This is a genomic window from Vibrio sp. 99K-1, assembly GCF_013114585.1.
In the GTDB taxonomy this organism is placed as follows: domain Bacteria; phylum Pseudomonadota; class Gammaproteobacteria; order Enterobacterales; family Vibrionaceae; genus Vibrio; species Vibrio chagasii_B.
Window position 1 is genome coordinate 1 of sequence record NZ_VTXF01000032.1, and the last position, 57671, is coordinate 57671.

General features: G+C 44.3%; 36 protein-coding genes and 2 pseudogenes (1 of these 38 running past the window's edge). 16 read left to right on the forward strand and 22 right to left on the reverse strand.

The genetic code is table 11. The features are described from left to right. A pseudogene (locus F0228_RS25740) lies at positions 1-779 on the reverse strand (hypothetical protein); the annotation flags it as partial. 526 nt (positions 780-1305) lie between these two features. Here F0228_RS25740 and F0228_RS21165 point away from each other — a divergent pair. Together F0228_RS21165 and F0228_RS21170 are read left to right on the forward strand one after the other, a co-directional pair. Next, positions 1306-7290, forward strand: coding sequence for a toxin TcdB middle/N-terminal domain-containing protein (locus F0228_RS21165; RefSeq protein ID WP_216619380.1), 5985 nt, complete (start codon positions 1306-1308; stop codon positions 7288-7290). Between the two features lie 49 nt (positions 7291-7339). Further along, positions 7340-7903, forward strand: a complete 564-nt coding sequence (locus F0228_RS21170) for a hypothetical protein (RefSeq protein WP_171762727.1) — start codon at positions 7340-7342, stop codon at positions 7901-7903. Between the two features lie 443 nt (positions 7904-8346). Here F0228_RS21170 and F0228_RS21175 read toward each other — a convergent pair whose 3' ends face one another. Further along, complete coding sequence (locus F0228_RS21175) at positions 8347-9540, reverse strand: acetate/propionate family kinase (protein ID WP_008219810.1); 1194 nt, start codon at positions 9538-9540, stop codon at positions 8347-8349. Between the two features lie 659 nt (positions 9541-10199). Then, positions 10200-12224 (reverse strand): DEAD/DEAH box helicase, encoded by a 2025-nt coding sequence (locus F0228_RS21180; RefSeq protein WP_083803034.1) that lies wholly within the window; start codon positions 12222-12224, stop codon positions 10200-10202. 308 nt (positions 12225-12532) lie between these two features. On the opposite strand from F0228_RS21180, the gene rnb reads away from it, so the two are divergent. Next, positions 12533-14539 carry an exoribonuclease II gene (gene rnb / locus F0228_RS21185; protein WP_105058377.1) on the forward strand — a complete coding sequence of 669 codons (2007 nt, stop codon included), beginning with the start codon at positions 12533-12535 and terminating at the stop codon, positions 14537-14539. Positions 14540-14704: 165 nt separating this feature from the next. Then, positions 14705-15535 carry an AraC family transcriptional regulator gene (locus F0228_RS21190; protein ID WP_171730561.1) on the forward strand — a complete coding sequence of 277 codons (831 nt, stop codon included), beginning with the start codon at positions 14705-14707 and terminating at the stop codon, positions 15533-15535. A 97-nt stretch (positions 15536-15632) separates the two neighbouring features. On the opposite strand, the gene F0228_RS21195 is transcribed toward F0228_RS21190, so the two are convergent. Next, entirely contained in the window at positions 15633-15995 is a 363-nt protein-coding gene (locus F0228_RS21195; protein ID WP_061032260.1) for a DUF3024 domain-containing protein, read from the reverse strand. A 270-nt stretch (positions 15996-16265) separates the two neighbouring features. Here F0228_RS21195 and F0228_RS21200 point away from each other — a divergent pair, with 270 nt between their 5' ends. After that, complete coding sequence (locus F0228_RS21200; RefSeq protein ID WP_116871339.1) at positions 16266-17081, forward strand: phosphate ABC transporter substrate-binding protein; 816 nt, start codon at positions 16266-16268, stop codon at positions 17079-17081. 92 nt (positions 17082-17173) lie between these two features. Here F0228_RS21200 and F0228_RS21205 read toward each other — a convergent pair whose 3' ends face one another. The 3 genes from F0228_RS21205 to F0228_RS21215 form a co-directional block, all read right to left on the reverse strand. Next, positions 17174-17851, reverse strand: a complete 678-nt coding sequence (locus tag F0228_RS21205) for a MaoC family dehydratase (protein ID WP_105058379.1) — start codon at positions 17849-17851, stop codon at positions 17174-17176. 319 nt (positions 17852-18170) lie between these two features. Beyond that, positions 18171-21323: an efflux RND transporter permease subunit gene (locus F0228_RS21210; protein WP_171730559.1), complete on the reverse strand. Its 3153-nt coding sequence runs from the start codon at positions 21321-21323 to the stop codon at positions 18171-18173. Between the two features lie 11 nt (positions 21324-21334). After that, positions 21335-22474, reverse strand: a complete 1140-nt coding sequence (locus tag F0228_RS21215; protein ID WP_061032256.1) for an efflux RND transporter periplasmic adaptor subunit — start codon at positions 22472-22474, stop codon at positions 21335-21337. 259 nt (positions 22475-22733) lie between these two features. Here F0228_RS21215 and F0228_RS21220 point away from each other — a divergent pair, with 259 nt between their 5' ends. Continuing rightward, positions 22734-23177, forward strand: coding sequence for a cytidine/deoxycytidylate deaminase family protein (locus F0228_RS21220; protein WP_004737813.1), 444 nt, complete (start codon positions 22734-22736; stop codon positions 23175-23177). A gap of 86 nt (positions 23178-23263) precedes the next feature. On the opposite strand, the gene F0228_RS21225 is transcribed toward F0228_RS21220, so the two are convergent. From F0228_RS21225 to pepT, 3 genes are all read right to left on the reverse strand, one after another. After that, a complete protein-coding gene (locus tag F0228_RS21225; RefSeq protein ID WP_102425993.1) occupies positions 23264-24106 on the reverse strand; it encodes a mechanosensitive ion channel family protein in 843 nt (280 codons plus the stop codon). Between the two features lie 154 nt (positions 24107-24260). Beyond that, entirely contained in the window at positions 24261-24728 is a 468-nt protein-coding gene (locus F0228_RS21230) for a DM13 domain-containing protein (protein WP_102529939.1), read from the reverse strand. Between the two features lie 76 nt (positions 24729-24804). Then, positions 24805-26037 carry a peptidase T gene (gene pepT, locus F0228_RS21235; RefSeq protein ID WP_171730558.1) on the reverse strand — a complete coding sequence of 411 codons (1233 nt, stop codon included), beginning with the start codon at positions 26035-26037 and terminating at the stop codon, positions 24805-24807. Positions 26038-26392: 355 nt separating this feature from the next. On the opposite strand from pepT, the gene F0228_RS21240 reads away from it, so the two are divergent. From F0228_RS21240 to F0228_RS21250, 3 genes are all read left to right on the forward strand, one after another. After that, positions 26393-26536: a hypothetical protein gene (locus F0228_RS21240; RefSeq protein WP_162884312.1), complete on the forward strand. Its 144-nt coding sequence runs from the start codon at positions 26393-26395 to the stop codon at positions 26534-26536. Between the two features lie 343 nt (positions 26537-26879). Further along, positions 26880-27932, forward strand: a complete 1053-nt coding sequence (locus F0228_RS21245) for an aldo/keto reductase (protein WP_171730557.1) — start codon at positions 26880-26882, stop codon at positions 27930-27932. A gap of 184 nt (positions 27933-28116) precedes the next feature. After that, complete coding sequence (locus tag F0228_RS21250; protein ID WP_017631333.1) at positions 28117-28851, forward strand: RNA methyltransferase; 735 nt, start codon at positions 28117-28119, stop codon at positions 28849-28851. A 94-nt stretch (positions 28852-28945) separates the two neighbouring features. Here F0228_RS21250 and fdxA read toward each other — a convergent pair whose 3' ends face one another. Then, positions 28946-29269, reverse strand: a complete 324-nt coding sequence (gene fdxA / locus F0228_RS21255; RefSeq protein ID WP_004737806.1) for a ferredoxin FdxA — start codon at positions 29267-29269, stop codon at positions 28946-28948. A gap of 256 nt (positions 29270-29525) precedes the next feature. On the opposite strand from fdxA, the gene F0228_RS21260 reads away from it, so the two are divergent. Then, entirely contained in the window at positions 29526-31157 is a 1632-nt protein-coding gene (locus tag F0228_RS21260) for an NAD(P)/FAD-dependent oxidoreductase (RefSeq protein WP_171730555.1), read from the forward strand. A gap of 88 nt (positions 31158-31245) precedes the next feature. Here the strand turns inward: F0228_RS21260 and bluB are convergent. Then, positions 31246-31913 (reverse strand): annotated as a pseudogene (gene bluB, locus F0228_RS21265) (5,6-dimethylbenzimidazole synthase). Between the two features lie 168 nt (positions 31914-32081). On the opposite strand from bluB, the gene F0228_RS21270 reads away from it, so the two are divergent. From F0228_RS21270 to F0228_RS21280, 3 genes are all read left to right on the forward strand, one after another. Beyond that, positions 32082-33287: a DEAD/DEAH box helicase gene (locus F0228_RS21270; RefSeq protein ID WP_008215597.1), complete on the forward strand. Its 1206-nt coding sequence runs from the start codon at positions 32082-32084 to the stop codon at positions 33285-33287. A gap of 108 nt (positions 33288-33395) precedes the next feature. Beyond that, complete coding sequence (locus tag F0228_RS21275; protein ID WP_171762728.1) at positions 33396-33800, forward strand: PPC domain-containing DNA-binding protein; 405 nt, start codon at positions 33396-33398, stop codon at positions 33798-33800. 70 nt (positions 33801-33870) lie between these two features. Beyond that, positions 33871-34494, forward strand: coding sequence for a 3'-5' exonuclease (locus tag F0228_RS21280; RefSeq protein WP_171762729.1), 624 nt, complete (start codon positions 33871-33873; stop codon positions 34492-34494). 86 nt (positions 34495-34580) lie between these two features. Here the strand turns inward: F0228_RS21280 and F0228_RS21285 are convergent, their stop codons facing one another. Then, complete coding sequence (locus F0228_RS21285) at positions 34581-35417, reverse strand: DUF6279 family lipoprotein (protein WP_116871330.1); 837 nt, start codon at positions 35415-35417, stop codon at positions 34581-34583. A gap of 280 nt (positions 35418-35697) precedes the next feature. Between F0228_RS21285 and F0228_RS21290 the strand changes: the two genes are divergently transcribed. After that, on the forward strand, positions 35698-35871 hold the full coding sequence (locus F0228_RS21290) for a hypothetical protein (protein ID WP_061032245.1): 174 nt from the start codon (positions 35698-35700) through the stop codon (positions 35869-35871). Between the two features lie 105 nt (positions 35872-35976). On the opposite strand, the gene dbpA is transcribed toward F0228_RS21290, so the two are convergent. Further along, positions 35977-37356: an ATP-dependent RNA helicase DbpA gene (gene dbpA / locus F0228_RS21295; protein ID WP_008215605.1), complete on the reverse strand. Its 1380-nt coding sequence runs from the start codon at positions 37354-37356 to the stop codon at positions 35977-35979. A gap of 180 nt (positions 37357-37536) precedes the next feature. On the opposite strand from dbpA, the gene F0228_RS21300 reads away from it, so the two are divergent. Then, positions 37537-38211, forward strand: coding sequence for a prepilin-type N-terminal cleavage/methylation domain-containing protein (locus tag F0228_RS21300; RefSeq protein ID WP_171762730.1), 675 nt, complete (start codon positions 37537-37539; stop codon positions 38209-38211). Positions 38212-38310: 99 nt separating this feature from the next. Here F0228_RS21300 and F0228_RS21305 read toward each other — a convergent pair whose 3' ends face one another. From F0228_RS21305 to F0228_RS21340, 8 genes are all read right to left on the reverse strand, one after another. Further along, complete coding sequence (locus tag F0228_RS21305) at positions 38311-39219, reverse strand: aldo/keto reductase family oxidoreductase (RefSeq protein WP_171762731.1); 909 nt, start codon at positions 39217-39219, stop codon at positions 38311-38313. A 217-nt stretch (positions 39220-39436) separates the two neighbouring features. After that, positions 39437-40003: a hypothetical protein gene (locus F0228_RS21310; protein WP_061032244.1), complete on the reverse strand. Its 567-nt coding sequence runs from the start codon at positions 40001-40003 to the stop codon at positions 39437-39439. 210 nt (positions 40004-40213) lie between these two features. After that, positions 40214-41158, reverse strand: coding sequence for a substrate-binding domain-containing protein (locus F0228_RS21315; protein ID WP_105058393.1), 945 nt, complete (start codon positions 41156-41158; stop codon positions 40214-40216). Next, positions 41158-41796, reverse strand: coding sequence for an OmpA family protein (locus F0228_RS21320; RefSeq protein ID WP_017068397.1), 639 nt, complete (start codon positions 41794-41796; stop codon positions 41158-41160). Before F0228_RS21320 ends, F0228_RS21315 begins: the two co-directional genes overlap by 1 nt. Then, positions 41796-43109: a TolC family outer membrane protein gene (locus F0228_RS21325; protein ID WP_105058394.1), complete on the reverse strand. Its 1314-nt coding sequence runs from the start codon at positions 43107-43109 to the stop codon at positions 41796-41798. The genes F0228_RS21320 and F0228_RS21325 overlap by 1 nt, the downstream gene beginning before the upstream one ends. Before the next feature lie 33 nt (positions 43110-43142). Continuing rightward, positions 43143-44468, reverse strand: coding sequence for an HlyD family type I secretion periplasmic adaptor subunit (locus tag F0228_RS21330; protein ID WP_116871325.1), 1326 nt, complete (start codon positions 44466-44468; stop codon positions 43143-43145). After that, the gene (locus F0228_RS21335) at positions 44461-46620 is read right to left on the reverse strand and encodes a type I secretion system permease/ATPase (protein ID WP_171762732.1); all 2160 of its coding nucleotides are present in this window, start codon (positions 46618-46620) and stop codon (positions 44461-44463) included. The genes F0228_RS21330 and F0228_RS21335 overlap by 8 nt, the downstream gene beginning before the upstream one ends. A gap of 34 nt (positions 46621-46654) precedes the next feature. Further along, entirely contained in the window at positions 46655-55822 is a 9168-nt protein-coding gene (locus F0228_RS21340) for a type I secretion C-terminal target domain-containing protein (protein ID WP_171762733.1), read from the reverse strand. A gap of 254 nt (positions 55823-56076) precedes the next feature. On the opposite strand from F0228_RS21340, the gene F0228_RS21345 reads away from it, so the two are divergent. Next, positions 56077-57671, forward strand: the 5' portion of a protein-coding gene (locus F0228_RS21345; RefSeq protein WP_171762734.1) for a M3 family metallopeptidase. 253 nt of this gene lie beyond the right edge of the window; the window shows 1595 of its 1848 coding nt (coding positions 1-1595); the start codon lies at positions 56077-56079; its stop codon lies off the right edge, out of view.

Consider the following 57671-nt stretch of genomic DNA (forward strand, 5'->3'; position numbering starts at 1 on the left):
GCATCATCAGAATAACGCGGATACAAGGTTGCCATTGTTTCTTCGACAGGTGAACGTCTTGAAGCTAATTGAGATAAAGTAACGGAACAATGATTGCTATTTAGATGTCCCTCAGAACAATACTTCACGACGGGCTTAGTCAAGGTTTTATGACATGCACTGCCAACTTTTCTGTACCCACTAGGGCAATGACTTGTCCGAGCTTTACTATCAACTCGTGTGCGTACCGCTTCAAACTCAGTTCGCCACCCACCGTGATTACCACCACTTGATTTCAGACTCCCACGATCGTAAGTCCACCCATCCGAATGCTTGTAAGGAAGAGGCGCATTCCCTTCAAAAATCTTGGTTCCCTTCCAGTAAACCCTGCCCATACCACGAGCGCTTGTAAGGAAAATAAGTGAAGAATTTGGATAGTATCTACCTGCATAAGGCGCTGTTTTAGAGGGGGAATAATGCCTCTCGACTAACGTTCTATTACAGAGTCCTCCTTGCATCTGAAACCCGGATGGACAAGAGTACGTTACACTTTGAGAAAGGCTTTTCGTACAGCTTTGCTTGTTGGAACTCAGGTTATAACCACTATCACATTTAACCAAAATTGGTTTTGTGGTTTTTTTTGTACAACTTAGTCCTTGTTTGTCAAAGCCTGAAGGGCAAGTATTGTAAACAAACTCCTCACCAAAGGGATAAGGCGCATTATTGGCAACCTGGGCCACACCCGACTGCATTATTAAGAGCGTAAAAAGCCCTACCAAACTGCGTTTAGTATATTTCATTATTTTCTTCTTTTGATTTTTGATTATATAAATAGACTGTTACGATTTATCCCGAACTATTTTAGACTAACTTTCCCCCATATAAATTCATACTTGGTTGGTTTGTTTATTAAATGGTTTCAGATATGGAATATAAATCGTGATAAGTGCTTACCGTATAAAACTTTATACTCACCAATAACGCCCCGACCTTTTCAAAAAAACAACCACCTATTGACAAAACACATAAAACAAACAAGTTGCATATCAAAAGAACATGCTACATCATAATAAAAACACCGTCATTACGGTTTTATAAATTTCTGTAGAAAATTAAGTGGCGTGAATAGGATTCATCAGCAGCAATACACATGAAAAATCACGGAAATTCACTCCGTCCTTACGTAGCTAAAACTCCCCCGTTTAGCCGAGCCATTTTCAACAACACCATTTTGCCGTATGTAAATCACACTCAAAACGCATCTAGTTGCATAATTCATTTGCAGTGTTTATATTTCGCCAATATTTATAAAACCAAGAGATACAAATGAAAACGTTAGCCTATTCAATAGGAGTGCTGCTGGGTGGTTTAACAACCGCTGCCCTCGCCAATGAGCCGAGTGCGGTGTCGCCAACCGTGATTTCTTTACCGACAGGACCTGGAACGATACAAGGGCTTGGGGAAGGGTTTAATACCCAATTAAACACGGGGACCAGCCAAGACCAACTGAATTTTAGCTTACCAACAGGCCGTAACCAGATGACACCTGAGTTGTCGATTACTTACGACAGTGGTTATGGCAATGGTTTAGTCGGCATTGGGCGACGTTTGAGCATACCTTATATACAGCGACAAACCGTTAATGGCCTGCCCAATTACGACGACAGCCACCCCGATGTTTATGTGAATCACCAAGGGCAAGAGCTGGTTCACATCGGTAACAATGAATATCGAGCTAAAATTGAAGGGCAATTTGTAAAATACCAAAAGCTGACCAACGGCTGGCGAATGACTTTAGCTAATGGTGGTGTCTGGGTATTAGGGCAGAGCAGTAACGCACAGCACCAGGACAAAAGTGGGCACAAAGTTTTTCAGTGGTTTATCGAGAGCATGACCGATTCTCATGGTAACCAAATCAACTATCACTATGACTCCCTTGATAGCAGCCAAGCGGTATACTTAACGCAAATTGACTACAATGACGGCGCGAGTGTGGTTGAGTTATCTTATGAGTCAAGGCCGGATCCCATTGTTTCTTACTTACCAACCTTTGAATTGACCAAAGCCCTTCGCTTAAAAAAGATAGACACTTTTAATCAGCAAACCCCGGTCATGTCTTACCAATTTGACTATGAGGCAACGTCAGATTGGCAGAGTCTGTCTCGCCTATCACAAGTTTCCAAAGTCGCGGCCAACGGACAAGATGGCGCCCCCCCGGCCCGCTTCAAGTATACCCACTTTGACCCAACGCTTGCGGCGTCGCATTACGTCCCTTCTGCAAAGTTATTTCCTTTAAAGAGTCCAGATGTTGATTTTATTGATATCAATGCAGATGGTTTACCCGATGTGATCAACACCGGCTTCTCACCGCACCGTTATGCACTTAATCAAGGCAAAAACCCACAGGGGGAAGTTCAATTCTCTAAAATGGTGAAGATGAGCACCCCCTCGCGAAATAAACTCTCCAGCCAATATGTCAAATGGGGTGACTTAAACGGTGACGGCAAAATCAATATGCTGAATGCGATCCGTCGCAACAGCTATGTTTATGGGTTAGATGAAAACTACAATTGGCAACCGCAGGGCAATTTAGGCAACCAAACACTGTCGATTAATAGCCCTAATGCTCGATTAATCGATATCAACCATGACAGATTAGCCGATGTCTTTGTCACCAACAGTCATTCAAGAAATGGCGTTTTTGACCATACTGTTGCGATAAACAACGGGAACGGTTGGGACACGCCGATCAGCATGCCAATGCCCGAACTCAGTGTTGGGGTTCCACTGGCAAAGTCGACCTCTCATATGGCCGATATGAACGGTGATGGACTCAACGACTTAGTTCACATGGATCAAAAGTCGATGTACTTTTTCGCAGGTAAAGGCACTGGCGGTTATTCAGAAGCCATTCATGTCAATAATATTCGCGAGACTGCGAAAAGTATTCACAATACAGATAAAGTTCAGTTTGCCGATTTAAACCATGATGGCCTCGCTGATCTTGTTTACTTTAATGGGTTCAACGTTACTGTGTGGCCAAGTAAAGGCCAATCAGGACCTCAAGGAACATTAGTCTTCGGTCAACCGCTCACGTTCACACACCCCGATAAATTCGCCCCTTCTAAAACCAAATTGGCCGATATTGATGGCAATGGCGTTGTCGACATCGTGTGGTTTCGTTCTGGCAAGCATGAAAAGTCGTTTACCTATTTATCCATTATTCCGGGTGATTTACCCAACCAATTGCTCTCCGTCGATAACGGCATAGGACAAACGTCAAGCATTCAATATGCGACCGTGGCTTCTGAGATGTTGCGTGATGAAAAACAAAACACACCATGGCAACATACCCTGCCTATGGCTATGCAAGTCGTGAAATCAGTCACCACGGAAGACGCCAGTCGCCCAGGCCAAGCATCGATAAAAAGTTATCAATACCGTGACGGATTTTACTTTGCAAAAGAGCGTAAGTTTGTTGGATTTAGCGAAGCAACACAACGCGATTTCGCCTCCCAATCAGCACCGGAAAGTCAAACTCACTACACTTTTTTATTAGGTCTTAATGACGAATCATTGCGCGGAAAGATATCGAAAATAGAAAAAAAAGATGCGGAAGGACGTCTTTTTTGGCAAGAAACATATCAGTGGTCATCAAAGCGTTTATTTGACAGTGTTGATGACGATAGATTCGTGTCATTTGCAAGCAAAACGCATCAAGAAAAAAAGCTGATAGAACAAGGCCGTGGAAACCCTATCACGCTGGCATGGGATTACGATTACGATGATTTTGGTAACTTAGTCCTTAAACGCGAACATGGCCGCCTTGACGATCGCTTTGAAGATCAGCGTGAAACCCGTTGGCGCTACAGTGCCGAGAATGCAACGTCATTGGCTAACTGGCAATTACACCTTCCCATTGAAAAAACCATCACCAATGCACAGGGTAAACTGGTTGCGAAAACTCAATGGTTTTATGACGATGAAAGCTTTAGTGGTGGCAACTTAGGCACCGTGTCAACCGGTAACCTAACCGCGACTAAAAAATGGATTTCACCAAGTAAGAACAACCAAACTATTTTTAGTCAACGTTCACATTACGACTCTTACGGCAACGCGACAGAGTTCTTTGGCCCTCTTTATGGCGAGCAGCCTGGGCATAGGATTAGCGTAACTTACCAAGAGGGAATATATCCAACCAAAGAGAAACTTCACTTAGGTGGCCAGAGCCTGGTTGCCAGTGCGAGTTACGATTCTTCATTGGGCGTAATGACTCTATTTGAGGATTTTAACCAACAACAAACTCACATACAGTATGACGGCCTTGGCCGAGTCACTGATATCATTGCGCCGGGCGACAGCACTAGTGCGCCCACACAATCGTTTGAATATCATTACCAGCAAAATTTTGATGGCGTCATGGTTAACTGGATCCGCAGTTTACAACGTCTTGAAAAAGATGGCCGCCATATTGAGCGCCGCCAATATTATGATGGTGGCGGGCGCAATCTAATGAACGTAAGCCAAACGGAGCAAGGTCCACGCGTCAGTTTGAAGAATAATTTCGATAGCCGTGGACTACTGGCCACTGAAAGCATGCCCTATTTTTCGGCGAGTATGGCTTTTCATTCTGGGATGGGGTCACAAGTCATTCGAAACAAATACGACGCGACCAACCGTACAATCAGTAAATACCTACCAGCCACTGTCTCGCAAGGTGAAACGTTTACCTACAACGAGTACTTGCCTCTTAAGTCATGGGTACAAGATACCGCACAAACGGTTATCGGAGGCCAACACAGCGGAGCCGGTAAATGGTTAATATTTGATGGCCTAGGTCAATTACGAGAGGTAAAAGAATACGTTGGTGTGGATGTCAATGGTGAGCAAAGCACTCTGCAAGATTGGACCACTCGATATGAATATGACGCGCTCGACAATTTCACTCGCTTAACCGATGCATTTGGCAATACCCGAACTATGCTTTACGACGGTTTAAGTCGTCAAACGTATCGAGATGACCCAAACCGTGGACAAGCTTGGTTTAGCTATGATGCTGCGAGTAATCTAGTTGGTACCATAGATTCACGAGGCATGGCACACACTTACCTTTATGATGGCCTTAGCCGACAAATTGAAGAGCGTTTCTATCAAGACCAAACGGCTATCCCAGCAACAGGTTTCCATTCGCTGATTCTCGATCCAACCAAGGGCCGTATCTCTAAGCGGTACCAATATGATAGTAATCTAGATAAACAGCTCCATCATTTGAAAGGCCGACTTGCACAAGTTATCGATGAAGCAGGAAGCAGCTGGTTTGGTTACGATCAAAACGGTCATCGTACTGTTGAAAAACGTCAAATCAAAGCCTTTGGTCAACAATCGGATATTTATACAACTAAGCGAGCGTTTAATAGCGCCGGTAAATTAACACAACTGACTTACCCAGACAGTACCCATCTTGACTACCAATACGGTCAAGGCGGTGAATTATTGGCGATGGGTAACATTATCAACAACATTTCGTATAGTGCCTCTGCGCAATTGAGCCATGTTCAATATGGTAATGGCATGCAAAGTGACTATGAATATGATGCGCTGAACCGACTTAAGAGCCGAGAAACCACTCGTCATTCGGACAGAACACGTCTTCAGTCACTCAATTATCAATATGATGAGGTATCGAACTTACTCGGCATTACCGACCAACGAACAGAGCAAGATAAAAAGACCATTGCCAAAGAACTAGGGATCGAGAATCAATATTCTGAGCTCGACCAAACGCGTTTTTATGACTACGACGATTGGTATCGAATTGCACTCGAACAAAATAAGTTAAAGCTCACTCAATACCGTTTTGATCCAATTGGTAACCTTATTGCTAAAAACACCAACGATCCAATCCTAGGTGACAACAACTTAACCTTACGCTACGGCGGAAACACAGGCACTGGAGAAGATAAACGCTACAACCGACAAGGGTTACGCACAACCGATACAGCAGGACCACAAGCGCTCACCCATGCTGACGTAGGTATCAGTTATGATGCGGTAGGCAACCAGCTACGCTCAGGGAATCAACAATTCCAGTGGGATCATGCGAACCGCTTGAAGCAAGTCGATAACCCGAAAAACCAAGCAAAGTACGCCTATGACCACAACAATAAACGACGCCTCAAAGTCGTTAAGGACAGAAAAGGAAAGGTCACAACAACTTGGTATATCAGTGATGATGCTGAGATTCGTGAAGGTCAGCTGATCAAGTTTGCTCGTTTAGGCAGCCACCGTGTAGCCAAGACAAGCAAAAGTGATGACACCTTCACTCCAGAAGTTTATTATATTAAACAGCACCTTGGCTCAACAGAACTGACTGTGGACAATTCTGCTCAAGTCATCAATGCGTTCAATTACGAACCATTTGGTGATGTGGAAGCGCAATTTGGTCAATCGGATAAAACGGTTTATCGTTTTACCGATAAAGAGCAAGACAAAGAATCTGGACTTGGTTATTTCTCGCAACGCTATATGAACCACAGCTACGGGCAATTCATCACCCCCGATCCTGTGTTTGCAAGAGAGGCTCGATTCACAGATCCTCAACGCTGGTCACCTTATGCCTATGGGCGAGGCAATCCGCTGAGGTATAGCGATCCTACGGGGGAGTTTCCTCAAATAGTAGGAGCTGTAATTATTGGGGGAGCCGTCGGAGCCTTTGCTAATACTGCAGGTCATATGTTAACTAGTCGTGACTGGTCACTAGACACGCTGCAAGAAAAAGCGTTGGAAGGTGCGGCTTGGGGAGCATTTGGAGCATTGACTGGCGGGGTTGGGATAGCCAAAAACCCTGTAGCTAATAATATGATTAGTTGTGGAGGAGCTATGGTACAGGAGTTTGTATCAACAAAAATGAAAGATAACTATGACGCAAAATATACACAGGCCTGCATAAATGCAGTTGCCGGCAACTTCGCTAGTAAAAATTTAATGGTAGCAGAAAAACAAGTGTTGAACCCCTATGGTCGACATCCAGTGAACAAAAACCTACCAAACAACCTGAAAAAACATGTTAGTCAAGGTCTTTCTGATAACGAAGTTCCTTTTAATACTCTAAAAGATATTTCCGCAGCTACCTCAGTAACTACGTTGGCTAATTCATTAATGAGTACAAGAACGCCTAAAGATGATTCGAAGGAAAATGGGTTAAATAGCAGCCCTGGTGATAGTACTCAAGGGGCACTCAATGACTCACAATCAGAAGCTGGGCCGACAAAGGTCTCAGATTCAGATTCAGATTCAGATTCAGATTCTTAACTAAACTATAAAAAGGAGCGCGAGCCGCTCCTTTCTAAACGGTATCTTCATGATGATTATTGCAACTAAGCTAATAAAAATAGCATTAATAATAACCTTTGGTGCGTTCTTTAGGTACCTTTGGGAATCATTAAGACTATGGTTCGATGATTTCAAATCCGTAATAACTTCCAGCACATTAGCAAGTAATGATTTAGCAATGTTTTTTTTAACTCTAGAGTGGTGGACTTTTTTCATCTCAATACTGTCCTTATTGGTGATTTTTGACGCGTGCGTTAGCTTTCTATCAATTTTTATGTTTACAAGCTCAAGGAAAATAAAAAAAAACATCTATCACTCGCCAACGACTTTTAATTTTTATATATTTTTAAACAAGGCTATTTATCCTGTCAGTACTTTCCTTGCCATGCTTTACATATTTATATTTTCACACAAATTTATACCATATGTAGAATTAATTTTAAACTCAGCAAAAGTTACAAACAATGCGTCAGAAAAATATATCGAAGATATGAGATTTTTTTTCACATATACATTCCCTACTTTTGGTTATGTTATATTAAAATCAAAGAAAAAAATCGAAAAATACATTGAAAAATCAAAGTTAAGTTAAAAAAAGCGATTCAATCAGTTATTATTGGAAGATAAAAATCTCTATAAACAAACCGACTAATCACAAAATAAAAATCGACTAATATTAATTAAAATCCAATAAATCTACTGACGGGGAATGCAAACAAAGACCTCTCAAGTAAAGTCTCCATTTTTATCTTAATGCTAGCGACTCTCGCCCCCGTTTATCCAAGCTTTATGTATTACTCAGATTTGGACACTTTGAAAACTCAACATAGTGAATACTATTGTGGTGCAGAAATTAAAATAGGGCGCGCAATGCCGTTACTCGAAAAGTTTTCATTTAATAAACAGTGTGAAAAATAAGAATAAAGAATGGCTAAGAAAATATCAGAACATGAGTACTCGATAATATGCTTAGTAATCATTACTGAAAAAGCGAGCCACTTGGGCTCGCTTTTCAGTATTTAATTTTAAGCTAAATTACAGAAGTTCCACCGACTGCTGAGCAATCACGAACTCTTCGTTGGTTGGGATAACCATCGCTACTGCGTCTAGCATCTCAGACTTAGCGATGATGCCGTCAGCACCAAAGCGAGCAGATTCGTTGCCAGCAACATCTTCAACAAAACCTAGGATCTTAAGGTTTTTCAGGATCTCACGACGGATTGGTAGAGAGTTCTCGCCGATACCCCCAGTAAAGATGATGCCGTCTAGAGAGTCTAGTGTTGCAAGGTAAGAAGCAACGTATTTAGCTACACGGTATGTGAATACTTCGAAAGCCAGCTTAGCGCCTTCATGGCCCTCTTCCATAGCTTCTAAAATGCCACGAGCATCGCTCGTAAGACCAGACACACCTAGGAAGCCAGACTCCTTGTTCAGAGAGTTGAAGACTTGCTCTTGTGACCAACCTTTCTTAAGAAGGTATTCGATGATACCTGGGTCTAAGTCACCACAACGAGTACCCATCATAAGGCCTGAAAGCGGTGTGAAGCCCATTGATGTGTCAACACTGTTACCGTCTTTGATAGCACATACTGATGCGCCGTTACCTAGATGAACAGAGATGAAGCTAGATTCTTCAACAGGCTTGTTTAGCATCTTCGCAGCTTCACGGCTTACGAAGTAGTGGCTAGTACCGTGGAAGCCGTAACGACGTACACCGAAGTCTGTGTATAGCTCTTTAGCGATTGCACCAGTAAATGCGCGTTGTGGCATTGTTTGGTGGAAAGCCGTATCGAATACAGCGAACTGAGGTAGAGAAGGGAAAGCTTCAATCGCAGCACGGATGCCGATAGCACCTGCTGGGTTATGAAGTGGAGCAAGATCAGATAGGCTTTCAATCTCGTTCGTTACTTCTTCAGTAATACGAACAGTTTGCGTGAACTTCTCACCACCGTGAACGATACGGTGACCGATAGCAACGATGTCAGCTGTGAAACCAAGGTCTTCCATCAGGCCTACCAATTTGCCAATAGCAATCTTGTGGTGGCTACCTTCACCCTGAATAGCAATTTCAGTTTTCTCGCCTTGGTATTTCCAGCTCATACGAGCATCTTCAAGACCAAAACACTCCCCTAAGCCACTCAACACTGCTTCACCAGAAACAGAATCAATGACAGCAAATTTAAGGGATGAACTACCCGAGTTAATAACCAGAACAAACGAATTAGACATTGGATATGGATCCTGTTTCAGTACGAATTAGATGAAGTGTTTACTTCAATTTTAGTTAAGCCCATTATTCAATAATTTTTGAATCTTTCAACTTTTGTTTTGAAAAAATCACCAAATGAACACAATTAAGTTGATCTTAGTCATTAATTTATTTATTTCGAGAGCAAAATTAAAAAATAGTTGAATAAGAAAGTGAATAAACAAGTGACGCAAACGACTGCTAATATTATTTTTATCTAGATTTAGTCAATTTGGATAATTGTTCAAAACGTCACCGGTCTTGAGTTGAACCAGCGAAGTTACGATACCTGCCTCCACTAAACATGACCTCAGCCTTCGTCCTAATAAACCATCTCCCGGCAATTTAAACAGCTTTCACTCGTTTGGCCCTTAGCTTGTAGCACGTCATTTAAGTATAGCCTTACAATCCGATACAGGTACGTTCACGGCGCTAAAGAGAGTGCTTTGCCCCCTTCGTAAAGAATCGGGGTCGTTCACTTTTAATGTTGGCCTAAAGGGATATCAATTTTGGCGTGAGATGGGGGTTTAACTGCAAGCGATACGGTCGGAAAGAGATACGAGTAGGCACAAAAAAGCCGAGCATCATGCTCGGCTTTTAAATTCAATGTCTAGACTAGAGCGTCTAAGCTGAAGGTTGATTAACCTTCGTTGCGCTCTGGACGACGACCACGGTTACCGCCGTTGCCATGGCCACGTTCGCCACGGTAGTTGCCACGGTGATCGCCACCACGGTTACGGTCGAAACGACGCTCGCCATCACGGCCGCCTTCACGGTTGCCATCGCGGTTTCCGTCACGGTTGCCACGGTATCCACCGCGACCGCCTTCACGATTACCATCGCGGTTGCCATCACGGTTTCCGCGGTAACCACCACGACCACCATCACGACCGCCACGGCCACCGTTACCACGACGTGGTTCACGGAAATCGTTGAAGTCTACAACAACAGCGCCAGCTTCTTTTTGACGGATGCGTAGCTTGCTCAGTTTACCAGCAGTTTCAGAGTTCATTGCTTTTGGCAGTTGAACGTAAGTTGAACCTTGGTCAAGTTTGATAGCACCGATAGAACCTTTAGTTAGGCCAAGTTCGTTTGCTAGTGCGCCAACGATATCTTTTACCTGAACACCTTGCTCACGGCCAACTTGTAGTTGGTAAGTATCCCAGTCTTGAGTATTGAAGTCACGGCCACCGTTATCACGGTTTTCACGACGCTCTTTACGACGGTTCTTGTCGCGCTCGATAGCTGCGATCATTGGGTCTTCACCAATGTAGAACAGTGGGCTCTTACCTTGCTGACGCTTAAGAAGCATTGCAGCTAGAGTTGCAGCATCTACGTCTAGAGACTCTTGCAGAGTAGTAATAAGACCTGCGAAGTTTTCTAGAGCTTTGCTTTCTTTCTCTGTTTCAAGCTCAGCGCCAAGCTTAGCAACACGTGCAGCAGCAACTTGGTCACGTAGAGGAAGTTGGATTTCTTCCATTGTAGACTTAGTTACGCGTTCGATTGTTCGAAGCATACGAATTTGGTTTGTGCGAACTAGAAGGATCGCTTTACCTTTACGTCCAGCACGGCCAGTACGACCAATACGGTGGATGTAAGATTCAACATCGAATGGGATGTCGTAGTTGAATACGTGAGTGATACGTGGAACATCAAGACCACGAGCTACAACGTCAGTTGCAACTAGGATATCGATAACACCTTGTTTGATGTGATCAACAGTGCGCTCACGTAGAGACTGAGGAATATCACCGTGCAGTGCAGCAGCTTTAAAGCCACGTGCAGATAGCCAATCAGCTAGACGCTCAGTGTCTTGACGAGTACGTACGAATACGATTGACGCGTCAGTTTCTTCAGTTTCAAGAAGACGAGACATTGCTTCGTCTTTTTCTACGCCTTTAACAACCCAGAAGTTCTGCGCTACTTTATCAACTGTGTGGTTAGTACCAGCAACGTCAACTTTAGCCGGGTTACGTAGGTAACGGTCAACAATAGTCTTAACCATTGGAGGCATAGTTGCAGAGAAAAGTACACGTTGTGCAGATTCTGGAGCTTGCTCAAGGATCCAAGTAACGTCATCTACGAAACCCATTTTTAGCATTTCATCTGCTTCATCAAGAACAAATGTGTGTGCTTCATCTAGGTGTAGACGGTCACGAGTTAGTAAGTCTTTAACACGACCTGGAGTACCAACAACAATGTGAGCACCACGGCTTAGAGCGCGCATTTGGTCAACGATTGAAGCACCACCGTAGATTTCAATAACTTTAAGACCTTTGATGTCACGGCCTAGGTTTTTGATTTCCGCAGCAACTTGGATCGCTAGCTCGCGAGTAGGAGCCATGATGATTGCTTGTGGTTTGTGTTGGTTTAGGTTGATTTTGTTTAGTAAAGGCAGAGAGAATGCTGCTGTTTTACCAGTACCAGTCTGTGCTTTACCTAGTGCGTCACGGCCTTCAAGAAGAAGAGGAATAGCTGCTGCTTGGATTGGAGTCGGAGAAACGAAACCCATGCTATCAAGAGCTGAAAGAATGTTTTCGTTTAGGGCTAATTCATTAAATTGAATTACAGATTCGGACATTGGGATCCCACTATATATAAGTAAACAAAAGGTCCCGGGAGCTCTACCATTTCCAATACTGATCCAATCAGATACTGATTCCATTCAGAGTTACGAAGCAGTAATAAAACACTTCAAGCCATTAGGGACGTCTAAGGGAGGCGGATTATTCCTTAAATGCATAAAAAAAGCCAGAAAAAATTGAATTACATCACATATTTTTCGGTTTTCTTTCAATGCTGGCTATCATATCGTCAAAACTTGATGAATATCTCGTCATAGCCGTTTACATCAATTGAATTGAACATAGTAAATAAGAAGGTAATTTATTTGCTCTCCCTTCGGCTTTAAGTAGTAATCAGGCCCCGCAATGATTATAGTGTGCTCAATTGTTCTCGTAAGATAAAAGTAAGATGTTTCAAGATAACCCTCTACTCGCTCAGCTTAAGCAACAAATCCAAGAAACCCTCCCAAAAAAGGAAGGCACAATCAAAGCCACTGAAAAAGGGTTTGGTTTTCTAGAAGTCGACAGCAAAACAAGCTACTTCATTCCGCCTCCATACATGAAGAAATGTGTGCACGGTGACAAAGTGATTGCCATCATTCGCACCGAGAAAGAGCGTGAAGTTGCAGAGCCAGAAGAATTGGTTGAACAAGGTCTTACTCGCTTTATTGCACGAGTTAAGCTTTTCAAAGGCCGCTTAAACGTTGTACCTGACCACCCTCAGCTTAAAAAGCTGCAATTAAAAGCGAAAGCAAAGAAAGGCCTAAACCCAGAAACGCTTAAAGAAGGCGACTGGGTTGTTGCTCATATCATTCAGCACCCATTGAAAGGTGACAACGGCTTCTTAGCTCAAATTTCAGAAAAGATCACTGACGCTGACGACAAGATCGCACCTTGGTGGGTAACACTTGCACAGAATGACTTACCAAATAGTGAACCTGAAGGTATCGATAATTGGCAAATCAATGACGATGCCGATCTTGAACGTGTAGACATGACCCATGTTCCTTTTGTGACTATCGATGGCGAAAGCACAAAAGATATGGACGATGCACTTTACGCTAAGAAGAAAGAGAACGGTGATTTTGAACTGACTATCGCGATTGCTGATCCTACCGCTTACATCTCTCCTGATGACGCAATGGACAAAGTGGCGCGCGAACGCGGCTTCACGATTTACCTGCCTGGTCGTAACATCCCAATGTTACCTCGTGACCTTGCAGACAACCTATGTTCGCTTATCGAGAACGAAATTCGCCCTGCCCTATGCTGCACAGTAACCGTGTCTAAAGATGGCGTTATTGGCGATGACATCAACTTCTTCGCGGCGAACATTAAATCTCACGCTCGTCTGGCGTACGACAACGTATCAGACTGGCTAGAAACCGGTGCATCAGAGAAGTGGCAACCATCTGAAAAAATCGCAGCGATTGTTTCTGACCTACACGAATTTGCACAAGCACGTTCAGCATGGCGCTCAGCAAACGCAGTGGTATTCCCAGATCGCCCTGACTACCGCTTTGAACTTAGCGAAGATAACGATGTTGTTGCTATTCACGCAGACATGCGTCGTAGTGCGAACAAGTTGGTTGAAGAGTCGATGATCAGCGCAAACATCTGTGCAGGTCGAGTATTAAAGGAAAGCTTCAACCAAGGTGTGTTTAACTGCCACTCTGGCTTCAAAGCCGAGAAAGTTGCAGACGTTCTTGAACTGGTTAATCCACAAGCAGAAACACCGTTCACAGAAGAGCAAATTATTTCTCTTGAAGGCTTTGCTGCACTTCGCCGCTGGTTAGGCTCTTTAGATAATAACTACTACGATAACCGTATCCGCAAGTTCCAAGCGTACAGTGAAATCAGCAACGAACCTGCACCACACTACGCGATGGGTTTAGACATTTACGCGACTTGGACTTCTCCAATTCGTAAATACGGCGACATGATTAACCACCGTATGCTGAAAGCACATATCCTTGGTAAAGCGCCAATTCAAACACCAGATGAAACGATCGGTGATGAACTTGCACTACACCGCCGCCATCACGGTATGGCTGAGCGTAATGTTGGTGATTGGTTGTATGCTCGCACGCTAGCTAACGCACCAGCAGAAGAAACACGCTTCCAAGCAGAGATCTTCGACATTAACCGTGCTGGTATGCGTGTTCGCTTGCTAGAGAATGGTGCCGCTGCATTTATCCCTGGTTCTCTCATTATTGATAATAAAGAAAGAATCGAGTGCAACAGTGATATGGGTACTGTATCTATCGATAAAGAAATGGTATACAAACTGGGAGACGTTTTAGAAGTAGTTCTCTCTGAAGTTAATCAGGAAAGCCGTAACTTAGTAGCAAAACCTACTCAAGTATTTGCGGACTTGCCTAGCGAGCCTGAAACAACAAATGAAACCGAAGCTTAATAGCTGTAAAGGATAGGCCTTTCAAGGTCAAAGCTTTCAAGGTCATAAGCTTCAAAGGTTCACTTCTAAAGGCGCTAATTATTAGCGCCTTTTTTGTAAATGTCTCATGCTTAAACAATACTAAAATTAATAAGCAACTCGTTTACAACGTCAAAGAAGCACATTATGTCATCAATAACAGTTACTCAATTCAGAAACTTCATCCCCAGGAAACGAGAACGGTACCCCGCCTCTAAAAATGGTATTTTCATCGTTTCAAAAGGCAGTATCTCTTTCGTGCTCCCCGATGGCACCGAAGCCTCATTGCAGGCAGGCGATTTCACACTTTATAACTCAGGCCAAATCAAAGACATCACAGTAGATACAGAAAACGGCGAATTCAGCGCAACCTGCTTAGATTTTGATTTAGATATTTTCCAGAAGTTCATCAACCAATTCAGCGACCTAGAATCCACTCGAGTCCCCAACCTGTACATCAAATTCAACCAAACCGATACTGAGATCTGCGAGCTGAAAGATCTCATCATGTCTTTAGCTCATTCTTCAGCTAAAAATGACTACGCACTCACTCAATTAGGGTTAGGTTTACTTTCACTGATGGTCGAACAATACCCTGCTCTGCTGGTTATCATCGCACGAGCTTCAAGGTTAACGGTGACGCAAAAAGTCATTCACTACATTGAACAGAATATTGAAAATAATATCTCTTTAGACACACTAGCCAGCTACATGGGAATGTCGCCAGCCACACTGAAACGCCGTTTATCGGCTGAAGATCTTTCATTTTCAAACTTATTAAAGATTAAACGTATTGCCCATGCCGCAACGCAACTTAGAACGTCGACTAAATCCATTACTCAAATCGCGTACGAGTCTGGCTTTAAGAGCGCTGCGCACTTCAGCACAGCCTTTAAAACGTATCATGGGAAGACACCGAAAGATTTCCGTTCTCTCATCGCACAATCTCAATTACAAAGCATGAAACCACAAGTGTAAGACGCGACCTGACACCTAGAGCAAACTATTTGCTTGATTGAGAATGAACAGAAGGCGTAGCTCTAGTGCCACGCCACCAGCGAATTAAAACAGACCTTTATGACCAAAAATACGATTTAGGGTCTTTTTCTATTTCAGACAACACAGCATCAAGGTCTTTGGATTGAGGAAGGTACGGATAAGGCCCCCAAGCGATGATATCGGTTGTTTCATCACTCTCTAATGGCACAGTAACCAACCAGCAAGCAGAATGCTCATCAAACGTCACGCAGGCAATGTCGTTTGTGTAATCACTATGAGATGAGTCGAGCAGATAATGAGCCTGTGAGAACATCACGCCGCCCTTACACTCTTCATATAACGATTTACCGAGTTCGACAGGTAAACTGCTATTACGGGAAGTACAGAGCTTTTCAGCCCCAACGAGAAGGCGATTAAGTTCGATATGAATGACGGACATAACACTCCTTGTAACTTCATAGGCATTCTCTAAGTAGGAATCCCTTTAATTAGCTTAGGACTCAACCAACATTTTAGCGAACGTCCTCATACAAAATCACAATCACGCTCCCATTAACGGATTTTGTGTAAATAAACTTACCACTGTTATTGCTGAATTACGCGTTCATTGACTCATTCAATCACCATACAAAGAGCGTATGGAATTTCACAAAAGTGTCATATAACCGACCTATCATATGCGACAAATGTTATTAACTAGGAGTTGTTTATGTTACGAGTCGCGCTTGCCTCTCTTTTATCCTTAGCCCTGTCTTCTCAAGCTGCTTTTGCACAAGAAACCAATATTTCGGGCTCCACTTCTGTTTCTCGAGTGATGGACGTATTAGCTGAGGAGTACAACAAGACTCACCCTGATAACTACATTGCCGTTCAGGGCATCGGCTCGACAGCGGGTATTACCATGGTTAATAAAGGTGTGGCTGATATCGGCATGAGCTCACGCTACTTAACTGACCAAGAACAGAGTGACAAACTCAAGGTATTCCCTATTGCCTTTGATGGTCTAGCTGTTGTAACTAACCGCTCAAACAGCGTGAGTAACGTTTCTCGCGAGCAACTGTTTGATATCTACAAAGGTAAAATCACCAATTGGAAAGAAGTAGGTGGTGCCGATCAACCTATCGCGGTTGTGACACGTGAAGCGTCTTCAGGTTCACGCTACAGCTTCGAAAGCTTACTTGGTTTAACAAAGATCATTAACGACCGTTTAGTGTCTGACATCAACCCAAATAACTTAGTTGTTAACAGCAACAGCATGGTGAAAACGATCGTAAATCACAACCCACACGCTATCGGCTTTATCTCTGTTGGTTCAATCGACCGCTCTATCAAGGCCATCACTTTTGAAGGCGTAGAGCCGACATCTAAAAACATCGCAAACCACAGCTATGAACTGGCTCGCCCATTCTTGTTGCTGCACAAGACGGATTCAGTTTCTGAAGAGAGCAAAGACTTCATCAAGTTCGTGAAATCCAAACAAGGCCAAGACCTGATTGAAGAATACGGCTACACTCGCATCAAATAAGTGAGTAAGTTTTATCTTATGAAAACAAAAAGAGAGAGCATCACGCTCTCTCTTTTTTTTGAATCTTTATAAATCGCTTACTTTCAAACCACTTAGAAGTGAAGTTGAATCACTGAAACGATAACAGCGCCAGGACGACGAACACCTTCGATTTCTACACGAATCTCGCGCTCAATCTCTAGGCCTTTCTTAATAGGCGTTACTTTAGTTAACGTACTTTTTGCACGAACGTTGCTGCCCGATTTAACAGGGTATGGAAAACGAACCTGGTTAAGGCCAATGTTCACAACCATCTTCGCTGTTGGGAATTGAGATTTGTCAGGATCAACGCTATCGGTTAGACGCGGAAGCAAAGACAAAGTTAAGAAACCGTGTGCGATGGTCGTTTTGAACGGAGAATCAGTTTCTGCTTTCTCTGGCTCAGTATGGATCCACTGCATATCTTCAGTCACAAGACCAAATTGGTTGATGCGATCTTGGCTTACATTGATCCAATCGCCAGTATGAATAACTTCACCAATCTTCTCGTTTAGCTCATCAAACACAAGTTGTGCTTCTGGCTTTAGTACGATTGGTTGCTCTACTGGCACATCTTCGTTTACCGCAGGTTTGTGGTGATCACGAACCCATGCAAAGAAGTGACTATTTTGTGTACGGTTCAGAAAGTCGCCCCAGTACTCTCTAAGAGCTGGAGACATCCATTGCATAAACTCTGAGTGTTGCGATGACAAGCTGTCGCCTCGGTGTTTAAATAAATCAATGACCTTCATAAGAACCTCAATGCACAAAAAATTTCAATATAACTTCGTAATTTTGAAACAGTTCACACTATTGTGCAAATAGTTTCGAGCATACAAGCGTTAGCTGAACACCTGTATTTCATTATTAAACAGCAGCTTACCAATAAAACATCATTTTATTAGAAAACACAAAATAGAGTGTTAGCTCTATCACATAATAAAGATTTGATTATATAAAAAGCATTTTTATTACTCTGACGCATAAAAAAGGCTTAGCACACTGCTAAGCCTCAGTTTTTACAAGGATTAAGTTTTTACAAAGAATCCGCTTTATGAAGAGTGACCTCTTCTACTCATCATCAAGTGGCACTAATTTAGTATTACCGCCGTGTGCTTTTTCACGTTTACGCTGCACAAATGCATAGAAGCCTGGGATTAGGAACGTACCTGCTAGTAATACACATAACAGACCACCAATCAGTGAAATACCAAGAGAGTTCTGGCTCACGTGACCAGCACCCGCCGCAAAGATAAGCGGGAAGATCCCTAAAATGAACGACCAAGACGTCATGTTTACAGCACGGAAACGCAATGTACCGCCCTTCACGGCTGCATCTTCAATTGGTACATCTTTCTCTTCACGCTCAACTTTCGCGAATTCCACAATCAAAATTGCGTTCTTCGCGGCCAAGGCTATCAAGAGAACCAAACCAATCTGCGCGTAAAGGTTCAACGGTGTGCCTGTTAGGTTCAATGCCAAGAAAGAACCTAAGGTTGCCACGGGTACAACTAAGATAATCGCAATAGGTATTGTCCAGCTCTCGTATTGAGCCACCATAAACAAGTAGATGAAGATCAGTGCCAATGCGAACGCGAAGATCGCTTGGTTGCCTGCTAGTACTTCTTGGTAAGCCATACCAGTCCATTCGTACTGGTAACCTTGTGGCAGAACTTCTGCCGCTACACGTTCCATCGCCGCGATCGCATCACCACTTGAGTAACCCGGTGCTGGCTGGCCTTGGATTACTGCACTGCGGTACATGTTGTAACGCCATGCTACATCGGGTTCAAAGATCTGATCGTAAGTCACAAGCGTACTTAGCGGGATCATCTCACCAGCAGAAGAGCGTACGTGGAATCGTTGTAGGTCATCCATGCTGCTACGGTGGTCACTGTCTGCTTGCATGGTTACACGGAAGTTCTTACCAAACATGGTGAAGTCGTTCACGTACAACGAGCCAAGGTTACCTTGTAGCGTTTGGAAGATTTCCGACAACGGAATACCTAGCTGCTGCGCTTTCTCACGGTCAATATCAACATAGTAGTGAGGTACGTTGGCGCGGAAAGTACTGAATGTATGTGAAATCTCAGGCTGCTTGGTCGCCTCAGTAATCACGTCATTCATCACCATCGCTAGGTCAGTTCGGCTACGGCCTAAAGTGTCTTCAAGGACAAATTCAAAACCAGACGCTGCACCCATACCTGGTACCGCTGGCGGTCCCATTGCAAATACAATCGCCTGAGGCAGTTCAGTCGCAGCGCGTCCATTAATACGCTGTGAGATAGCCTGTGCTGAATGTTGACCATCCAGTGCGTTACGCATGTCCCAATCGTGAAGCTTGATGAACATCGACGCACCATTCGACGCAGAAGCGCCCGTCATGAATGCGTAGCCGTTAACCAGTGTCACACCATCAACACCCGGTTCTTGCTCAACCATCTCTAGTAATTGCTTGGTTACATCTTCAGTACGAGACAAGGATGCCGCATCTGGAAGCTGAACGTTAACCAGCAGAATACCTTTATCTTCTTGAGGTACGAACGCCGTAGACGTTGTCTTCGCAAAGTAAGTCACAGCCGCCAAAGCCACGATGAAGAAAGTGAATAGCAGCACGCCTTTCTTAACTAAGAAACCTGCCACTTGACCGTATTTGTTGGTAACGGATTCTAGGCCACGGTTAAAGGCTTGGTACCAACGAGCAGTGTTACCACCACCTTGTTTAAGAACCAATGAACACAGTGCTGGTGACAGCGTTAATGCGTTGATCGAAGAGATAACAACCGCGATACAGATAGTCAGCGCGAACTGACGGTACATGATGCCAGTAATACCCGGAAGCATTGCAACTGGAATGAATACCGCGAGTAGCACCAAGGTTGAAGTAATAATTGGGCCCGTCACTTCTTTCATCGCGATCAGCGTAGCTTTACGCGGTGAAATCGTTGGGTCTTTAGCCATGGTGGTGTCGACGTTTTCGATAACCAATATCGCATCATCTACTACGATACCAATTGCCAAGATCAAACCAAACAGAGTTACCGTGTTGATGGTAAAGCCCGTCATCTGCATGATGGCAAATGTACCAATCAAAGATACAGGAATCGCAACAACAGGAATCAAGGTTGCACGAGCACTACCCAAGAACAGGTAAGTAACTGCGATAACAAGCAAAATAGCTTCGATCAGCGTTTTTACTACCCCTTTGATCGACTCAGCAACGAAGACTGTCGTGTCGTAACTCGCTTCATAAGCAACACCTTCAGGAAAGTTTTTGCTTAGGTTGTCGAGCATCGCCATTACGGCTTTACCACTTTCCAACGCGTTAGCGTCTGACTGAAGTGACAGCGTTACGATCGACGCATCTTGACCACGGTATTTACCATTACCGTCGTAGAACTTTTTACCAAGCTCAACACGTGCAATGTCTTTTAAGTAAACCGTTGAACCATCTTGAGTGGCACGAAGTACAACGTTCTCAAACTCATCCGCCGTTTCCAGTCGGCCTTTTGTTACCAAGTTGAATTGTACTTCTTGTGCGTTGTTATAAGGTGCAGCACCAATACGACCAGCAGCAACTTGAACGTTCTGTTCCGCCAAAGCACGGTTCACGTCAGAAGTGGTGATATTGAGGTTAGCCATTTTCTCAGGATCTAACCAGACACGCATCGCGTATTCACCACCACCTAGCACGTTAACTTCACTGATGCCCTTCACACGAGCCAGTTGGTCTTTAATGTTTAGGTTAACGTAGTTGATCAGGAATTGATCGTCGTACTCACCATTTGGAGAATAGAAGTTCAATACCATCAAAAGGTCTGGCGAACGCTTTTTAACAGTGACACCCACCATTCGAACTTCTTGTGGAAGCTTCGATTCGATTTGAGCAACTCGGTTCTGAACGTTGACCTGAGCCATATCTGGGTCAGTACCAACATCAAAAGTCACGTTAAGGTTGTATGAACCATCGTTAGCACTCTTTGAAGACATGTAGATCATATCTTCAACACCGTTCACCGACGTTTCTATGGGGTCGGCTATCGCCTGTTCCACTACTTCTGCACTTGCACCTGTGTAAAAAGCAGACACACTTACCGAAGGTGGGCTAATTTTTGGGTATTCCGCCACAGGCAAGATAGCGAGAGAGATCGCACCTGCCAGCGTCAATATTATGGATATAACAAGGGCAAACTTAGGCCTTTGAATAAAGAAACGACTTAACATATCTCCGCCCCTTACTCTGCTTGCTCAGTCGCAGAAGGTTGAATGCGAACAGACATACCGTTACGAACACGCTGAAGGCCTTGAGTAATAACGGCATCGTCTTTCTCTAGACCAGAGTGGACAATCACACCCCCTTCAACCTGTCGACCCATCTCAATGTTTCTACGCTCAGCGACAGGAGCTGCTTCACCTTCAACTAGCACCATAACAAAGTCGCCTTCAAGGTCGGTTTGAACCGCGCGGCGAGGAATGGTTACAACATCAATAGATTGCTTCTCACGCAGCTCAACACGAACGTGCTGACCAGGAAGAAGTTGCTGGTCTGGGTTATCGGCAATCGCGCGCATCGCGATCGTACCAGTGTTTAGATTGATACGGTTGCCCAAGAAATCGAGCTGACCTAGGTGTTCGAATGCTTCGCCATTTTCAAGCATGATTTGCACCTCAACACGATCAGAATCGCTGCTGCCGTCACCTTCAATACGGTCCATACCTAACTCAATACGCTCACGCTCACTGATACTGAACGATGCATGGATTGGGTCTAAGCTAACTAAAGTCGTTAATACGCCAGAAGATGGAGAAACCAGATCACCCGTGCTCACTTTGGTATCGCTAATACGTCCAGAGAAAGGCGCAACAATCTTAGTATGAGAAAGCTGAACGTTAGCGGCATTTAGCTGAGCTTGACCAGCTTCAAGCTGTGCTTGAGAACCTAATAGGTTTGCCGTCAATGCATCGAATTCCGATTGAGAAATACTGCCTTTAGGAAGTAGGTTCTTACCACGGTTGAAATCTAGTTCAGCCTTTTTAAGATTGGCGTTAGCTTGAGCAACGGCCGCTTTAGCACTTGCGACTTCAGCTTCAAATGATGAAGGCTCAATCGAATAAAGCAGCTGCCCTTTTTCGACCATTTGCCCTTCATTGAAATGACGGCTTTGAAGATAGCCAGAAACCTGCGCAGTAATTGCCGTATCTTCAACCGCTTCAATACGGCCGATGTACGACTTACTTTGCTGATGAGAAATAACGCTAACATCCTGTACAGCTACGAGAGGTAATGGCGCTTGCTTGGCATTCTGGGCATCTTGCCCACATCCAGCAAGAATAAGAGAGCTTGCAAGAGCCGTAAGGATTAACTTTTTACGCATGGTTATACCGTCACTTATGAGAAATTGAACAGCATAAAAGTTACGTAACACAATTGCTTCAAATGTCCGAGGAATATCAATTATAACTCGCAAAAGTGTTTCAACTTGTAAATTGAAATTGGATATATATCAACCCTTTACAAACCATCAACAATTCATGATCAAATATACGTTTGTTACTTCCCCTCTCTGTATATATTGTCTAACATAATATGGTTTCAATAATAAAAACTCATACTTCCTTGTTAAGGTAATTCGAATGATTTCAAAATGGGCAAAACGTTTCTATCAAATGGCGGAATTAGTCGGTTCCTGGAGTAAAGATCCGTCCACTCAAGTTGGTGCAGTTATCACCAAACACAACCGTATTGTTTCAGTTGGCTTTAATGGCTACCCTCATGGCGTATCGGATAGTGCTGACACTGATGATCGTGAGATGAAATACCTAAAAACGCTTCACGCAGAAGAGAACGCAATCTTGTTTGCTAAGCGTGATTTAGACAGCTGTGAAATCTGGGTGACTCACTTCCCTTGCCCAAACTGCGCAGCGAAAATCATCCAAACCGGTATTTCTGCGGTTCACTGCCCAGAGCAAAGTGAAGACTTTCTTTCTCGCTGGGGAGACAAGATCAAAGTGAGCCAAGATATGTTTGAACAAGCAGGCGTGCAAGTCGATTGGTTGCCACTGGCAGACCTAGATTAAGCGAACAGATAGTTAGAACAAAAAAGCCGAGAGTCGATATTATCGCTCTCGGCTTTCTTTTGTTTGGGGCTCAGCGGACTGCAGGATTAAGCACTGACAGGAAATGCTTCAGCGTATGCTTCCATGAAATCTTTACGAATCTCTTGCTCTAGATGAACCGCCTTCTCGGTTGGACAGAAAATCATAAAATGGACTTCTTGCTCACCGGTTGAACTGCTTGTGATGTGGATATGCGGCTCAGAGCCAGGAAGGTCGACACCAGCGTGTTTTTCGATAACGCCGTTATAACGACGAGCAACATCGATAAACTCTTCACAATGCTCTTCAATTTTGACAATAAGACCCGGCACCATTGGGTACAGGTTCACGAAGTCTTTCACCGTCACCGTAAAGCTATGGTAAACGTAACGCTTCATGAAGTTGAGGTTCTTTACAGGATAAGTAAAGAACATGCTGTTAGGCAGCGTAGCGGTCTTGCCAGTGAAGTGGTATTGCCCATGATACAAGTCGATTTCTTGAATCACAGTCGCCATCAAGTTGTGTTCAATCACCTCACCACTGATTTTACCCACTTCAATCCAATCACCAATTCTAAATGAGCGTGAGCTAGCACGTTGAATAGAGCCGGTGAAACACAAGATGATCTCTTTTGACGCCACCACTATCGCAACGGCAATTGCTGTTACTGAGAGAGCAAACTCACTGATTTCAGATTTCCAGAGAAGAAAAAGCGTTATAACAATAATCGCAAAGGTGCCGTTTTTAGTACGGGACATCCAATTACGTTGGTCTTCGCTAAGGAAAGCAACGTCACCCCTAATTTGAGATAAGGTGATTCGGCGGATGATTAAAATAAGACTGATAATCAGCGCACTAAAAATAAACTTATGAGCGAGTAGGAAATCTATTACTTGCCACACTTTTTCCATTACTTAATCCTTAGCATTACAACATTTAGCTTACGATGGCTAGCGATACAACAACTAGCAGCTTTAACAACAAAGCAGCCTGCAACTGCGCTATGAAAAAGCGCTCAATTCTAGAGGGCTCAATTTCATACATATTTCAGCTAAGGTAAGGCTATCATTTTATCTTGGCAGAAGTAATAAATTGGCCAAAAGTTTCACACCAAATCACAACGGTATTAAATCGATTAAGATCAGTACCTTCCGGTAGTTCAACCATAAACCGGTCAAATGTTTTGACATCTCCGACTCTGAGTAACTCGCTCTTACTGTCATTAAAGGCTTGCTCGGTTTCAATGAACTTAGGAGATAGATAGACCTTGTAGTCCGGTCCAGGAGCAAGTTCGCCTTCAAACGCAATCGCGCTTTCTGAGACCGACACGACCCCCTCGCCCCAGTGCAAGAAATCGCTATCTTGGCGGTCTTTAGTGAACTCACCAGTATAAATCGCCTGCTGGCTGATCGCTTGCACTGAGCTCGAAGATGGAGAATCAGGCTCAATTAAGATGGGTAATGCGTAAACACCAAGCCCAAAACCAACAGCACCCACGGCTAAGTGGGTGCAAAGTAAAACTAACTTTTTCATCGCGTACTCCCTTATGCTTAAAGAGAGTATTATTGAATACTCTCAAAAATACAAAGAGATATCGCGCTAAAGGCCGCTATTTTTGGTAGTGAACGGCTGTGCGTTGTGACAGTTCAACAATCACTTTCACCGCTTGTTCCATGCCTTGAATGGTAATGAACTCGTGAATACCGTGGAAGTTGTAACCGCCAGTAAAAATATTCGGGCATGGTAAGCCCATGAATGACAAGCGAGCACCATCTGTACCACCTCGGATCGGTTTGATCATCGGCTCCACATCGCACTCGATCATCGCTTGCTTAGCCAACTCAATAATGTGCTGATGAGGTTCAACCATCTCTTTCATGTTGAAATAGCTATCGGTAAGAACCAGTTCAACACGGCCTTTCTCAAGACGCTCATTTAGCTCATCCACTTTTTGTTGCATGAATGCCTTACGCGCTTCTACGCCTTCGCGCTCAAAGTCGCGAATGATGTAGCCAAGCTCAGAGCGAGCGACACCCATTACCGCTGACTTCAAGTGGTAGAAACCTTCATAGCCTTCAGTGCATTCTGGCGTTTCTTGTGATGGCATCATCAATTGGAACTGCGCAGCGATGTTCATCGAGTTCACCATTTTACCTTTCGCAGTACCAGGGTGAACGTTCACACCGTGACAGATAACATCAGCACTCGTGGCATTGAAGTTCTCAAACTCCAGCTCACCAACAGGTCCACCATCAATAGTGTACGCCCATTCGGCGCCAAACTTTTCTACATTAAATAAATCCGCACCACGGCCAATCTCTTCGTCTGGCGTGAAACCAATGCAAATATCACCGTGTTTAATTTCAGGATTTGCTTTGAGGTAAGCGATAGCACTGATGATTTCAGCGATACCCGCTTTGTTGTCGGCACCAAGCAGAGTAGTACCATCGGTTGTAATAAGGTCATGACCATGAAGAGCATCAAGATCTGGGTATTGGCTTGGGTTTAAGCTCTCACCACTTGTGCCTAATTCTATCGTTCCGCCTTGGTAATCTCTAATCATCTGTGGTTTCACGTTCGCACCTGATGCGTCAGGAGCGGTATCCATGTGCGCGACAAACCCAATCGCAGGTACTGGATAATCGACGTTCGACGGCAGTTTCGCCATCAAATAGCCATTTTGATCTAAAGAGACATCAACTAACTCTAATGCGATCAATTCTGATTTTAAGACTTCTGCAAAGGTGATTTGACCCGCTGAACTTGGGCACTGTGGGTTAGAAGGGTCGGATTTCGTATCGAAAGTAACGTAATTCAGAAAACGTTCTACAAGCTTTTCCATAATTCATCTCACCATGGATTAAGTAATTGATTTACTGACTTAATAGTTAGGGCGCATTGATAAGTAATTTGTTATTAGAAATAATACGTACGCAGAGTCAGTAGCGAGGTTTTTCATCTTACGCCCCTGACCATCTATGTATTTGCTCTAAATCATTATTGTGTGAAATTAGAGAGGCTTCCTATACTTGAAAACAGAGGGTTTCGTCAGTTCCAATATTGCATACGGATGATAAGCGGTCGCTTTGTACGCATTCTACGCCCTTCGCTCTCAGCCTAAAAAAAGTACAAAGTGGATGATGATCACAGTTTATCCTTGATGCAGAATCTGTCATACGTTACACGGAGATATAGTTATGACGATTAATAAATATTTCATTTTCTATCCTCAAGCCTCTGAGGAAACACTTCAGCCAGTATTAACTGAGAAAGAAGTTCAAAGGCAGGAAGCTCTAAAGCAGGCGCAGACCCAAGGTGGGTTCGATACAAACGCAGCCTAGTAACTGAATGGATCTCTAGTACCATTAAGACCCCTATAAAAACGCTCTACTCACTATCCGGTAGAGCTTTTTTATTTCTAATGCAGTACTCATTACTCGGCGTTCGAATGCGCTAAAACTGTCGTTACATTACCTTTTCCACTAATCCCTTCTTGCATACCATTTTCACAACTAATGCTTGCTGCTCACAGCGCTGAGAAATGACTCATTAAAGTACCTCAAGCCATACCTTGTCTTACCATTTTGTGCTAATAATTCATATTCGTTTTCATTCCTCACTCGCCCTCTTTTCAAAACTATAATGCGAGTACCAGAGAACCCAACAACAGGAATCCTGAATTCAATGGAATATTCAAAGTTAGGAAGTAGTCAAATTCCCGTTTCCCGAATCTGTCTTGGTAGCATGACTTGGGGGCTGCAAAATACTCAGCAACAAGCTGACCAACAAATCGAATACGCATTAAGCCAAGGTATTAACTTTATTGATACTGCAGAAATGTACGCAGTGCCGCCTTCTCCTGACACCTATGGCAAAACCGAAACGATTATCGGTGACTGGTTATCACGCAATCCAAAGCGTCGCCAAGAGTTGATCATTGCCAGTAAGATTGCCGGCCCTGGCTTACCTTGGGTCCGTAACGGTGGCCCTATCACAGGTGAAGCGGTGATCGCCGCAGTTGATGCATCACTAAAGCGTTTGCAAACAGACTACATCGATCTGTACCAACTTCACTGGCCAAATCGCACAACACCTCACTTCGGTAAACATTTCCCGAATCAGATTCGTTTTAGCGACATCGACCGACAACAGCATGAAGCTGAAATGTTGGAGATCTTACAAGCTCTGGCAAGCTGTATTAAAGCCGGCAAAATCCGCCACGTTGGTCTATCCGATGACAGCACTTGGGGCATTAACACTTACCTAAAGTTAGCCGAGAAGCATGACTTGCCGCGTATGGTCTCTATCCAAAATGAATTCAGCCTGCTACACACGAAAGACTGGCCATATTTGATTGAAAACTGCGTGCATGAAGACGTCGCTTACTTACCGTGGTCACCTTTGGCGGCCGGTATGCTTAGTGGCAAATACATTGATGGCGCAAGGCCGGAAGGCAGCCGTTGGACTTGCATGCAGCGCAAAGGCATTTTCCGTGATACTGAATTGGCTAATGAAGCAGTTAAAGGCTACGTAGAAGTGGCAAACGCTCATGGATTCACGCCGAGTCAGCTCGCCTTAGCATGGTGTAACCAAGTGGATGGCGTTACCTCAACCATTATTGGTGCAACCACCATGGAACAGCTCAAAGAGAACATAGCAGCGTTCAGCAAGCCGCTTTCTGAAGAGATTCTGACTGATATCAACACCGTCTTTAAGCGCTATCCTGTACCGTATTAAGCAGTAGGCTAAGCTTATCAGGTTCTGTTGAGCTTAAGTTGACCCTATAAGAGCGCACTATTTAGTGCGCTTTTGTTTTTTCAGTGGGTCGCTTTTGCTTTTATATGGATCGCATTAGCTTATCGCACTTTTGGTTATCTAACCTTTGCTCTATAATGCGCGGGCTTATATCTAGGATAAAAACATGATTTCAAAAAACCAATTAAAACTCCTTCGTGCTTTGGGCCAAAAGAAACAACGTAAAGCCCACGGCCTGTTTCTAGTTCAAGGTGAAAAGAACGTTCTTGAGCTATTCAATAGTGACTTAGTCGTGAAGAACGTCTTTGCTACTGCTGATTTCTTATCTGAAAATCACGCATCACTGATTGAGTTTGATTGTGTTGAAGCCTCGCTAGACGATCTAACCAAAGCGAGTACTTTGGTCAGTAACAATGCGGCAATTGCCGTGGTTGAGATTCCAAAGGTTGAATTACCGGAAGCGACAGGTTTGATGATCGCGCTTGATGGTGTATCTGACCCGGGCAACCTAGGTACGATCATTCGCGTAGCAGACTGGTATGGCATTAAGCATATCGTTGCGAGCAGCGATTGCGCTGACCCATACAATCCTAAAACGATCAGTGCGACCATGGGTAGCTTTGGCCGAGTACACGTAAGCCAAACAGACTTACCGGCTTACTTAGAGCAAGCTAACCTGCCAGTTTACGGCGCGTTTTTAGAAGGTGAAAGTGTTCATAAGACTGACTTCACTGCAAATGGCATTTTGCTGATGGGCAGCGAGTCTCACGGTATCCGTGAACATGCGGCTAAGTTCGTGACGGACAAAATCACCATTCCAGCATTCGGTGGCGCTGAATCTCTAAACGTAGCAATGGCGACAGGTATCATTCTTGACAATATGCGTCGTCAACATAGTTAGAGCTCATTCACTCACTGACTAACAAGCAGTGTGCAGATATTAAAAAAGGCGTATTGATTAAATCAGTACGCCTTTTTATTTGAGCTTTTAAGGATTATTTCTCTAGCATTGCCAACTTATCAGGCACACCATTCCACTTTTCCGCATCATCCATCGCTGGTTTTACTTCTGTTTGCACAGGCCAAATCTCAGCAAGTTCTGCGTTCACTTCGATAAAGATCTTTTGATCTTCTGGCAACTCATCTTCTTGGAAGATCGCTTGAGCATCACATTCAGGTACACACAAGCCACAATCAATACATTCGATTGGGTTAATTACCATGAAATTTGGGCCTTCATGGAACGCATCTGCGGGACACACTGCCACACAGTCTGTGTATTTACATTGAATACAATTATCGCCTACGACAAATGCCATGATGCTCTGCTCTATAAGTTAGTCAAAATTGAAGAATGGGGATAATACTCATCCCAAAGCAAAATTCAACATCATACGGCTCTAATATCATGTCTATTTGCTTCATGTTTCCAAATTAGTATGACAGATAAATCAAATTCTCGTAAAATGCGCGCCATTGTGAGCTTATCGCTTCTTCCCAACATCAGTGTTACACCAAACTCTGCATTCACTAGAAGCGGTCTAGCTAAGACACCTATAAGAACGAGACATCGAAATGATACGTTTAACCGAAATTAAACTTCCACTAGACCACGAAGAGTCTGCCATTCAAGAAGCGATTGAAGCGAAGCTTGGCATCAACTCAGATCAGGTTATCTCTTTTAATATCTTTAAACGTGGCTACGATGCTCGTAAGAAATCAAAGATCCTGCTTATCTACACGCTGGACGTTCTCGTTGAAAACGAAGCTGAGCTACTAGAAGCCTTTATCAGCGACCCACACGTAAAAGTGACTCCTGACATGGAGTACAAGTTTGTCGCTAAAGCTGTTGAGAATCAAACTGAGCGCCCTGTTGTTATCGGCTTTGGCCCTTGTGGTCTATTCGCTGGTCTAGTGCTTGCTCAAATGGGTTTCAACCCAATCATCGTTGAGCGTGGTAAAGAAGTTCGTGAACGTACTAAAGATACTTTTGGTTTCTGGCGTAAGCGCACTTTGAACACGGAATCAAACGTACAGTTTGGTGAAGGTGGCGCTGGTACATTCTCTGACGGTAAGCTATACAGCCAAGTAAAAGATCCAAAACACTACGGCCGTAAAGTAATCGAAGAGTTCGTTGCAGCTGGCGCACCAGAAGAAATTCTATACGTAAGTAAGCCGCACATCGGTACCTTCAAGCTGGTTACCATGATCGAGAAAATGCGCGCTTCTATCATTGAGCTAGGTGGTGAAATTCGCTTCAGTACTCGCGTAGACGACGTTCACATGGAAGACGGTCAAATCACAGGCTTAACGCTTTCTAACGGTGAAGAGATTAAGTCTCGCCACGTTGTACTAGCTGTTGGCCACAGTGCTCGTGACACGTTCGAAATGCTACACGACCGTGGCGTTTACATGGAAGCGAAGCCTTTCTCTGTTGGTTTCCGTATCGAACACAAACAGTCAATGATTGATGAAGCTCGTTTTGGTAAGAACGCAGGCAACCCAATTCTAGGTGCTGCGGACTACAAACTGGTTCACCACTGCAAGAATGGCCGCACTGTATACAGCTTCTGTATGTGCCCAGGTGGTACTGTGGTTGCAGCAACCTCTGAAGAAGGTCGCGTTGTAACTAACGGTATGAGCCAATACTCTCGTGCGGAACGTAACGCAAACAGCGCAATCGTTGTTGGTATCGATCCAGAACGCGATTACCCAGGTGACGCTCTAGCGGGTATCCGTTTACAACGTGAACTAGAAAGCGGCGCGTTTGTACTAGGTGGCGAGAACTACGATGCTCCAGCACAGAAAATTGGCGACTTCCTGAAAGGTCGCGATCCAAGTGCTCTGGGTGATGTACAACCATCATTCACACCGGGTATCCACCTAACGGACATTTCAAAAGCGCTGCCTGACTTTGCAATCGAAGCGATTCGTGAAGCAATCCCAGCGTTCGAGAAGAAGATCAAAGGTTTCTCTACGCCAGACGGCCTACTAACGGGTGTTGAGACTCGTACGTCTTCTCCGGTATGTATCAAGCGTGGCAAAGACTTCCAAAGCATCAACCTAAAGGGCTTCTTCCCTGCAGGTGAAGGCGCAGGTTACGCAGGTGGTATCCTGTCTGCTGGTATCGACGGTATTAAGGTTGCAGAAGCACTTGCACTGTCTATGGCAGAACAGAACCAAGCTGAGAAGATCGAAATCGCTTAAGAGCTCAGTTAACGGTCTAAAACAAATATCAAAAAGGGCTCAATGAGCCCTTTTTTAGATCTTAATATTAGCTATCCTAGCGCAGCCGTTACTTTTCATCTGCCTCTAACTGCTTAGGGTTCCACTTCCCTTCATGAATCGCCGAGTTGACATCTCTTCTTGGTAGCCAACCCATGGTTTCAAGTTCTGGTTTATCTTTGAAGTGATCAACGTAGCCGATACACAAATACGCAACGATATCGATGTTCTCTGGGATATCTAGAGCATCACGTAGTGTTGAGTCGTGAAGGATACTTACCACCCTAACCCTAGGTTTTCTGCCCTTGCCGCAAGCCATAAGTTTTGAACTGCACAGACTGTGCTGTACAAATCCATCTCTTGTTTAATGGTTCTGCCGAGCACAACCTTTCCAGTTCGATTGCGATCGCATGTCACGCAGATGCCGATAGGTGATTCAACAATACCTTCCAACTTTAAGCGCTTATACATCGCCTGCTTTTCATCGGTGAACATTTCAGCGGATTCTGCATGCGCTTGATTGAAGCCCGCTTTGATCTGCTGCTTGGTTTCGATATCACGAACAACGACAAAGTCCCAAGGTTGCATAAAGCCAACGCTAGGCGCATGGTGCGCCGCAGTTAACACACGTATCAATACGTCTTCAGGGATCTCATCAGGAAGAAACTGACCACGAACATCTCGGCGAGAAAAAATCGTTTTATATACGGCTTCGCGTTCATCTGGTGTAATTTCCATACTTCCCTGTCTTATCGTCGTCTTAATTGAGCCAGTATTATCCAACTAAAGTGTCTATGTTGCTAGTAGTACACAAGCAACATGGTAGAATGCCGCCATTAATCTTATCCTTGTATAAGATTGTTGAACCTTTCCATCGCTATTTAGCCAAACCATACCGAGAAACTTATGCCATTTTCCAAGCTTGGATTAAGCTCACCTATTGTTAAAGCCGTTGCAAAACAAGGCTACGAGAAGCCAACCTCTATTCAAGAAAAAGCAATTCCGATTGTACTTTCTGGTAAGAACCTTATTGCGGCAGCACAAACAGGTACAGGTAAAACTGCGAGCTTTGTTCTCCCTATCTTAGAAATGCTAAGTAAAGGTGAAACGCAACGTAAGAAACGCATCCGTGCGGTGATCCTTACACCAACGCGTGAGTTGGCGGTTCAGGTTGAGCAAAACATCAAGAAGTACGCGAAGTTTCTAAACCTAACGTCTTTAGCAATGTACGGTGGTGTCTCCTACCAACATCAAAAAGATCGTCTGATTGAAGGTGTTGATATTCTAGTGGCAACACCAGGACGTTTGATCGACATGTACGGACAGCGCGCGGTGCACTTTGATGAAGTTGAAGTGTTAGTACTGGATGAAGCAGACCGTATGCTAGACATGGGCTTCATCGAAGACATCAACAAGATCATCGCTCGCTTACCGCAAGATGTGCAGAACCTGCTGTTCTCAGCAACCCTTTCGACACCAGTACGTGCACTAGCGAAAAGTGCAATCAGTGACGCTGAAGAGATTTCAATTGCCAAGACAGATGCTTCGAAAGCGAACATTGAGCAATGGCTAGTAACAGTAGATAAAGACCGTAAATCGGCACTACTGAGCCACATGATTACTGAAGGTAACTGGGATCAAGCGCTTATCTTCATCGAAACCAAGCATGGTGCTGCAAAATTGGTTGCTCAACTTGAGAAACGTGGCATTCAAGCTGAGGCGTTCCACAGTGGACGTAGCCAAGCGATTCGTGAAAAGATCTTAGCGGACTTTAAGAAAGGTCACCTTAAGTTCCTAGTGGCAACGGGCGTTGCTGCACGTGGTATTGATATCGATAACCTACCACGTGTTGTTAACTACGATATGCCTTTCCCAGCAGACGACTACGTTCACCGTATTGGTCGTACAGGCCGTGCTGATGCAACAGGTGAAGCGATCTCTTTCTTATCAAAAGACAACTTCAAGAACCTATGCATTATTGAAAAGCGCCTTGGTCACTTGATTGAACGCCGCGTGGTTGAAGGTTTCGAACCACGTAAAGAAGTGCCTATTTCGGTGCTGAACTTTGTTCCTAAGAAGAAAAGAGAACAGCAAGAAAAAGAAGGCAAGTAATTAGCCTAGCTTGATTTAAAGCCACAGCGTATTGCCAAATTATGACAAAACGAAGCCAACTAAGGCTTCGTTTTGTTCTTTAGACCAGAGAGAGTTAGAGGGAAGCCAATGATCACCCCAATTGCAACACGATTAACCCGAGGCCAAGACTTAAAGCTTGAGCTACAAAAGCTAGTGACCAAACATAACGTCGCAGCGGGATCTATTGCATCTTGTGTGGGCTGTGTTTCCCAACTCAATATTCGCTTAGCAAACGCAAACCATACAAAGTTAATTCAAGCACCGTTCGAAATTGTGTCTGTCATGGCAACGCTAACGCCGAACCACCAGCACGTTCACATTTCGGTAGCTGATGAGAATGGCGATGTGATTGGTGGCCATTTACTTGAAGGAACCATCATCGCAACCACCGCTGAATTGATTCTTCATCGCTACGATACCTTGACCTTCAGCAGAGAGTATGATGATTCGACAGGTTACACTGAGCTCAGTATCAGTGATAACCCACAATAAGCTGGCTACACCGAAGGCAATACCAACGCTTATATAAAGCGATACAGATAAACAGTTATTAGGAAACACCATGGCTCCACACTCAGCAGACTCCGTTATCGTTCTCGATTTCGAAACCACTGGCTTGTCCCCGAGTATGGGCGATCGAGCGATAGAAATTGGTGCCGTAAAACTTGTTAACGGCGAAGTGGTCGACACCTTTCAACAACTGATGAACCCGGGATTTCGCGTGAGTGGGTTCATTGAGGGCTATACCGGAATCACTAATCGTATGTTAAGCACTGCTGCAAGCTGTGGAGAAGTGATGGATGAATTTGCAGACTTCATTCAAGACAGCCAATTAGTCGCTCATAATGCCTCATTTGATAAGCGCTTTCTTGATGCAGAGTTAGAAAATATTGGTCGTGATTACAATGGACAATTTGCATGCTCAATGCTGATCGCTCGTCGTCTTATCCAAGACGCACCGACTCATAAGTTAGGTGACCTTGTGCGTTTCAAGAATAGCGACAACGATGGTACTTTCCACAGAGCGTTAGCCGATTCAGAGATGACAGCAAGACTATGGTTATTAATGATTGATGAGCTGCAGAGTGACCACGGTATACATCAACCTAGCTTCCAGTTGATGCAGAAAATATCGAAGACAGCCAAAGGTGCAATTCCAAAGCTCTTGATGAGCAGCCGAGGTTAAGTGCATTCGCAATAATTAGAATAAGTAAAGGCTGCTCTATATTTCTAGAGTAGCCTTTTCTTTTATTGGCAAGGCTTACTTGCGCCCTACTCTTGCAAGGTAATCAATGTTGACTCAAGGCTCTCTAATTCATTCATGAAATAAGACCATTGCTTATCACTACTTACCGCTGCGATATCCACTAAAAACTTGGCGGATATCTGCATATTCTTGTTAAGTTGAGATTCCAAACCGTCAGGGTAATAAGACTCATTGTTCAAAAGCAACTTCATAATAATCGGCTGAGAGATGTGCAAGTCACTCTTCTTTTCCATCAGTAGAGTGAGATCTTGATAAGTATTATTTTGATACTCTCGCCAGCTATTATTGGTATTTATCCACTCTTGAGACCAAGCCACAATGATCTGTTGTTGTTCTTTTGATACCGATCCTAACCATCGCTCAAGTCGTTCCTCTATTCGCTCGCGATATCGCTCTCTAGAATCATCATCATTCAAAGACAATCTCTCTTCGTAAAACTCTTGCTGCTTTTTTCTAAAGTTCTTTAAGAATTCGCTACCTTGTTTAGGGTTAAGTTGCATACTTAACGCGTAAATGTCAGGAGAGAATTTATTAACGATGGTTCGAATGTGATTTTTTATTTGCTCACTTTGTTCAACAATAAAAGCGGGGCTCAACTCTGAACGATTAATACTTTGCAGCACTTCTATCTGTTCAATATAAAGTGGTAGCTGAGTTTCTTTATGCCATGCTTGCAATGAATCTAAGCGCGCTTCTAACTCAGACTCTTGGCTATTGGATAACGAAACAAAGTCTTCTATATAGCTCACCGCAAACCAGCTGATATTGTTATATGCGAATTTAGTTCCGCATCCGACAAATAGGAAACAACCCAATAGAAGTAACCAACGCCATTTTCTCATTACACCCTCTCACAGCCTATTACTCATCAGCAAACACAAGCGAACTGATAGATTTAATCTTGACCTTATAACATTAGCTATAAAAGCAAGTTCTCGTAAAACTTTGAGATAATTTGAGACTTGGCCTTGCCAAATAAGTAATTTCGGCAAATGATTAAAATAAAATATATTAATAGTAGTGATGAGATTCAGCTTTTATTACTCGCAACCTAGTACAAACAGTCAATATTTTTGTTTAGGTTGAATGAGTATTGAATGATCAGTATTTGGGAGGCACGCTATGGCCGCTATTCCTGAGAATACCAGCTCGTTGGAATACGAGCTTTGCTATTTTGACGATGGGAAAGTAACCACCATCACAATATTAGCAAGCAACCGACAAGAAGCGATGACTTGGTATCTTAACGAAGGGAAACATCTGAATGACCTTTATTCGATAAGACCTGATGAATAGAGAGTTGGTTAATCGTCTTATATAATGGGTCAATAGACCAACCCATTGTGAAAGACCCTTTACTGCACCGCGCTTAACGTGACAGTAAAGGGCTAGAATCTCGAATTACTTCAGAATTCGGGCGCGGAATTGACGCCCCTTCATTTTACCTGATTCGATCTTGTTCAGTGCTTTTTTAGCGACAGAGCGTTCTACAGCAACGTAAGCACGCATTGCAAACAAGTTGATCTTACCTACTGATTTACCATCGATACCACCTTGACCAGTCAATGCACCAAGAATATCACCCGCACGAAGTTTAGCTTTCTTACCACCATCAATCTGGATGGTTACCATGTTTGAGTAGTAAGGCTTAGCAATTGGTTTTGCCGGTAACTCAGATGGCTCAATCGGCATGTCCATGTACTCATCAATTTGAGCAACACGGTACATCTCTTTTTCGCTAAAGAAACTAATAGCGACGCCTTTGCTACCAGCACGACCTGTACGACCAATTCGGTGTACGTGAACTTCAGGGTCGCGAGATAACTCGAAGTTGAATACTGCGTCTAGGTTGTCAACATCTAGACCACGAGCCGCAACATCTGTCGCCACTAGAATCGAGATGGTTTTGTTTGAGAACTGGACCAAAGCTTGGTCACGTTCACGCTGTTCCATGTCGCCATGCAGCTCGATAACACTGAAGCCGCGGTGGCTAAGTTCGTCAGTTACGTTCTGTACTTCTTTCTTAGTGTTACAGAACACAACCGCAGATTCTGGTTGGTGATGAAGTAACAGCAACTCTAGAGCGTCATCACGGGCTTCAGAACCTTCTAACTTGTAGAAGTGTTGTTGGATGCTTGAGTGATCGTGCGTTGATTCAACCTTCACCATTTCAGGGTTACGCATGATGCGGTCTGCAACAGATTTGATCTGCTTAGGGAAAGTCGCACTGAATAGCAGAGTTTGACGTTCTTTTGGTGCTGCATCGATAACTGCATCCAACGCGTCTTGGAAGCCCATCTCTAGCATGCGGTCCGCTTCATCTAACACAAGCGTGTTCAGCTCAGACAAGTCAATGCGGCCTTTCTCTAGGTGATCAAGAATACGACCAGGTGTACCTACAAGAATGTGCGCGCCATGCTCTAGTGAACCAATCTGTGGCCCCATTGGCATACCGCCACATAGTGTCAGCACTTTAATATTGTGAATGCCACGAGCAAGAGTGCGAATCTCTTTTGCTACTTGGTCTGCCAGTTCACGAGTCGGACATAACACTAAAGACTGAACACGGAAACGCTTAACGCGCAGGTTTTGTAGCACACCTAAACCAAAAGCAGCTGTTTTACCTGAACCCGTTTTACCCTGACCGATAACGTCCTTGCCATTTAGGATAGTAGGAAGACTTAACGCTTGGATCGGCGTCATTTCAGTATAACCAAGAGAATCCAACGTATGCAGAAGCTCAGGTTTAAGGGCGATTGAAGAGAATTTTGAAGTGCTCAATGGAAATATCCAACTGGTGAAAAACAGAGTGCATTATGAGTGTTTTTGAAAATTATTCCACCTTAATCACAGTTTTGAACGAACAAACAACCATAACAAATATTTATCAGTTGGCAGTGTTAATTACGATTAAAATACGGGATACTATAAAGTGTAATTTACCCCTGAGGATTGAACAGTATGAAAAGATCACCGTTACAAAAAGGCTTCACGCTTTTGGAACTGATCGTCGTTATTGTCATACTCGCCGTTATCGCAGTGGTCGCCGCTCCGCGCTTTTTGTCTATTACAGATGATGCAAGAGAAGCGACTAGCCGAGCACTGTTTGATAACTTCCGCGCAGGTGCTGAAATCTATCAAGGGGCATGTCTAGCTCGAGGTGGAGATGTAACCGAATTACGAGGACAGGACACTTCAGATTTCAATATCGACGGCATTTACTCGAACTTCTCGGGTAGTTGCTACCCAGTGCGTAATAGCAATGCGGGTGTGCGTAGAGATATTAACAATGCGAGAGGCTGTTACGAACTGTTTCAAGACATCGTCAACAGCGATCATTTCGAAGATATCAACTTTGGTAGCGGTGGTTGGAAAAATGGGGAAACGGTTAAGGAAAGTGAGTTGATAGCGGCTCGTGATGCTGGTTATCAAATGTATATACATCAAAGATCGAAATACTTTTCATACTGCCACTACTACAACATCGAAGGTGATTTAAGTAACGCACCTTACCTGCTTTACAACGCGGTTGATGGAATCATGGTATCTGGGACAAAAAACCTATCGAATGGATTTAGCTGGACTAGTGAGCTTCAAGAATACTCGGTAGCCACTCCCCCGCCATACAACGAATAAGTAATTCTGAAATAGCCTTTTCGAAATTAAAAGGCCTCCTACCCAAAAAGCAAAAAGCCAGCTTACATAGCTGGCTTTGACTTCTATACGAATTGCTTTCTATGGCACACCGTGGCCTTTAGAAGCTACCCACACGCGATACCATTGTTCGCGGGTCAGTTCGATTTTCAGTGCATCAACTGCAGTCTTAACGCGCTCAATCTTACCTGAACCAATAATCGCGATCGGATTCGATGGTAAACGACGAACCCAAGCGTAAATCACTTGGTCAATGCTGTCTGCACCCACTTCTTGACGAATCGCTTCTAGCTCATCACGAACGCGAACCGCTTGTGCTGAGTCACCACTAAAGATGCTACCACCACCAAGACAAGACCACGCCATCGGGCGAGTGCGGTTCATCTGCAGTTGATCTAGCGTGCCATCATGAGCCACTTCGAAGTTCAATGGGTTGATTTCAACTTGGTTGGTCACTAACGGCTTACCAAGGCGAGATTGAAGAAGTTCGAACTGACGCGGTGAAAAGTTAGAAACACCGAAGTGCTTAACTTTACCTACTTTGTGTAGCTCTGCGAACGCTTCTGCTACTTCATCTGCATCCATCAATACGTCTGGGCGGTGAATCAACAATACGTCGATATCGTTAACACCTAAACGCTCTAGCGAGTTATTTACTGATTGGTAAATATGCTGCGCGCTGGTGTCATAGTGATTGATCTTACGATCAGGAGTGTGGTCACCACATAGGTTAATATCGCACTTGGTGACGATTTGAATATCATCACGAAGGCTTGGTTCAAGCGCCAATGCCTCACCAAATAACTTTTCACATTGGTAGTTACCGTAAATATCCGCGTGATCAACCGTTGTGATACCAAGATCAATATGTTGCTTCAGGAAAGTCAGGCGTTGTTGCGGGGTCATGCCCCACTCTGCTGTACGCCAGTATCCTTGCACCAACTCAGAAAGTTCTGGGCCTTGTGGCGCTATCGTTACTTTTGCAACCATGGGTTGTCTCCTTTATCAATACTGAGCGTATCCTATGCTCGTTTTACCGAGGGCTCAACGTTTAACAAATGGCAAAGGTAAACGCTTGCTAAAACTGTGAGAGCAACAGAAAAACCAACACTCAAATCAATAATAGCTTGCTGTCTGACTCTCAGGCGTTCTACGAAAAAGGTGGTTTACTCGAATGAAAAATAACACTTTCTATAAATTTGAGTGATTAAAAGCGATTAAGTTCCACGGTCAGACTCGCACCATCGCTAATGACCTCAACCCAAGGTGATTCAACATTAGGGACATTCCACCGGCTTATTTGCTCCGAAGAGTTGTGCGAACCATTCATAAACTCGATCAACCGCTTGTCCACGATGTCAGCACTTACTCCTTCCCTTTCTGCCTGCTCAAGTTGGCTCACAACATCGAACTCATCTTCCCCAATACGAATTGAACTGAGCGCAAAACCATCTTGGCGTAGGTAAGCTTGAAGTTTGGTATAACTTAATTTGGAATATGGCAGGGTGAAACGAACGGCTTCGACACTTAATTCTCTTAAGTCCAACTCTACATACACATCAAGATCGTAGTACTGCGTTAGGTCACTGCACAACTGAGTGCCTTCGACTTCACCACAATCCATTAAATCTATGTCGTTAATATAGTGCTGGGAACTAGGCTGAGAGGGACTCGTGTTAAACACGGTTCGCAGCCACCAGCTTTCACTCGCGTATACAGAGAAAGACAATATATTGAGAGCTAAGAGTATGGTGAGGGCAGAAAGACTTTTCATTAATGTTGCTTATTCAAATCACTAGACGTGACTCATTATACGTGACCAATCAACCAGCAACCTGTTGAGTCGCAAATTTTAGGCGAAAAAAAACGGGCATACATGCCCGCTAGATAAACTCATCACCGAATAACGTAATCCGTCACGTTGAGAACCATTACGAAAGAGAGAATATCACTCTCCCACGATAGTTACAATATATCGTACCAATTATTTATATCCACCTTCAATAACAGGCTCTTCAAGCGACAATCTCACTTTGTTACGTTGAATAGCTTCTGGCGGCAAACTAATGAAACCGTATTGGTTCAACACGCCTTGATGAGCTTCTGAAAGGGTTAGGTCAATAAAGAATTTCTCTTGTTCAGTAAACCCTTTGCGGTGAGCCGGGATGTTCAAATACATATAGTACACAGTCGCTAATGGGTAACGCCCAGAGAGGATGGTCTCTTTGTTAAGGTCGTAATTTACCCCTAAGTTATCGACAACACTTAGCCATTTCACATCAGAGATTTGATCTGAGTATACGGTGTAACCAATCGCCGCCTCTTCGTCTTCAATCTTGTTTATAAGATGCGGCAAGTCCGATAGGAATTGAGTATGTGCATATTCTCCATCGGTTCCGCACTCAACCCAACTCGAAAAGGTGGTATGGCCTTTCAAGTTATGGTCAATGGCGAAAGGCAACATATGAGTGTCGAGGCTTTCGCCGTTGCGAGCATCACTACTTGACGACCATTTAGGGTGCTTAGGATCATTCGAGCATCCAAACACATCGATAAGTTCAGCAACCGTAATGGATGTAGCAGGGTTATCCTCATTGGCCAGAATCGCAATCACATCGGCAGTAAACATAAGCTCTGTCGGTCTATAGCCATAGCGCATGTCAAACCTTGCCATCTCTTTGTCGGTCCACTTTTTCGAAGTAATACCCACACGCGAACGCTGCATGATCATTTGTTCTGCCACGCTGTCACTCAACAAAAGCTCCAAGTCGATCTCTTGACTCTTAAGCAAGTCTTCAACCAAGGCTTCCATATTAGGCTCAATAGCGACTAAGCCGATCTCAGTGACGTCATTCGCTAATATTACTGGTGAGAAAAGGACCGGTATAGTGGCAAGCAGTAAGCCAGATTTATTCGATAGACTCTTCATTACTGGCCTCCTTCCGGGTCAATCATTATCTTAGATTCAACGTCACTGTTACTATCTAGCTGCATCTCTGAGGTGAAAATATTCCAAGATGGATTCACTTCCATACTCTCGGTTTTTAACACAGCAATGGTTCTACGTTTACGCTTGTGAAGATGCTGAGTTAGGCTGGTAATCTGCGTAAATTCTTGCTCAAAGATACGCTTGCTATCGATTCCGCGGTCGATCAGTGCGTCTCGGATAACGCCCGTTCTTTTCTTAGCCAATGCCTTGTTGTAAGTGTTGGTACCCTCTGAGCTGGTATCACCCACCAAGGTTACTGAAGCGTCCGGTTGCTCACCAAGCAAACGAACTAGCTCATTCAACACCGCTGTATGCTCTGGTTTAAGGTCGTGCTTATCGAAATCAAATGCCACGCTGAGCACTTCAACGTCTTCTACGATCTTCCAGTTAGCACAGCCTTTGATATCAACGGTTACGCCTTCAGGTGTGTCTGCACACAGGTCTCGTTGGTTGATGACACCATCACGGTCGTTATCCGCTAAATCATCAATTTGGTGGCGAGTCATGGTGGTGTCTGGCGTTTCTGCACAGCCCATCAACAAAATAGAACTAAGTAGTGCGAGTTTAAAATGTTTCATTACTTGTTCTCCCCTTGCCACTCTTCTGGGTGTTCAACCCTCAATGCGTAGGTCAACATACCCATCGCATTCAATACTCGGTATGCCGCTAATGTCTGATCGTATTCAGTGCTGATGAAATTTCGTCGAGCTAAGAAAACCTCGACCTTGGCATCGAGAACATCCAGTAGGCTTCGTCTGCCGACATTAAATTGCTGGATATAACCTAGCTCGGCTATTTTGGCAGCATCGACGTTCTGTTGAAGCAAAGACTTTTGCTGTTCGAGCATTTTGTAAGCATTCCAAGCGAGTTGAGTCCCCTCTTTCACTTCGCGTTCAGTTCTGACTCGAATCGCTCTAGCCTCTTCTACGCGCCACGCTGATGATTCGACACGTGAATCTGTAGAAAAACCATTAAACAGATCGTAATCCATGGTCAGCATGATTCGCGCATCTTCGTCGACACCACCTGGTGGGTTAGACACGTTGTCATTCTTGTTCGCATGAAGCTCGAGTTTTAGTTCTGGGTAGTAATCCCCTTTCTCGCGGCGCATCTCTTTACGAGCCGCATCAATATCAAGCAAAGAGGCTTTGATTTCCGGGTGATTCTCGACAGCCTGTTCAAGAGCAACTTCAGCAGAACTTGGTAACAGAGCGTAATCAAAACGTGGATACACCAAGTTCACCGCAGGCTTGCCCACTAAACGTAGGTACTGGGTCTGCAAATCAAACAGATTGTTTTGAGCCGCGATCAATGAAGATTGTGCCGTCGCGACACGAGCCGAGATCTGAGCTAAGTCTGAATTACTACTTAAACCTTTGCTCTTTTTATCCTGGATATCTTGATAGATCTCTTGGTGCTCTTTCACGTTACGTTTAGAAAGCTCCAAAAGCGTCTCTGCTTTCAGAATATCAAGATAGTTTCGAACCACATCCAGTGACACATTTTCAGCACGAGAAATCAGCGTTAAACGCTCGGCTTCCGCTTCGTAAGTTAAACGGTCGACATTCGAGGTCGTTTTGAAACCATCAAACAGTAGCTGAGAGACTTTAACGCCAATTTCTGTTCGTGTTAGACCTCGGTCGTCGGTATCAAGCTTGCTGCCACTGTTATAGCGAGTCTCTTCATAACCCGCTGCTGCATATAAATTGACTTGTGGCATATACAAGCCACTCGCCGCATCTCCGTCTCGTATTACCGATTGGTATCTGGAGTACTGCGCCAATATCTCTGGACTATAGTCAATGGCAAATGCCACTGATTCTTCTAATGAGGCAGCTTGAGAAAGCCCGCTCATTAGTAAGCAAGAAGAGAGTAAGAATTTTGAATGCATTACACTTCCTTTTATATTTATGCTTGACGCACTTCATCGCTCGCGAAGTGAGTTTTCCTTAGCTCGTAAAATAGGTTTCAACCAATAACTCAATACTGTTTTTTCACCGGTTAAGATATCAACCGCCACTTGCATCCCTGGGATAATGCTAAAGGCAGAGTTTTGTTGCTGGTCTTCGTTTAATTGAATATGGGCTCGGTAATACGCGTTGCCGTCTTCAGTTTGCAAGGCATCGGCGCTCACGTAAGTCACTTCACCTTTTAACCCGCCATAAATTACAAAGTCGTAAGCCGAGAACTTGATCGTTGCCCCTAATCCTTTGTGAACGAATGCAATGTCTTGCGGGGAGATCTTAGCTTCCACAATCAGCTGACTGTTGGATGGGATCAGCTCAATAATCGGCTCACCAGGGCGCACAACACCACCGATGGTGCGAACAAAGATCTCTTTCACCGTGCCGTCGACTGGCGCTACGATTTCCGTCCGCTTCAGTTGGTCCGCGATTGCCTGTTGGCTTTCGTTAAGTTGTGCGATTTTACTGGTTACTTCGTTGAGCTGACCTTGCACCTTGGTTCTAAAATCCAATGCGATGCTGCGGTGATCGGCAATAGATTCTGAGTACGCCGCCATCTGTTTCTGAGCTGCCACTCTTGAGCTCGCAATATCACCCTTAAGCTTCACCACGTCACGATTCAGTTTTAATAACTCAACTTCTGCAACCGCACCACTGGCCACCACATCTTTGAGCATGTTGCGCTCTCGAATCACGATATCTAAGCTGCTCTCAAGAGTCTGAATGTTATTCAACGTATCAACACGAGCCTGAGCTTGTTGCTCAATACGCAATGCCGCCTCTTCCAGCTCCGACTTCAATTGCCCCAAGCGCTCAAGGTAGTTCGCTTTGGCGTTCATTAATGCAGGATGGCTTGATACATCAACGGCAATGTCTTGTGGCACCAATACCACTCGCTCGTACCACTCTTTAGCATCGTTGTTTAACACCACGGTTGAGAGTTCAGCTCTTAGCCTTGATTGCTGAGCCAGTAAGGTATCCGCTTGTTGAGCAGACTCTAAAAATGCCGCTTTAAAACGCGTATCTTCTAACTTCGCCAGAGGCTGACCTTTCACCACAGATTGGCCTTGTCGCACCATGATCTCTTGAACCAAGCCGCCTTCTAAGCTCTGAATCGTTTGTACTGAAAGACTCGGCACCACTTTACCTTCACCAATCACCACTTCTTCGAGCGTTGCCCACGTCGCCCAGCCAATGATCGACACAATCAACAGCGCACTTAGCCAAATCAACTTACGTGAGCGGAACGCCAAGTGGTTATTGGTCCATTGAATATCGTTACTCATTACGACCTCCCTTTACCACTGAAACCGTCTTAAAGCGGCTCGCTCCTTTGGATACGCTTCTCTTCTGCAGAGATAAAATATCTTTGGGCTCACCTTCCGCGACTATCTGACCTTTATCTAGAACAATCACGCGATCGCACATCATCAAGAAGGAAGATTTGTGCGAGCTGATCAGCATAGACGTTTCTCTCGGCATGCTTTGCAGTGCATTGAAGAACTGAATTTCCGCTTGATTATCTAGCGCGCTGGTTGGTTCATCCATAATCAAAAGTTTTGGACAGCGGTAGAGTGCTCTTGCAATGGCAACAGCTTGACGTTGGCCTCCAGAGAGCAACCGGCCGCCCTCACCAACTGGCGTTTCCAAGCCATTACTTAAACGCCCCATATAGCCGTTCAAACCCGACTGCTGTAATGCCTGTCTTAGCTTCTCTTCATCGACATTCGTCGCACCTAACGTCACGTTATCGTAAACGCTGCCAAAGATAAGGTTGGTATTTTGTCCTACCCAGCCCATACCATTTCGCAAGACACTGGTTGGCCACAACTGGCCGTCAATTTCTTGATAAAACACTTGTCCAGTACTCGGTAAATACTGACGAGCAATAATCGATAACAGTGTGGTTTTGCCTGCGCCAGCCGCACCGATAAGGCCAACTCGTTCACCCGGCTTGATCTCCAGTGAGATATCCTTTAATGCAGGGCTTTGCGTCTCTGGGTAAGTGAAGGTCACCTCATCAAGCCTCACTCCACCGTCAAAGTCGCCCTTGTCTATCACTTGGTGTTTGGACTCTTCCTGAGGCAGCTCCATTATCTGGTTCAGTCCTTCGACTGCAGAACGTGTTTGCTGGAATCTCAGCAGTAAAAGAGACAATTGGTTCACAGAACTCGCCGCTCGCCCGCTCAACATCACGACAGCAATTAACCCACCCATACTTAGCAAGCCCTCTGAGATTTGATACACACCGAAGATGATCAGAGTAATGGTGACAATCTGCTGACTGGATTGAATTGAGTGGGTCACGATATTTGAGTAATGACGAGACTGAGTCTGCCATTGAGATAGCGAGGAGATCGTCTGCTCCCAACGCTTTTGAGTAACACCTTCAGCGTTGTTCTGCTTGATATCTGGAAGTGTTGTTAAACAATCGAACAGCTGTGCTTGTCTTTGTGTCGACAGACGCGCGGTTTCATCAAACGTTTTTTCTACTTTGCCCTTCATGGCAATGCTGAGCACGATAAGCACCAACATAATAGCGACAGGAATAAACATCATCGCACCACCAAGCCACCCGATAAGTAAAAGGAACAGCAAGGTGAATGGCAGGTCGACTAACGTCACCAAAGAAATGGAAGTGAAGAAATCTTTTACGCTGTCGAAGTCTTGAAGCTGCCGTGCGAATGCACCTACCGATTGCGGTCGGTTTTCGAGCTTCATTCCAAGGACTTTTGAGAATAGTTGAGAAGACAGCTTATTGTCTATATAGCGCCCTGCCATGTCCGTCACAGAGCTTCGTGAGCTTCTCAATACCCAATCAAAAATAACCACGATACCAACGCCGGCGGCCAGTACCCAAAGTGTGTTGAACGCTTGGTTGGGTACTACACGGTCGTATACGTTCATGGTAAACAGCGGAACGACTAGCGCCAATACGTTAATCAAGAACGAAGCGATAAACAGGTCTCGGTACCAAGGTTTCACTTCTTTGACCACACGCCAAAGCCAGCGCGTATTTGATTTACTATCACTGCGCTCATGTGCCTGAACACGGGCGTCATCAAGCGCTTGAGCACCGACTTGCCAAACGTACGATTCGACTTGTGCGACCAACTCTTTTAACGAGATAGTCTGACTAGAATCAGTTTCACAATCTAAAACATCAAAGTCATCACCAGCGCCTTGGGTAACAACTACGGGAGCTCCTGTCGCTGATTTCACAGCAACAACCGGAAACTGACATTGAGTCAGCAACTCTTTTTTTACATGACTCAGAGTCAACCCTGATTTCTCAATCGCTCTTGGGAAAAGGGACTCATTAAGCCTTCCTTGGTCTAAAGGTAGGCCAGACACTATTTTGGACGGATGGCTACGCACATTAAAATGCTCGCATAACCACTCCACACAACCTAGCCAGCTGTCTTTTTGTTCTACCAATCTAAAACTTCCTTTTATAGACTGTACATCTAACTTACAGCGTTAAATTATTGTCTTCTATCATTTTTTGTAAAATTTGTGCTTCTAATGCACTGCTGCTATCACCCTGATACAAATCGTCATACGTCACATCGGCGAGCAAGATATTTTGTTGGACGTCATCGTCTCCATTGGCCTTGATCGAAATCGTGACGCCTTCCGTTGATTCTTCTAGATCGAGGTACTGTGTCGCACCAATGCCCGTCGCGATACCTAAGCCACCCAGGATTCCTGACAAATCAATCGCATCCGTGTCTGGTGAGGCATCAAAATCTTGAACCACATCGAAGCTCGGCGAATCTGCACTGCCTAAACCTGAAGATTCAAATACAAAGCTATCCGAGCCTGTACCACCAATTAGCAAATCATTGTCATCTGTTGCGGTAATCGTAGAGTCACCTTCAGCCACAAACTCAACCGATACGGTTTGTGGGAGCCCAACCGCTTGGTTATTACCGATTTCTGCTGATGGCTCAATCGTTAGATCAAATTGATCACCACTGTTGTAGCCCCCGGTAATCGCTAGATTAGGCACATCCGCTAATTCCACGACATACTGACCATCAACCATAGAACCATGCGAGAAAGTTAAACCTGCTGGGATGTCATAAATGGTAATAAAACCTTCTTCTGAATCGGCAGGGTTAACCAGAGAAAGGTCTAAACCAAGAGGAATCGTGCCGCTTGCTTCAGCGACAATTGATGGGTATTCAAGGCTTAGCAACGGAGCATCGGGCTCTGGTGTAATCACCAAAGTCATATCTTGTGAGCTTGGTTCGCCAGTATCTGTGACCAAATTACCGAGTACCGTATTTTGGTCAACCGTTTGACCTGTGATCGTAATATCGAGGTTGCCCCAAGCGTCTCCAGCAAAGAACTCAAGCTCATCAACGGAACTTGCTTTAACGAGGATCGTAGCTTGTATAATGCCGCCAACATTAGTGAAAGAGCTTGTTTCAGAACCAATGCGAATTCTATCGAGCCCAGTTAAACCCGAAGGATCCGAAGTCCCATTCACCGTGACTGTAATTAATAAGAACTCATCACTGTTGGTCTCGAAACTATTCGCATCAAGTGGAATAACAATGCCTTCATCTTCACTTCCCGTCATCTGTTCAGGTAGGTCGAAGAATTCCACCTTGTCACCGATAGGATTCACCCCTACGGTAAATTCAGATTCGGTATAACGAATTTCTGTGGTACCGATTTCTTGAGTGATGGCCTCAAGCACAAGGTCCATATCACCACTGAAATCTCTTGGCGGCATAATCACTAAGTTAGCCAACTGGCTTGGATCTAATTGCCACTCATAAGTAGGGTTGCCGTTGAAGGTACCGCCATCTGCGCCGTTATTTGGAACCAACTCATATGAGTCCCCCACTTTTATCGCAACGACAGCCCCTTCAGGCACACCTTTTAGTGCCAAAGACATATTTTCAGAGCCATCTTGGTCAATCAGTTCTGCACTGAGTGAGGACAATGAGATATAAGTGTCTTCATCACCAATAATGTCTTGTGTGACCAAATTAGCCTCATCCGCGACTGGCTCAACAGTGATAGTCACCACTGTGGTTTTATCTTGCGTATCGGTTTCAGTAACACAATCAGCCTCATCGGTAATATTGGCTGTCACAGTCAGGGTAATCTCACCACTGTAATGTTCAGGAGGTGTGACTAACACATCACTCAATCGGCTAGGGTCTGTAACCGTCCATGTACCGTTACCATTATCAACCAACAAACCTGTATCGGAAGGGCTCTCCGATAGAGTTCCTCCGTTTGATACCGTAATGGTTAAAGAGTTAACGGTCTCTTTACCGGTCGCACTGTTGCCCTCCCCAGTGATTAGCTGACCGTCTTCGACACTGTCACCTAACACAAGCTCAAGGTTAAGGTCTGTCGCTGTATCTTCTTTAATTGTAGTGGAGTCAGCTTCCACCGTAATGTCATCAACAACAGGTAGAACTTGAATGCTAATGGTCTGTTCTGTGGTGACGGTCTGACCGTTACATGGCGAGGTTTCAATAGTCTCTATCGTAAAGTCGATGCACCCAGCAAAATCTTCATCTAACCCGGTTAAGGTTAACTTTGACAAGCCATCAGCAGTAATCGAGTAACCAACAATTTCACCTGATGCGTCGTATTCTGCAATCACACCATCACCAGAAATTTCTACGCCTTCTGGCAGTGAGTCTGCTGGAATATAGAAAGAAATTTCATTGTCAGGGTCACTCGCCACATCGGTATTTAGCAAGCCCGTTAAGTCGATATCTTCACCTTCTGGGGTCTTAATCTCTCCATCAGGTTGGATTGGGCTAGGTGGTCCCACAGGGTCACAAGAGCCGCCACCGCCATCATGCCCGGTGATCTGAATTTGAAATGAGGTATTAATGTACTTCGAGTCTTCGCCATCTATAACACGAGCTCGCACAACGATATCTAAAACCGGCGTATCATTCGGGCTAGAGATTGTCATACCACTCAAGATCTCTTGAGCTAGTTCCTGAATAGAATCACTCGTCAGCCCATTGGCCGAAATAATCCAGTTACCTGAACTATCTTGGGCTGCACCATTAGGGTGATCGATAATCAAAGAATAACCATCAGGCACATCGATCAAGATGTAATCTAAGTACTCTGAGCCATCGATATCAGCATCTACAAAAGTGACCGCGTCCGATACGTTGACCGGTGAGCCATCATCGCTGATGTATATTTGCCCAGAACTTTCTAAACGAGTATCTAATTCGACTCTCGCATCTACGGTGACACTGATTGTGCCTGAAATGTCTTTTACGTCCGTTGCCCCTGTTGGCGAGGTGTCAGTCGCTTCATAGGTAATTGGTATTGTGAATGTGCCACTCAAATCTTCGGTTGCGGTTACCGACAATCTGCCGCTGTTTAAAAGCTCAGAAAGGGTTGGCGTTGTGCTATCTAATAGACTCTCTAAATCTAAACCTGAAGCAGGCACTTCAATCACACTGCCATCAAAATAGAGAGTCAGATCAGCAGGAAGGCTATCAATGACATACCCCGTCAAGGACTCACTGCCATCCACATCTTGATTCACCGATGGCTCTAGGTTCAAACCTATTTTGCTATCCTCAATGCCTTGAGTGCTAACGACTTGACCATCTTCTTGATCAACGACAGGTGCTAACTCTACCTTTAAGGTCATCGGGAATTCGCCCGAATCACCATCAGGTTCCGTTGAGATAGCAATAACAGTGAGCTCCAATTCACCACTGAAGTCAGGTACTGGCTTGAGATACAAGCCATTCAGTTGGGCGTTAGAGACTTGGAATACCGGCCCAGTGACATCATCCACATACGCAATCGTTAGCGATACGGGCTGACCCAACGCATCCACCAGCAAAGTGCCTTCAGGGATGTTAGTGAGCAGTATGTTGATCTCTTCTGACACATCGTCGTCCGAAGTTTGGACAACAAAATCCAGTCGGATCAAACCATCTTCGTTAAGAACCGATTGATTGCTGATAACTTTAGTATCGCTATCGTATTCCCAGTGCGCATTGCCCCCATCCACAACGATCGGCTCATCCACCACACCTCTAAGGAATATATTGATGGTTTTAGTATCGCTAAGCGCAGTCACATTAACAGGGTCTAACGAGTCAATGGTCGATTCATAAGAAACAGCAGTCACGTTAATGAATAGGTCTTCTGTAAATGAACTGATGTCTTCTTTTGGTATTAGATAAGCAGTACCGTTCTCGATCGCTTCAGCGGATACCAGGTATGTGTTGGGACCAATTAGATCAAATAATCCACCTTGAATCGCCCACCCGTCTTGTACTTCAATTTGATAACTTAACGACTCAGAATCATCAGTCAACGCACCACTGATTACATTCTTTAAGAAGATGTTTTGATCTTCAAGACCTTTGTAATCTTTAACAGATAGAATCGGTTTATCCGCATCAGGAGAGATCTCTACGATGACAGTATGAACATTATCAGCCGTTTTATCGGCAGGATCAGCGAAGGAGTTTCCGGATTCAGTGGCAATCGCAGTAATTTCGAATTCAAATCGACCCGCTAGGTTTTCATCGGCTCTGATTTCCATTTTATCGATTTGGTTCTGCGTGTACGCTTTACCCTCTTTAATTGAGGCTCCATTCAAGGTGATATTTAACCCATCGGGAATACCACTAATGGTGTAGGACAGTGCTTCAGAGGAGTCTTGGTCGACGAGTTGAGCGGTAATATCAAGCTTAATAGGGTCAGCGTCATCTTCTACAGATTGATAAGTGAAGACCGAGTCTGACCAATCCGGCGCATCGGCTACAGGCAAAACAGAAACAGCAATATCAGCGGTAAGCTCTTTTGGTACCGTGTCGGTACTAATGATGGCATTGATTGCCAAAATAACCGTCGACGTAGTATTAGATTCATGAAGCGCAGGGCGATAGGTTAACTGCCCGTTCGGCCCCGTAAACTGACTATCAATCATCGTCAGCTGGCTTCCAGATAAGGTGACCTTGCCGTCAACAACTTGAAGCAATACCCCATCAAGATACAAGCTACCGCCATTTAATGATGCTTCGGAGAATTCGATAGCCGTAACCGTTTCGCTTTGGTCAATATCACCGGTTGAGACACTGACGACAATAATCGCATCGTTATCTTCTGTGGTTTCAGAATCTTCATAACGAATAAAACCTTCGTTATCATCGAGGACAAGTGTCGCAGTACTATCGACTTCATCACCATCGGCATCTCGGACTCGATACTTAATCTCATCTACTAGCTTAGGATCATCTGGATTCGTAGCTACATCAGGGTTTGTAGTTAATTCATAGCGGCCATCTGAATAAAGCGTAAATTGACCATACACGGAACCATCAAAACTATTAATCAAATCAATCTCGATTGACGTAATTGAATCGGTAAAAGTGTAGGTATCATCTCGATAGTCAAAACTAATAATGACGGCGCCGTCTGCACCTGCGAACTCTTCGGTTAAGAATTGCCCAGTAAGGTTGTCACCCTCAACCATTTCAATAGAACCATCTCGAGCAGTCGGCACATCATCTTTTACGTTGACAGAGTAAGTAGCAGGATCAGAAGTATCTCCATCCGCATCATTAACTGTCAGTTCAAAATTAAGAGCTAGATTGTTCTCTCCATCAGCATTTGCATGATCGAGTGGTGCATAGAGATCAAACTCAGTGGTCCCGTCAGTATTAAAGCGAATCCTAAATACGTTATTGCCGTCAGTATCTTGCCCGTAATACCAACCATCAGAATCAACAGCTTGAAGGGATATCGCTTTCCCAGCGCTAGTGTAGCTTAGTGCATCAAATGCTGCGGTGTTGACCGTGACAGAGACAACATCATCAGAGCCTTCAATAATACCTAAAGAAGGACTGCTATCTTCGACTCCAACTTGCTGGCCATCTCCTCGCAAACCATCTTCATCAACTGAGATGCTTCCAGTCACCGAAATTTCAGGATCTTTACCGTCATAGATTTTTATATCAGATGCTTGCGAGTCTCTCGAACCATCGGAATCAATGGTGACGATAGAAGCAGGAATCGTCAGCTCGGTGTCTTTAGAACCAGAGCCATGATCAATGGACTGATACAGCTCAATAACGACATCAACGCTTGTTGAACCATTGGCTTCAAGGCTGAAGCTATCTGGTAGTTTGATTCTGAAAACAGCATCGCCATTACCAAGAACCGCATCAAAGGTACCATTGCCGTTATCACGCCAAGTCAGCGCTTCACCATTGCTGGTTACCGCTAAACCATCGCTATCAAGAACAGCTTGGCCCGTGGTCACATCCAAACCTAAGAAAACCAGCGGGTCATTACCTGCGGTAACGGCTAAGCTCACGTTTGCTGTTGACCCAACTCCCGATGGAGTACTATCAGCAACAGGAATTTCACTCAATTCAACCATTCCAGAACCAATCGTGGGCTCGCCGCCATCAGTCACTGATACATTCAGGGTTAATTTGGTTTCATCGTTGTCATCATCTCTAGCGGTAACAACAAATGGAATTTGGTCCGTAGGAGAGCTTTGATCCAAGCCTTTGTTTAGAACAAATGTGTAGGTGACATTAGAGTCAACTTGGCTATCGGTTTGAGGGAAGCTAAGCGTAAAAGCAACGTTCTCTGCACTTACAGAACCAACGTAACCGGTGAGTAAGTTTCCGTTAGGCGAGATAGTGTAGACAATCTGTTCGCCTCCGCTAAACAACAAGGGTTGATCTGCTAAATTGAAAAAGAGTGCCCCCTCATAATCACTACCTAAATTGAGGCTGAAAACACCTGTGCTTGATGTGACGCCACTTGAGAGATCAGATTCATCAACGGCAGCATTGCTCACACTATCTAAGCTAGGATTCCCCCCATCTTTGACTACCCATTTAAAATTGCCGTCAGTTAATGCGGTGCCATCCAAATCAGTCCCTTTAACGTTCAGTGATAATGTGAGTGAATCTCGGACAAAGTCGTGGTTAAGCGGTTTATTCAACACTAGGGTAACGTCTGCCAAGACATCATCACCACTCGCGCTTGCTGCTAGCGTCAGCGTAAAAATAGTTTCGCCGCCAACTTGTGCTGTAATCACTTTACCGTCAACTGACAAGGTGTAAGAGAGCGGTATCAGAATATCACTCGTAGTTATATTCAGCGCATCAAGTTGATTCAAAGTACTAATATCAAAAACTAGTGAGTCTGGATCAGGGTTATCAGAACCTCCTAAGACGGAGAACTGACCGACTACCGTTTGAATACCCTCTGCAACATCTGTTTCTATTGTTGTCGTACTACCATCTACAATTTGACCACCTGCACCATCAATAATATTGATAACAGCTGTACCACTACCAAAGTCGTTGCTGATATCCCCAGCGACATAATTAAATGTAATACTTTGGCTGACCGTATGATCAAGGTTTCTATTAGCAACAAAATTCCAATGACCATTCGCAAATACAGTCAAAGTACCTTCGCTAGTAGTAAATGAAACTGGAGAGCCACCGACAATCGTCTTAGTCATGCCATCAACTTCAACACTTTTTATCGTAAGTTGAGTATCTAGGTCTATATCGTTATTAAGAACGTTACCAGATGCTACTTCCCCCTCGACCATTTGATAAGATTCATCAAAAATAAGCGGCTCAGAATCTTTAATGACAATAGGCAAATGGCCGATGACCAGCTCCGTAGTACCATCTGAGTCCGTTTGCAAACCTTCAATAACCAAAGACGTTTGAATAGAATTTAAACCCGCTTCCTGATCAATCGCCTTATAGAATGTGATATTAACGTTATTACCAGAGATAGCAGCATCGAACACTACTTGCCCATCGCTTCGAGTACCCGTTAGGCTTTGTTTGTCACCTGATACAGCAATCGTTATTGACAAACCTTGAGATGTTAACGACTCAGCTATATTTTGGTCATCGCTAAATGAAAAATCTGCAAAATCAATCCGTATATCTGACGACTGGCTTTCACTTCCAAAGATCCCGACAATAGTTTCCGAAAACACCACTGACTCAGGAAGAATAATCGTCGGCATATCATCGATGGCTTGGTTGCCTACTGTATTGAAAACTTTTGCGTCGATCGTCCATTCCGAAGACGAATCTAGGGCAGAAATATCAATATTCTCTACCACCCAGTTACCCGAAGAGTCAACAACACCTTCAAAGACTAGTGTCTGAGTCCCATCGCTTACTTCAATGTAAACCGGGAGCCCTTCTGCAACATTGGTTGTACCCTGCATGGTGGTAAGTTGGCCACTACGAAATGCCAAAATACTAAAGCCATCTAACGTATCAATATCAATAACTGGCGAAACAGTATCAATAACAATGACCCCTGCACTATTTACTGCATTCGCTGGGTTACCTGCGATATCAATAGTGTCAGCCTCAATAGAAATACTGCCATCTGCAAAGCTCGTTAAATCGACACCTTCGACAGACCAAGCACCATTCACAACCGTTGCCGTTAGAACGATCACGTTGGTGGTGCTGTCTGAAATTCGGATGTTGACCGTTTGGCCATCCTCAACATTTTGAACGATACCGAAAAATTTAGCGGATTGAATTTCGAAACTGTTGAGGACACCATCTCCGCCATCATCAACACTTGCAGTAATACTCGCAAGCGTATCTTTGACAATGGTGTCAGTCGCTGTGGTTGGGTTTCCGGCGATATCTATGGTGTTAGCAACAACCGTCAGCTCCCCTTCCGCAAAACTTGAATAGTCTTGAAGGGTGAGAGTCCATGTACCACCCGATACAGTCGTTGTGTATTCTTGGGTGAGGCCTTGGCTATCAGTAATGGAAATGCTTATCGTCTGACCATCTTCAACATTGGCAACGGTGCCGACTAGCGCTCCGTTGGCAATTTCGAACTGGTTGTAAAACTCATCACCAAAACCATCAAAATCGACATCGATTGTGGCTAGGGTGTCTTTGATTGTTGAGTCATTAGCTGCAATGCTATTGCCAAACTCATCAGCAATCACCGCATCGACCTTGAGATCACCCTCAGTTAATGAAGAGAGATCAACGCCGTTTACTACATAAGTTTCATCGCTTGTGATTGCCGTTGTGGTTACCGTATTACCATTAATGTCAGTGATCGTTAGCAGAACGGTACGCCCGTCTCGAACATCAACAGCAGTACCCGTTATCGTAACCGAAGGCACTTCGAACTGATTTTCGTACCCATCACCACCATCTAAAATATCTACGGTTAACGCGGCACTCGGTAAAAGTATGTCGAGGTTGCCTTCATTCGATGTTGCGTCGTCTTCAAAGTATTCTGTTGGTCGAGTATCAAAACCGGCTTCTGCCAGGGTTTCGTCTAGTGTAGATCGGACATAGGCAATAAAAGAGGCACTAGCGCTAGGTTGGTCGTTTGAAGCACTCGGCTGTTCTCGCGAGCTTTCAATGTTGTTTACAAGCTGTGTCACAACCTTTTCCAACTGTTGTTCTACCGCTTCTATTTGTGGTTCTGTCAGAGGTTGAGTCTGGTCCAAGTTTTGAGGTTCAATACTCACCACTTGCACGCCATCGACCTTCGCTTGCGTAGCGGGTAATAGCTGCCAAGTACCGTCAGGAAATACCTGCCAAATTACCCCGCCAACTTCGATATATAAAATAGGATCCATCCTAAACCTCTTCCTTACAAAAACGCTGACCTTGAGAGCATCAATTTACTCAATAAAAGGCTGGAGAAATCAGCGAACTCTCTCTCATAAATACTAGCAAACAACAAATCATTAACAGTTAATTAATTACCATTGATACGCTGTAAAGTAAACCGATATGCTGTGACTTGCATTCAGTTATATCTATCGTCACAAAATACATTCAATGAATGTGTCATAATGTTGAAATTACTGGTTAATTTTCAAGGAATGTCATGACTGCAACGAACTATCTCAACCAATTGAATCAAAAGTATCTTGCGACTCATAAAGCGAAAGAGGACTTCTTTTGGGATACCTATATGGGAATCAGTGACGACCACGATGGTTCGACACTCGCGCAGACTCAGTGGACCGAGTTTCTAAGCTCTGCCGAACAGATTACCGCTATTGAAATGCAACTTACTGCGATCGATGAAATTCAAGATCCCCAAGAAAAAGAAAGTACGTTTATTGGCTTAAATGGTTGGTTAGCGACCTTTAGAGCTCACGCTATTGAGTCTGAGCAGTCACAGAAGCTTAAGGCAGACCTCATAAAATTTGAGGCTGAACTGTTTGAGAAAAAACAAAATCACGTAATGACTTACGTAAATGAAATGGGTGAAGAAACAGAGGGCTCCTTACCAGTTCTAGGCTCAGCAGTTAGAAGTAATAGTAATGAACAAGTAAGGTTTTCTGCACACCAAACACTATTAAATTTAGAACAATGGCTGCTGACTAACGGATTTATTGAGCTAATCAAAAAGCGTAATAAGTTTGCTCAATCTCTAGGATTCAAAACATTTTTTGATTACTCAGTCGTTAAAACTGAACAGATGACCACTGAGCAACTGTTCACGATTCTGGATGACTTTGAAACACGTACCCGTGATAGTCACCAACAAAGCTTGAAGAACCTTGGAGAGCAAAAGGGTCAAAGCGCCCTCGAAGGCCATAACTTCACCTACTCTTTTGCGGGTGACGTGATGAATGACCTCGACCCTTACGTCCCTTTCTCAAAGTCATTGAGACGCTGGATTGAGTCTTTTGGCCGCCTGAATATCGAATACTCTCAAGCCACCTTGAAGTTAGATTTGCTAGATCGCAAAGGTAAATATCCTAATGGTTTCTGTCACGGGCCTATTCCTTCTTTCTATGACCAAGACACTTGGGTGCCAGCTCAAGTCAACTTCACGAGTAATGCTAAGCCCGATCAAGTAGGCAGTGGCTATGATGGGATCAACACACTGTTTCACGAAGGTGGGCATGCAGCCCACTTTGCTAACGTGAAAATGAACGCGCCGTGCTTCTCTCAAGAGTTTGCACCGACCTCAATGGCTTACGCGGAAACGCAATCCATGTTCTGTGACAGCTTGTTGAATGACGCCGATTGGCTAAAACAGTATGCGGTCGATGCAGATGGCCAACCAGTGCCTGATGAGCTCATCAAAGCAATGATTGATAGCAAGCAGCCATTCAGAGCCTACCAAGAGCGCAGTATTCTTGTGGTGCCTTACTTTGAACGAGCGCTGTATGAGATGGCTGATGAAGATCTTACGCCTGAGAAGATCACAGAACTCGCTCGTCGTAGCGAAAAAAGCATACTTGGTTTGGATTGTAGCCCACGTCCATTAATGGCGATCCCGCACCTGTTATCAGACGAAGCCTCTTGCGCATACCAAGGTTACCTGCTAGCTCACATGGCGGTGTATCAAACGCGAGCTTACTTCACTGACAAGTTCGGTTACTTAACAGATAATCCTGAGATCGGCCCTTTATTGGCTAAGCACTATTGGTATAAAGGCAATAGCGTAAATCACAATGGAACAAT

Excerpts from the sequence above, each read along its gene's own strand:
- F0228_RS21165 (WP_216619380.1), top strand. The coding sequence starts at position 1,306 with ATGAAAACGTTAGCCTATTCAATAGGAGTGCTGCTGGGTGGTTTAACA.
- F0228_RS21170 (WP_171762727.1), top strand. The coding sequence starts at position 7,340 with ATGATGATTATTGCAACTAAGCTAATAAAAATAGCATTAATAATAACC.
- F0228_RS21175 (WP_008219810.1), bottom strand. The coding sequence starts at position 9,540 with ATGTCTAATTCGTTTGTTCTGGTTATTAACTCGGGTAGTTCATCCCTT.
- F0228_RS21180 (WP_083803034.1), bottom strand. The coding sequence starts at position 12,224 with ATGGAATCAGTATCTGATTGGATCAGTATTGGAAATGGTAGAGCTCCC.
- rnb (WP_105058377.1), top strand. The coding sequence starts at position 12,533 with ATGTTTCAAGATAACCCTCTACTCGCTCAGCTTAAGCAACAAATCCAA.
- F0228_RS21190 (WP_171730561.1), top strand. The coding sequence starts at position 14,705 with ATGTCATCAATAACAGTTACTCAATTCAGAAACTTCATCCCCAGGAAA.
- F0228_RS21195 (WP_061032260.1), bottom strand. The coding sequence starts at position 15,995 with ATGTCCGTCATTCATATCGAACTTAATCGCCTTCTCGTTGGGGCTGAA.
- F0228_RS21200 (WP_116871339.1), top strand. The coding sequence starts at position 16,266 with ATGTTACGAGTCGCGCTTGCCTCTCTTTTATCCTTAGCCCTGTCTTCT.
- F0228_RS21205 (WP_105058379.1), bottom strand. The coding sequence starts at position 17,851 with ATGAAGGTCATTGATTTATTTAAACACCGAGGCGACAGCTTGTCATCG.
- F0228_RS21210 (WP_171730559.1), bottom strand. The coding sequence starts at position 21,323 with ATGTTAAGTCGTTTCTTTATTCAAAGGCCTAAGTTTGCCCTTGTTATA.
- F0228_RS21215 (WP_061032256.1), bottom strand. The coding sequence starts at position 22,474 with ATGCGTAAAAAGTTAATCCTTACGGCTCTTGCAAGCTCTCTTATTCTT.
- F0228_RS21220 (WP_004737813.1), top strand. The coding sequence starts at position 22,734 with ATGATTTCAAAATGGGCAAAACGTTTCTATCAAATGGCGGAATTAGTC.
- F0228_RS21225 (WP_102425993.1), bottom strand. The coding sequence starts at position 24,106 with ATGGAAAAAGTGTGGCAAGTAATAGATTTCCTACTCGCTCATAAGTTT.
- F0228_RS21230 (WP_102529939.1), bottom strand. The coding sequence starts at position 24,728 with ATGAAAAAGTTAGTTTTACTTTGCACCCACTTAGCCGTGGGTGCTGTT.
- pepT (WP_171730558.1), bottom strand. The coding sequence starts at position 26,037 with ATGGAAAAGCTTGTAGAACGTTTTCTGAATTACGTTACTTTCGATACG.
- F0228_RS21240 (WP_162884312.1), top strand. The coding sequence starts at position 26,393 with ATGACGATTAATAAATATTTCATTTTCTATCCTCAAGCCTCTGAGGAA.
- F0228_RS21245 (WP_171730557.1), top strand. The coding sequence starts at position 26,880 with ATGGAATATTCAAAGTTAGGAAGTAGTCAAATTCCCGTTTCCCGAATC.
- F0228_RS21250 (WP_017631333.1), top strand. The coding sequence starts at position 28,117 with ATGATTTCAAAAAACCAATTAAAACTCCTTCGTGCTTTGGGCCAAAAG.
- fdxA (WP_004737806.1), bottom strand. The coding sequence starts at position 29,269 with ATGGCATTTGTCGTAGGCGATAATTGTATTCAATGTAAATACACAGAC.
- F0228_RS21260 (WP_171730555.1), top strand. The coding sequence starts at position 29,526 with ATGATACGTTTAACCGAAATTAAACTTCCACTAGACCACGAAGAGTCT.
- F0228_RS21270 (WP_008215597.1), top strand. The coding sequence starts at position 32,082 with ATGCCATTTTCCAAGCTTGGATTAAGCTCACCTATTGTTAAAGCCGTT.
- F0228_RS21275 (WP_171762728.1), top strand. The coding sequence starts at position 33,396 with ATGATCACCCCAATTGCAACACGATTAACCCGAGGCCAAGACTTAAAG.
- F0228_RS21280 (WP_171762729.1), top strand. The coding sequence starts at position 33,871 with ATGGCTCCACACTCAGCAGACTCCGTTATCGTTCTCGATTTCGAAACC.
- F0228_RS21285 (WP_116871330.1), bottom strand. The coding sequence starts at position 35,417 with ATGAGAAAATGGCGTTGGTTACTTCTATTGGGTTGTTTCCTATTTGTC.
- F0228_RS21290 (WP_061032245.1), top strand. The coding sequence starts at position 35,698 with ATGGCCGCTATTCCTGAGAATACCAGCTCGTTGGAATACGAGCTTTGC.
- F0228_RS21300 (WP_171762730.1), top strand. The coding sequence starts at position 37,537 with ATGAAAAGATCACCGTTACAAAAAGGCTTCACGCTTTTGGAACTGATC.
- F0228_RS21305 (WP_171762731.1), bottom strand. The coding sequence starts at position 39,219 with ATGGTTGCAAAAGTAACGATAGCGCCACAAGGCCCAGAACTTTCTGAG.
- F0228_RS21310 (WP_061032244.1), bottom strand. The coding sequence starts at position 40,003 with ATGAAAAGTCTTTCTGCCCTCACCATACTCTTAGCTCTCAATATATTG.
- F0228_RS21315 (WP_105058393.1), bottom strand. The coding sequence starts at position 41,158 with ATGAAGAGTCTATCGAATAAATCTGGCTTACTGCTTGCCACTATACCG.
- F0228_RS21320 (WP_017068397.1), bottom strand. The coding sequence starts at position 41,796 with ATGAAACATTTTAAACTCGCACTACTTAGTTCTATTTTGTTGATGGGC.
- F0228_RS21325 (WP_105058394.1), bottom strand. The coding sequence starts at position 43,109 with ATGCATTCAAAATTCTTACTCTCTTCTTGCTTACTAATGAGCGGGCTT.
- F0228_RS21330 (WP_116871325.1), bottom strand. The coding sequence starts at position 44,468 with ATGAGTAACGATATTCAATGGACCAATAACCACTTGGCGTTCCGCTCA.
- F0228_RS21340 (WP_171762733.1), bottom strand. The coding sequence starts at position 55,822 with ATGGATCCTATTTTATATATCGAAGTTGGCGGGGTAATTTGGCAGGTA.